The 56806-nt window shown below is 61.2% G+C and carries 55 protein-coding genes (2 of these 55 only partly in view); 21 read left to right on the top strand and 34 right to left on the bottom strand.

Features of this window, described 5'->3' with window-relative positions; genetic code table 11:
- Positions 1–435 carry the 5' portion of an acyl carrier protein gene (locus tag F6S08_RS23670; RefSeq protein ID WP_074847530.1) on the bottom strand. 135 nt of this gene lie to the left of the window's left edge, so only the first 435 of its 570 coding nucleotides appear in the window; the start codon lies at positions 433–435; its stop codon lies off the left edge, out of view.
- 336 nt (positions 436–771) lie between these two features.
- On the opposite strand from F6S08_RS23670, the gene F6S08_RS23665 reads away from it, so the two are divergent.
- Together F6S08_RS23665 and nadA are read left to right on the top strand one after the other, a co-directional pair.
- Positions 772–2211, top strand: coding sequence for a lactate dehydrogenase (locus F6S08_RS23665; RefSeq protein WP_315872399.1), 1440 nt, complete (start codon positions 772–774; stop codon positions 2209–2211).
- A gap of 238 nt (positions 2212–2449) precedes the next feature.
- A complete protein-coding gene (gene nadA / locus F6S08_RS23660; protein WP_065925901.1) occupies positions 2450–3508 on the top strand; it encodes a quinolinate synthase NadA in 1059 nt (352 codons plus the stop codon).
- A 75-nt stretch (positions 3509–3583) separates the two neighbouring features.
- Here the strand turns inward: nadA and F6S08_RS23655 are convergent, their stop codons facing one another.
- From F6S08_RS23655 to arcD (F6S08_RS23600), 12 genes are all read right to left on the bottom strand, one after another.
- The gene (locus F6S08_RS23655; protein ID WP_065925902.1) at positions 3584–4072 is read right to left on the bottom strand and encodes an RDD family protein; all 489 of its coding nucleotides are present in this window, start codon (positions 4070–4072) and stop codon (positions 3584–3586) included.
- Positions 4073–4166: 94 nt separating this feature from the next.
- Entirely contained in the window at positions 4167–4379 is a 213-nt protein-coding gene (locus tag F6S08_RS23650) for a cold-shock protein (protein WP_014339904.1), read from the bottom strand.
- Between the two features lie 393 nt (positions 4380–4772).
- On the bottom strand, positions 4773–5897 hold the full coding sequence (gcvT, locus tag F6S08_RS23645; RefSeq protein WP_065925903.1) for a glycine cleavage system aminomethyltransferase GcvT: 1125 nt from the start codon (positions 5895–5897) through the stop codon (positions 4773–4775).
- Between the two features lie 39 nt (positions 5898–5936).
- On the bottom strand, positions 5937–7313 hold the full coding sequence (locus tag F6S08_RS23640; RefSeq protein ID WP_065925904.1) for an L-serine ammonia-lyase: 1377 nt from the start codon (positions 7311–7313) through the stop codon (positions 5937–5939).
- 115 nt (positions 7314–7428) lie between these two features.
- Positions 7429–10269 (bottom strand): aminomethyl-transferring glycine dehydrogenase, encoded by a 2841-nt coding sequence (gcvP, locus tag F6S08_RS23635; protein WP_315872398.1) that lies wholly within the window; start codon positions 10267–10269, stop codon positions 7429–7431.
- Between the two features lie 10 nt (positions 10270–10279).
- Positions 10280–10663: a glycine cleavage system protein GcvH gene (gcvH, locus tag F6S08_RS23630; RefSeq protein ID WP_027605554.1), complete on the bottom strand. Its 384-nt coding sequence runs from the start codon at positions 10661–10663 to the stop codon at positions 10280–10282.
- Between the two features lie 308 nt (positions 10664–10971).
- Positions 10972–12480 carry a sigma-54-dependent transcriptional regulator gene (locus F6S08_RS23625; RefSeq protein ID WP_065925906.1) on the bottom strand — a complete coding sequence of 503 codons (1509 nt, stop codon included), beginning with the start codon at positions 12478–12480 and terminating at the stop codon, positions 10972–10974.
- 210 nt (positions 12481–12690) lie between these two features.
- Positions 12691–13053 carry a DUF5064 family protein gene (locus tag F6S08_RS23620; protein ID WP_065925907.1) on the bottom strand — a complete coding sequence of 121 codons (363 nt, stop codon included), beginning with the start codon at positions 13051–13053 and terminating at the stop codon, positions 12691–12693.
- Between the two features lie 18 nt (positions 13054–13071).
- Positions 13072–14001, bottom strand: a complete 930-nt coding sequence (arcC, locus tag F6S08_RS23615; RefSeq protein WP_065925908.1) for a carbamate kinase — start codon at positions 13999–14001, stop codon at positions 13072–13074.
- Positions 14002–14149: 148 nt separating this feature from the next.
- Positions 14150–15160: an ornithine carbamoyltransferase gene (locus F6S08_RS23610; protein ID WP_015885593.1), complete on the bottom strand. Its 1011-nt coding sequence runs from the start codon at positions 15158–15160 to the stop codon at positions 14150–14152.
- Between the two features lie 12 nt (positions 15161–15172).
- Positions 15173–16429 carry an arginine deiminase gene (arcA, locus tag F6S08_RS23605; protein ID WP_027605560.1) on the bottom strand — a complete coding sequence of 419 codons (1257 nt, stop codon included), beginning with the start codon at positions 16427–16429 and terminating at the stop codon, positions 15173–15175.
- A gap of 24 nt (positions 16430–16453) precedes the next feature.
- Positions 16454–17881 (bottom strand): arginine-ornithine antiporter, encoded by a 1428-nt coding sequence (gene arcD, locus F6S08_RS23600; RefSeq protein ID WP_065925910.1) that lies wholly within the window; start codon positions 17879–17881, stop codon positions 16454–16456.
- A 442-nt stretch (positions 17882–18323) separates the two neighbouring features.
- Here arcD (F6S08_RS23600) and arcD (F6S08_RS23595) point away from each other — a divergent pair, with 442 nt between their 5' ends.
- Positions 18324–19751 carry an arginine-ornithine antiporter gene (gene arcD / locus F6S08_RS23595; RefSeq protein WP_315872397.1) on the top strand — a complete coding sequence of 476 codons (1428 nt, stop codon included), beginning with the start codon at positions 18324–18326 and terminating at the stop codon, positions 19749–19751.
- Between the two features lie 104 nt (positions 19752–19855).
- Here the strand turns inward: arcD (F6S08_RS23595) and F6S08_RS23590 are convergent, their stop codons facing one another.
- The 7 genes from F6S08_RS23590 to F6S08_RS23560 all read right to left on the bottom strand — a co-directional run bounded on the left by F6S08_RS23590 (position 19856) and on the right by F6S08_RS23560 (position 25401).
- A complete protein-coding gene (locus tag F6S08_RS23590) occupies positions 19856–21205 on the bottom strand; it encodes a CoA transferase (RefSeq protein ID WP_315872396.1) in 1350 nt (449 codons plus the stop codon).
- Between the two features lie 40 nt (positions 21206–21245).
- The gene (locus F6S08_RS23585) at positions 21246–22589 is read right to left on the bottom strand and encodes a HAMP domain-containing sensor histidine kinase (RefSeq protein ID WP_315872395.1); all 1344 of its coding nucleotides are present in this window, start codon (positions 22587–22589) and stop codon (positions 21246–21248) included.
- 68 nt (positions 22590–22657) lie between these two features.
- Positions 22658–23122 carry an LTXXQ domain protein gene (locus F6S08_RS23580; RefSeq protein ID WP_074847523.1) on the bottom strand — a complete coding sequence of 155 codons (465 nt, stop codon included), beginning with the start codon at positions 23120–23122 and terminating at the stop codon, positions 22658–22660.
- A gap of 182 nt (positions 23123–23304) precedes the next feature.
- A complete protein-coding gene (locus tag F6S08_RS23575; RefSeq protein ID WP_027605566.1) occupies positions 23305–23982 on the bottom strand; it encodes a response regulator transcription factor in 678 nt (225 codons plus the stop codon).
- A 7-nt stretch (positions 23983–23989) separates the two neighbouring features.
- Positions 23990–24397, bottom strand: coding sequence for a translation initiation factor 2 (locus tag F6S08_RS23570; protein ID WP_027605567.1), 408 nt, complete (start codon positions 24395–24397; stop codon positions 23990–23992).
- A 106-nt stretch (positions 24398–24503) separates the two neighbouring features.
- A complete protein-coding gene (locus F6S08_RS23565) occupies positions 24504–24803 on the bottom strand; it encodes a YciI family protein (RefSeq protein WP_027605568.1) in 300 nt (99 codons plus the stop codon).
- 1 nt (position 24804) lies between these two features.
- On the bottom strand, positions 24805–25401 hold the full coding sequence (locus F6S08_RS23560) for a septation protein A (protein WP_065925914.1): 597 nt from the start codon (positions 25399–25401) through the stop codon (positions 24805–24807).
- An 87-nt stretch (positions 25402–25488) separates the two neighbouring features.
- Between F6S08_RS23560 and F6S08_RS23555 the strand changes: the two genes are divergently transcribed.
- From F6S08_RS23555 to rluB, 5 genes are all read left to right on the top strand, one after another.
- Positions 25489–26352, top strand: a complete 864-nt coding sequence (locus tag F6S08_RS23555) for a PHP domain-containing protein (protein ID WP_065925915.1) — start codon at positions 25489–25491, stop codon at positions 26350–26352.
- A 13-nt stretch (positions 26353–26365) separates the two neighbouring features.
- On the top strand, positions 26366–26995 hold the full coding sequence (locus F6S08_RS23550) for an L-threonylcarbamoyladenylate synthase (RefSeq protein ID WP_027605571.1): 630 nt from the start codon (positions 26366–26368) through the stop codon (positions 26993–26995).
- Positions 26996–27115: 120 nt separating this feature from the next.
- Positions 27116–27814: a segregation and condensation protein A gene (locus F6S08_RS23545; RefSeq protein ID WP_169898658.1), complete on the top strand. Its 699-nt coding sequence runs from the start codon at positions 27116–27118 to the stop codon at positions 27812–27814.
- Between the two features lie 12 nt (positions 27815–27826).
- The gene (gene scpB / locus F6S08_RS23540) at positions 27827–28741 is read left to right on the top strand and encodes an SMC-Scp complex subunit ScpB (RefSeq protein ID WP_074847521.1); all 915 of its coding nucleotides are present in this window, start codon (positions 27827–27829) and stop codon (positions 28739–28741) included.
- A gap of 196 nt (positions 28742–28937) precedes the next feature.
- Positions 28938–30185: a 23S rRNA pseudouridine(2605) synthase RluB gene (gene rluB / locus F6S08_RS23535; RefSeq protein WP_315872394.1), complete on the top strand. Its 1248-nt coding sequence runs from the start codon at positions 28938–28940 to the stop codon at positions 30183–30185.
- A 189-nt stretch (positions 30186–30374) separates the two neighbouring features.
- Here the strand turns inward: rluB and F6S08_RS23530 are convergent, their stop codons facing one another.
- Both F6S08_RS23530 and F6S08_RS23525 read right to left on the bottom strand, forming a co-directional pair.
- Positions 30375–31334, bottom strand: a complete 960-nt coding sequence (locus F6S08_RS23530; RefSeq protein ID WP_065925918.1) for a leucyl aminopeptidase — start codon at positions 31332–31334, stop codon at positions 30375–30377.
- A 73-nt stretch (positions 31335–31407) separates the two neighbouring features.
- Positions 31408–31545, bottom strand: a complete 138-nt coding sequence (locus F6S08_RS23525) for a hypothetical protein (protein ID WP_003175756.1) — start codon at positions 31543–31545, stop codon at positions 31408–31410.
- Positions 31546–32183: 638 nt separating this feature from the next.
- On the opposite strand from F6S08_RS23525, the gene F6S08_RS23520 reads away from it, so the two are divergent.
- On the top strand, positions 32184–33605 hold the full coding sequence (locus F6S08_RS23520) for an amino acid permease (protein WP_065947874.1): 1422 nt from the start codon (positions 32184–32186) through the stop codon (positions 33603–33605).
- 65 nt (positions 33606–33670) lie between these two features.
- On the opposite strand, the gene F6S08_RS23515 is transcribed toward F6S08_RS23520, so the two are convergent.
- Positions 33671–34045 (bottom strand): cytochrome c, encoded by a 375-nt coding sequence (locus tag F6S08_RS23515; protein WP_065925921.1) that lies wholly within the window; start codon positions 34043–34045, stop codon positions 33671–33673.
- A 70-nt stretch (positions 34046–34115) separates the two neighbouring features.
- Between F6S08_RS23515 and arfB the strand changes: the two genes are divergently transcribed.
- On the top strand, positions 34116–34529 hold the full coding sequence (gene arfB, locus F6S08_RS23510; protein ID WP_065925922.1) for an alternative ribosome rescue aminoacyl-tRNA hydrolase ArfB: 414 nt from the start codon (positions 34116–34118) through the stop codon (positions 34527–34529).
- On the opposite strand, the gene F6S08_RS23505 is transcribed toward arfB, so the two are convergent.
- The 3 genes from F6S08_RS23505 to F6S08_RS23495 all read right to left on the bottom strand — a co-directional run bounded on the left by F6S08_RS23505 (position 34526) and on the right by F6S08_RS23495 (position 36678).
- The gene (locus F6S08_RS23505) at positions 34526–35722 is read right to left on the bottom strand and encodes an MFS transporter (RefSeq protein WP_065947872.1); all 1197 of its coding nucleotides are present in this window, start codon (positions 35720–35722) and stop codon (positions 34526–34528) included. The two genes, arfB and F6S08_RS23505, sit on opposite strands and share 4 nt — an antisense overlap.
- Before the next feature lie 104 nt (positions 35723–35826).
- Positions 35827–36000, bottom strand: a complete 174-nt coding sequence (locus tag F6S08_RS23500; RefSeq protein WP_315872393.1) for a hypothetical protein — start codon at positions 35998–36000, stop codon at positions 35827–35829.
- Positions 36001–36366: 366 nt separating this feature from the next.
- A complete protein-coding gene (locus tag F6S08_RS23495) occupies positions 36367–36678 on the bottom strand; it encodes a DUF962 domain-containing protein (RefSeq protein WP_315872392.1) in 312 nt (103 codons plus the stop codon).
- 163 nt (positions 36679–36841) lie between these two features.
- Here F6S08_RS23495 and F6S08_RS23490 point away from each other — a divergent pair, with 163 nt between their 5' ends.
- Positions 36842–37900, top strand: coding sequence for an AraC family transcriptional regulator (locus F6S08_RS23490; RefSeq protein ID WP_315872391.1), 1059 nt, complete (start codon positions 36842–36844; stop codon positions 37898–37900).
- On the opposite strand, the gene F6S08_RS23485 is transcribed toward F6S08_RS23490, so the two are convergent.
- The 7 genes from F6S08_RS23485 to F6S08_RS23455 form a co-directional block, all read right to left on the bottom strand.
- Positions 37857–39311, bottom strand: a complete 1455-nt coding sequence (locus F6S08_RS23485; RefSeq protein WP_065925925.1) for a TrkH family potassium uptake protein — start codon at positions 39309–39311, stop codon at positions 37857–37859. The two genes, F6S08_RS23490 and F6S08_RS23485, sit on opposite strands and share 44 nt — an antisense overlap.
- A 248-nt stretch (positions 39312–39559) precedes the next feature.
- Complete coding sequence (locus tag F6S08_RS23480) at positions 39560–40903, bottom strand: imelysin family protein (protein ID WP_027605583.1); 1344 nt, start codon at positions 40901–40903, stop codon at positions 39560–39562.
- 126 nt (positions 40904–41029) lie between these two features.
- The gene (locus tag F6S08_RS23475) at positions 41030–43081 is read right to left on the bottom strand and encodes a putative bifunctional diguanylate cyclase/phosphodiesterase (RefSeq protein ID WP_027605584.1); all 2052 of its coding nucleotides are present in this window, start codon (positions 43079–43081) and stop codon (positions 41030–41032) included.
- 235 nt (positions 43082–43316) lie between these two features.
- Complete coding sequence (locus F6S08_RS23470) at positions 43317–43493, bottom strand: hypothetical protein (RefSeq protein ID WP_159440256.1); 177 nt, start codon at positions 43491–43493, stop codon at positions 43317–43319.
- Between the two features lie 149 nt (positions 43494–43642).
- Positions 43643–44239 (bottom strand): superoxide dismutase, encoded by a 597-nt coding sequence (locus F6S08_RS23465; protein ID WP_003212997.1) that lies wholly within the window; start codon positions 44237–44239, stop codon positions 43643–43645.
- Positions 44240–44417: 178 nt separating this feature from the next.
- Positions 44418–45017: a LysE/ArgO family amino acid transporter gene (locus F6S08_RS23460; protein WP_074847519.1), complete on the bottom strand. Its 600-nt coding sequence runs from the start codon at positions 45015–45017 to the stop codon at positions 44418–44420.
- Between the two features lie 5 nt (positions 45018–45022).
- Positions 45023–45424: an ACT domain-containing protein gene (locus tag F6S08_RS23455; RefSeq protein WP_027605586.1), complete on the bottom strand. Its 402-nt coding sequence runs from the start codon at positions 45422–45424 to the stop codon at positions 45023–45025.
- Positions 45425–45524: 100 nt separating this feature from the next.
- Between F6S08_RS23455 and F6S08_RS23450 the strand changes: the two genes are divergently transcribed.
- The 10 genes from F6S08_RS23450 (at position 45525) to F6S08_RS23405 (ending at position 56612) form a co-directional block, all read left to right on the top strand.
- Positions 45525–46418 carry a LysR family transcriptional regulator ArgP gene (locus tag F6S08_RS23450; RefSeq protein ID WP_065925928.1) on the top strand — a complete coding sequence of 298 codons (894 nt, stop codon included), beginning with the start codon at positions 45525–45527 and terminating at the stop codon, positions 46416–46418.
- A gap of 52 nt (positions 46419–46470) precedes the next feature.
- The gene (locus F6S08_RS23445; RefSeq protein WP_027605588.1) at positions 46471–47469 is read left to right on the top strand and encodes an NAD-dependent epimerase/dehydratase family protein; all 999 of its coding nucleotides are present in this window, start codon (positions 46471–46473) and stop codon (positions 47467–47469) included.
- A gap of 127 nt (positions 47470–47596) precedes the next feature.
- Positions 47597–48442 carry an ATPase gene (locus F6S08_RS23440; RefSeq protein ID WP_065947868.1) on the top strand — a complete coding sequence of 282 codons (846 nt, stop codon included), beginning with the start codon at positions 47597–47599 and terminating at the stop codon, positions 48440–48442.
- Positions 48443–48592: 150 nt separating this feature from the next.
- On the top strand, positions 48593–49852 hold the full coding sequence (locus tag F6S08_RS23435; RefSeq protein WP_315872390.1) for an AGE family epimerase/isomerase: 1260 nt from the start codon (positions 48593–48595) through the stop codon (positions 49850–49852).
- Between the two features lie 104 nt (positions 49853–49956).
- Positions 49957–51243: an ABC transporter substrate-binding protein gene (locus F6S08_RS23430; protein ID WP_027605591.1), complete on the top strand. Its 1287-nt coding sequence runs from the start codon at positions 49957–49959 to the stop codon at positions 51241–51243.
- Positions 51244–51323: 80 nt separating this feature from the next.
- Entirely contained in the window at positions 51324–52232 is a 909-nt protein-coding gene (locus F6S08_RS23425) for a carbohydrate ABC transporter permease (RefSeq protein WP_003175732.1), read from the top strand.
- Positions 52225–53070 (top strand): carbohydrate ABC transporter permease, encoded by an 846-nt coding sequence (locus tag F6S08_RS23420; protein WP_027605592.1) that lies wholly within the window; start codon positions 52225–52227, stop codon positions 53068–53070. Before F6S08_RS23425 ends, F6S08_RS23420 begins: the two co-directional genes overlap by 8 nt.
- Before the next feature lie 2 nt (positions 53071–53072).
- The gene (locus tag F6S08_RS23415) at positions 53073–54233 is read left to right on the top strand and encodes an ABC transporter ATP-binding protein (RefSeq protein WP_065939136.1); all 1161 of its coding nucleotides are present in this window, start codon (positions 53073–53075) and stop codon (positions 54231–54233) included.
- 86 nt (positions 54234–54319) lie between these two features.
- Positions 54320–55666 carry a carbohydrate porin gene (locus tag F6S08_RS23410; RefSeq protein WP_027605594.1) on the top strand — a complete coding sequence of 449 codons (1347 nt, stop codon included), beginning with the start codon at positions 54320–54322 and terminating at the stop codon, positions 55664–55666.
- Between the two features lie 100 nt (positions 55667–55766).
- The gene (locus F6S08_RS23405; protein WP_074847514.1) at positions 55767–56612 is read left to right on the top strand and encodes a D-hexose-6-phosphate mutarotase; all 846 of its coding nucleotides are present in this window, start codon (positions 55767–55769) and stop codon (positions 56610–56612) included.
- Positions 56613–56767: 155 nt separating this feature from the next.
- Here the strand turns inward: F6S08_RS23405 and F6S08_RS23400 are convergent, their stop codons facing one another.
- On the bottom strand, positions 56768–56806 hold the end of the coding sequence (locus tag F6S08_RS23400) for a MurR/RpiR family transcriptional regulator (RefSeq protein ID WP_169898656.1). It continues 822 nt past the right edge of the window; only the last 39 of its 861 coding nucleotides appear in the window; its start codon lies beyond the right edge, outside the window — the gene reads right to left on this strand; it ends in the stop codon at positions 56768–56770.

The following is a 56806-nucleotide window of genomic DNA, read 5'->3' as shown; positions in this document are numbered from 1 at the left end:
GTCGGCATTGCATTCAGGGCAGGTCGCGGGCAGGTGGTCGAACATCCGGTAGCATTGCACGGCCCAGTTACGCACCGTCGTGGCCGCGAACACGTCCGCCGGCTGCATGCCGGCGCGCAGTTGCCCGGGTGCAAATGCGCTCAGGCTCTGCTCCAGGAGCGCTACCCCAGCTTGGGTGATACGGCCTTTTTCGACCAGTTCGCTGACGTCGCCAAACACGGCTACCGCATGGTCCAGCACGCTGGTTTTAGGCAGCGTGCAGCCATAGTTACGGCCAAGCTGAAAACTCAGGTCGACGATATCCAGGGAGTCGGCATTCAGATCCTCCACGATGCTGCTGTGCTCATCGACCTCTGCGAGGTCCATCACCAATAGCTGCGCGAGGATTTCGCGGGTGGTGGTGATGACGCTGTCCAAGTCCAGTGGATTGTTCAAAGGTTATTTCCCTATAACGCATAAATGAAGGGTATGAGCAGTGGCCCTGACGGGGATTTGCTTGAGGTGATTTTTGACGGCGGGGAGCGTAAACCCTCCTGCCAGGGGGAGAGTCAATGTGCTATTACTGTTTTTATCGCTTGCCCTGTGCCGGGCTGGTTGGATTTAATCAAGGCAGTTCAACTCAAGACAGGGATCGTCATGACTACGCTTTCGCCTATCAGCTCCGTCAATACATTGGTTATCCGGCCTGCTGAACCTTCCACCGTCGGTCTTGCGCAGACCACCTCTACCGCCGTTGTACGACCCTCTTCGGTCGTCAGCCTGGGCAATGTGATGTCTGATACGCTTGCCGACACCTACTCGCGTCGCGGCCAACTGCCTGGCCAGGAGGTCGTGCGAGCGTGGGAGAGCGACAGCCAGGACGCCCTCAGCAAGGCGATCAATACCAATTTCAATTCATTGTCGACAGCCAATCGCTTCAATGGCCTGGGCGCCGGCCTTGTGGAGCTGTTCGCCAAGAGCGGTACGAACATTTCTCAGTCTGTGCTCTACGCGAGCGCCGACCGCGCGCAAAATGCTGGTGAGATCAAAGTCGACCAGACGCTGCTGCACAGCAGCGCCGACAACTTGGTCAGCCTCAGTATCAAGACCGCCAGCGGCAAGACCGTCACCTTCAGCCTGTCCAGCCAGAGCGACGGCCTGGGCGTGCAGGCAACGGTGGAAGGGGGCAGCCTGACCGACGACGAACTCAAGGCGGTCGGCCAATTGGGCAGCGCCTTCCAATCAGCGATCGATGGCCTTACCGCAACGCCGCCTAAAATTGATCTGGGTAACCTGACCAGGTTTGACCCCAAGGTACTGGCCTCGGTTGATCTCAACGCTAAAGTGAAGACGCTGGACGGTCAGAACCAGACCCTGGCCTTCCACGCCGACGCCCAGCGCCGCACCACGCGCATGAGTGGTCCGGACGGCGAAGTGAACGTGGCGGTAGACCTGAAAAACGCTGCGATCCTGGGCAATGCCCAGCAGCAGGCCAAGGCCCTGAAAAGCTACCTGGCCCAGTTTGACCGGGCGCAGGAGCGTGGCAATGCCAAGGCGGACCTGATGACGATGTTCAAGGACGCGTTCAGCGCCATGAACAGCAACTACCCACAAGGTATAAGCCTTCCTGACGCGCTGACCCGTAACCCGACTGACCAAGGCCTGCTGACCGGCCTGGCGGACTTCAAGGCCTCTCTCAAGCAAACCAGCGAATCCTCCAACCCGATACGCCCCTCTGAAATCGACAGATTTGCCTACAGCGTGTCGCAGAAGACCCGTGTCAGCGGCAGCAGCGCACTGGACCGCAGCGTGACTCAGGACCAGCAATCGAGCCTTTCGGCCAGTTATCACAAGGGCCTTGATGGCAGTAAAAATCCGGGGCTGACTCGCGATGAAAACTCGCAAAACTACCTTTATGTGCAGGTTGAGGACAACGCGAGCAGTTCGGCCAACCTCGCCTATAAGGATGGCCTGCTGACCAACGCCTCTGTTTCGCAAGAGGCCAGCCAGTCCACTCGCACGCAGAAATACGTGTTGGGCAAGTTGGTCGACGAGACCTTTGTGCCCAAGCAAGCCTCGGTCCAGCGCGACTATTTGGTGCTGCTGGAGTACGCGGCGACGCAAAGCAAGAAGTCCAAGGACGCGCTGCAAGAGTCGACCTTGAAGGACGCCCTGGCGAACATGCATGAATCGGTGATGTTGCAAGAAGATCCCTCTGCACTGATACGCTGACGGCCGTCGTAAAAAACGGGAAACCCCACTGTCGGGGTTTCCCGTTTTTTTGCCCGACGGACGCACTCGCGAATGCCAGATTAGGCTTTTGAAACCATTGGATATTCTGTAGCCTTGCGCAGCTTCACCTTTACCCGTGCTTGATGAACACAATCACTTCGTCCGGCGGCGCCCGAAGGGCTCCAGAGCCGGTGGTACACTCGACTTTCGCGCTACTGCGCCTGCAGGTCTTGCGAACATGACGCACATTTCCGAACGCCTACTGGTTCAAGCCCACCTCGACGCCAAGCAGCCCAAGGCCCTCAGCGCCGAGGAAGAGGCGAGCCTGCGTGCCGCCATTGCTGCCGAGCTCAAGGCTCAGGACGCGGTGCTGGTTGCCCACTTCTATTGCGATCCGGTGATCCAGGCCCTGGCCGAAGAAACCGGCGGCTGTGTCTCCGACTCCCTGGAAATGGCCCGCTTCGGCGCAGCCCACCCGGCCAAGACCGTACTGGTCGCCGGTGTACGTTTCATGGGCGAGACCGCCAAAATCCTCACCCCCGAAAAACGCATCCTCATGCCGACCCTGGAAGCCACCTGCTCCCTGGACCTGGGGTGTCCGGTGGATGAGTTTTCGGCGTTCTGCGACCAGCATCCCGAACGCACCGTGGTGGTGTATGCCAACACCTCGGCGGCGGTCAAGGCCCGGGCCGATTGGGTGGTGACCTCCAGCTGTGCGCTGGAAATCGTCGAAAGCCTGATGGACAACGGCGAGACCATCATCTGGGGCCCGGACAAGCACCTGGGTACCTACATCCAGCGCCAGACCGGCGCCGACATGCTGCTGTGGGACGGTGCGTGCATCGTCCACGAGGAGTTCAAGTCCAAGCAGTTGGAAGACATGAAGGCGCTGTACCCGGACGCAGCGATCCTGGTGCACCCGGAATCGCCGACCTCGGTGATCGAACTGGCCGACGCGGTGGGCTCCACCAGCCAATTGATTGCGGCGGCACAGCGGCTGCCGAACAAGACCTTCATCGTGGCGACCGACCGCGGCATCTTCTACAAGATGCAGCAGCTGTGCCCGGACAAGGTCTTCGTCGAAGCGCCCACGGCCGGTAACGGCGCCGCGTGCCGCAGTTGCGCACACTGCCCGTGGATGGCGATGAATACGCTGGAGCGCACGCTGCAGTGCCTGCGTGAGGGCAGTAACGAGATCTTCGTCGAGCCGTCGGTGATTCCTCACGCCGTGCGACCGCTCAAGCGCATGCTGGATTTCACCCAGGCTGCGCGCCTGAGGCTGGCCGGTAACGCCTGAATCGAGGCGAGCTCGGTTGAAAATGTGGGAGGGGGCAAGCCCCTTCCCACATTTTGATCTCCAATAAGAAGGGTATTATTTCTTTTGCTTCGGGATGCGCACCAACTGCGTATCCGAGTAGATGTCATGCCAGCTGCGTTTGTGCTTGTCGAACAACGACCAGACAAACCCCAGCCCCACGCACAACCATGACGCAATCGACACCACAAAGCGCAACAGCGCCTGCCACAGGCTGATCCGCGAGCCGTCGGCGTTTTGCACGCGCACGCCCCAGACCTGCATGCCCAGGGTTTGCCCGGAATGGGTCCAGAACTTGGCAAAGAAACCAAACAGCACAAAGAACAGAATCGTCGACAGCAGCGGGTCACCGTCCAGTGCGCCGGATTCGGTGAGGGTGCGCATCCTGGCTTCGCCCACGAACGCGATCCATACCAGCTTGTAGATAAACGCGGTGACGATCAGCAGCGCGGTGCACAACAGGAAGTCATAGAACATCGCTGCCAGACGACGGCCCAGGCCAACGGCGGGGAACTCGCCTTGGGGACTCAGCAAGGGTTTGGACATGGCAGGGCTCTCAGAGGAAAAAAATCATTTTACGGAATAGCGCCCATAAAAAAGCCCCTGATGTCATGTCAGGGGCTTTTTGTCGCAGGAAGGATCAGCCTTCTGCTTGTACTTCGTCAGCCTGCATGCCTTTCTGGCCTTGAACTGCAACGAAGGTGACCTTCTGGCCTTCCTTCAGGCTTTTGAAGCCGTTGCCTTGAATAGCGCGGAAATGCACGAACAGATCCGGACCGCTTTCTGGAGTGATAAAACCAAACCCTTTCTCGTCGTTAAACCACTTGACGGTACCGCTCTGACGATCAGCCATTTTCTTATTTCCTTGACGCTAAAAATTAATGACAGCCCCTTTCACATGAAAGAGTACTGGGCTGGGTTGCAGGAAAGTAAGAGACGTCGAACGGGTTGTAGCACAACTACTTCAGCTACTGCCCAGGTCCAGGTTCCAAGCGACCCATGCAAACACAGTGGGCAAACTCTACGCCAACTAATGGAGAAAAAACAAGCCCTGGCAAAAGCCCAGGTTTTGCTCGGCCTCATGACACTTCGTTGAATAATGTGGAACCGACTTATTCGATAGAATGGGTCACTTGTTATAGGTTAATTCCTATAATAATGCCTATCGTTGCTGCACTGTTTTATGGCGGTTGCGTTACAGATTAGTGCACGTTAACGCAACCGCGTTACTTATAGGAACAGTCAATCAGCCACGATAGTAACGTTGCGGCACAAATGGCATTTTGCTTACACGAAGTGGCACTTTTTTCCCACGCACCAACGCAGAGACTTCGGTGTCCAGTGCGGTGAATGCGCTGTCCAGGTAACCCATGGCCAGTGGGCCACCCAGGCTCGGGCCAAAGCCACCGCTGCACACGCTGCCGATCACGCTGCCGTGTTCGTCGACGATCTCTGCGCCTTCACGTACGGGTGTGCGTTCCTGGGGCAGCAGGCCTACGCGCTTGCGGCTTACACCGGTTTGCTGCTGGGTGAAGATGCGGTCGGCACCCGGGAAGCCACCGGCACGCGCACCGTCGGTGCGTCGGGCCTTGGAGATTGCCCACAAGAGGCTGGCTTCGATCGGGGTGGTCTCAGTGTTCATGTCGTGGCCGTACAGGCACAGGCCGGCTTCCAGGCGCAGCGAGTCACGGGCGCCCAGGCCGATGGCCTGCACTTCGTCCTCGGCCAGCAGGCTGCGCGCCAGGCTTTCGGCGCTGGCGGCAGGCACGGAGATTTCAAAACCGTCTTCACCGGTGTAGCCCGAGCGGCTGACGTAGCAGTCCACGCCCAGCAGGCGCACCGGGGCGAATTGCATGAAGGTCATCCGGGTGACTTCCGGGGCCAGGCGCGCCAATACCTTCACTGCGGCCGGGCCTTGCAGGGCCAGCAGCGCGCGTTCTTCGAACAGCGGCTCGATGCGGCACTGCTCGCCGATATGCTGGCGCAGGTGCGCCAGGTCCTGGTCCTTGCAGGCCGCGTTGACTACCAGGAACAGTTCGTCGTTACCCAGGTTCGCCACCATCAGGTCGTCGAGGATGCCGCCCTGGTCATTGGTGAACATGGCGTAGCGCTGCATGCCGACCGGCAGGTCGATGATGTCGACCGGCACCAGGGTTTCCAGGGCCTTTGCGGCATTGGCGCCGGTCAGGCGGATCTGGCCCATGTGGGACACGTCGAACAGCCCGGCCTGTTCACGGGTGTGCAGGTGCTCCTTCATCACGCCCAGTGGGTATTGCACCGGCATGTCGTAGCCGGCGAAGGGCACCATGCGTGCACCCAGCTCGAGGTGCAGGGCGTGCAATGGGGTTTTCAACAGGGTTTCGGTGGACATGTTCAGCTCCTGAAAAACGTGCCGGCGCGCCTTTAGGCGTCAGCACTCGATAATGTTGACCGCTAAACCGCCACGGGCGGTTTCCTTGTATTTGCTTTTCATGTCGGCGCCGGTCTGGCGCATGGTGCGGATGACCTTGTCCAGCGAGACGAAGTGTTGCCCGTCGCCACGCAAGGCCATGCGCACCGCATTGATGGCCTTCACCGAGCCCATGGCATTGCGCTCGATGCAGGGCACCTGCACCAGCCCGCCAATCGGGTCGCAGGTCAGGCCGAGGTTGTGTTCCATGCCGATCTCGGCGGCGTTTTCCACCTGGGAAACCGTACCGCCCAATACTTCGCACAACGCGCCAGCGGCCATGGAGCAGGCCACGCCGACTTCACCCTGGCAACCGACTTCGGCCCCGGAGATCGACGCGTTTTCCTTGTACAGAATCCCGATGGCGGCGGCGGTGAGCAGAAAGCGCACCACTCCGTCTTCATTCGCGCCGGGGATAAAGCGCATGTAGTAATGCAGCACCGCCGGCACAATCCCGGCCGCGCCGTTGGTGGGCGCCGTGACCACGCGCCCGCCGTTGGCGTTTTCTTCGTTGACGGCCAGGGCGTACAGGTTGACCCAGTCCAGCACCGACAACGGGTCGCGCAGGGCCGACTCCGGGTTCTTGCACAACTGGCGATGCAAGGCGGCGGCACGACGCTTGACCTTCAGGCCGCCGGGCAAGATGCCTTCGTTGCGACAGCCGGCTGCCACGCAGTCCTGCATCACCTGCCAGATCTTCAACAGGCCGGCACGGGTTTGCGCTTCCGGGCGCCAGGCACTTTCATTGGTCAGCATCACCTGGCTGATGGACAGACCGTAGGTGGTGCAATGGCCGAGCAAGTCCTTGGCATGCTTGAACGGGAACGTCAGTGGGGTGGCGTCTTCGACGATCCGGTCCGCACCGGCGGCGTCTTCATCCACCACAAAACCGCCGCCCACCGAGTAGTACTCGCGGCTGCGGATCTGGATACCCGCCGCATCAAAGGCACGAAAAATCATGCCGTTGGGGTGGTAGGCCAGGGGTTTGCGAATCATCGCCAGGTGTTCTTTCTCGTTGAACGCAATGCTGTGTTCGCCGAGCAGGTTCAAGCGACCGTCGCCGCGCATCTGCGCCAGGCGTGCGGCCACGGTTTCGGTGTTCACGGTGTCCGGGTGTTCGCCTTCCAGGCCCAGCAGCACGGCCTTGTCGCTGCCGTGGCCTTTGCCGGTGGCGCCGAGGGAGCCATAGAGTTCCACCTTGATGCCGGTGGTGGCGCTCAGCAGGTTGTCACGCTTGAGGCCCTCGACGAACCGAGCGGCCGCACGCATGGGGCCGACGGTGTGGGAACTGGAGGGGCCGATGCCAATCTTGAACAGGTCGAACACGCTTAAAGACATGAGTTGTTCTCCGGTTTCTTGTTATAGGAGCAGCGACAAGCTCCAAGCCACAAGCTGCAAGAAAGAGCCATTCGGCTTTTAACTTGCAGCTTGTAGCTTGCCGCTTACAACTGCTTTAGGCATAAAGCTCGATCGACGGGCACGCACACACCAGGTTGCGATCACCAAACACATTGTCAACCCGGCCAACCGGTGGCCAGTACTTGCCTTCGATCAACGAAGCGACCGGGTACACCGCTTGTTCACGGCTGTATGGGTGGCTCCATTCGCCAACCAGTTCCGCCGCGGTGTGTGGTGCGTTTTTCAGCGGGTTGTCGTCCTTGTCCAGGGTGCCGTTTTCCACCGCGCGGATTTCTTCGCGGATGGCGATCATCGCGTCGCAGAAGCGGTCCAGTTCTTCCTTGGACTCGCTTTCGGTCGGCTCGATCATCAGCGTACCCGCCACCGGGAACGACATGGTCGGGGCGTGGAAGCCAAAGTCGATCAGGCGCTTGGCCACGTCATCCACGCTGATGCCGCTGCTGTCCTTCAGCGGGCGCAGGTCGAGGATGCATTCGTGCGCCACCAGGCCGTTGCTGCCGGTGTACAGCACGGGGTAGTGCTCTTCGAGCCGACGGGAAATGTAGTTGGCATTCAGGATCGCCAGCTGCGACGCGCGCTTGAGGCCTGCGCCGCCCATCATGCTGATGTACATCCAGGTGATCGGCAGGATGCTTGCACTGCCGAACGGTGCCGCACACACCGCGCCTTCCTTGCGCGCCATGGCCGCGTGGCCGGGCAGGAAGGGCGTGAGGTGGGACTTGACGCCAATCGGGCCAACGCCCGGGCCGCCACCGCCGTGGGGGATGCAGAAGGTCTTGTGCAAATTCAGGTGGGACACGTCGCCGCCGAACTTACCCGGTGCGCACAGGCCAACCATCGCGTTCATGTTGGCGCCGTCGATGTACACCTGGCCGCCGTTGTCGTGGATGATCCCGCAGATTTCGCGGATACCTTCTTCGAACACGCCGTGGGTGGACGGGTAGGTAATCATCAGCGCGGCGAGGTGCTCACGGTGCTCGATGGCCTTGGCGCGCAGGTCTTCGATGTCGACGTTGCCACGGGCGTCGCAGGCGGTAACCACCACACGCATGCCGGCCATGTTGGCGGTGGCCGGGTTGGTGCCGTGGGCCGACGATGGGATCAGGCAGATGTCGCGACGTGCTTCGCCACGGCTCTGGTGATAGGCACGGATGGCCAACAGGCCGGCGTACTCGCCCTGGGAACCGGCGTTCGGCTGCAGGGAGATCGCGTCATACCCGGTGGCCGCGCAGAGCATGGCCTCCAGGTCGGAGGTCAGTTGCAGGTAGCCGGCGCTTTGCTCGGCCGGGGCGAACGGGTGCAGGGCACCGAACTCGGCCCAGGTCACCGGGATCATTTCACTGGCGGCGTTGAGCTTCATGGTGCACGAGCCCAGCGGGATCATGGTGCGGTCCAGGGCCAGGTCCTTGTCCGCCAGCTTGCGCAGGTAGCGCATCAGCTCGGTTTCCGAGTGATAACGGTTGAACACCGGATGGCTGAGGATCGGTGACTGGCGCAGCAATGCGTCGGGCAGGCGGCTGTCCACCGTGGCGTTGACGTCCGGCAGGGCTTTGCCATTGGCAAAGATCGTCCACAGGGTTTCGATATCGCCTTGGGTGGTGGTTTCGTCGACCGAAAGGCCAACCCGCTTGGCGTCCACCACGCGCAGGTTGATGCGCTGGGCGCGGGCCTTGTCGTGCAGCGCAGCGGTGTCGGCGCCGGTGTGCAGGGTCAGGGTGTCGAAGAAGTGTGCCTGCTCGACCTTGAGGCCCAGCGCGGTCAAGCCCTTGGCGAGCATCGCGGTCAGCTGGTGAATGCGCTTGGCGATCTGGGTCAGGCCCTTGGGCCCGTGGTACACGGCATACATGCTGGCGATGTTGGCGAGCAGCACTTGCGCGGTGCAGATGTTGCTGGTGGCTTTCTCGCGGCGGATATGTTGCTCGCGGGTCTGCATGGCCAGGCGCAGGGCCGGCTTGCCGAAGCGGTCTACCGACACACCGACCAGACGCCCCGGCATGTCGCGCTTGAACGCATCCTTGGTGGAGAAGTACGCCGCGTGCGGGCCACCGAAGCCCAGCGGCACGCCGAAGCGTTGCGCGCTGCCGATTGCCACATCGGCGCCGAACTCACCCGGCGGGGCCAGCAGGGTCAGGGCCAACAGATCGGCAGCCACGGCCACCAGGGCGTTGGCGGTATGGAAACGCTCGGTCAGCGCGCGGTAGTCGAACACGTCACCGTTGCTGGCCGGGTATTGCAGCAGGGCGCCGAAGAACCGGCTGACATCGGTCAGTTCGCGCTCATCGCCGACCACCACGTCGATGCCCAGCGGCTCGGCACGGGTGCGCAGTACGTCGAGGGTTTGCGGGTGGCTGTGGACCGAGGCGAAGAAGGCGTTGCTGCCCTTGTTCTTGCTCAGGCGCTTGCAGAAGGTCATGGCTTCGGCGGCGGCGGTGGCTTCATCGAGCAGCGAGGCGTTGGCGATCGGCAGGCCGGTGAGGTCGCTGATCAGGGTCTGGAAGTTCAGCAGCGCTTCCAGGCGGCCTTGGGAAATTTCTGGCTGGTAGGGGGTGTAGGCGGTGTACCAGGCCGGGTTTTCCAGGAGGTTGCGCAGGATCGGCGACGGCGTATGGCAGTTGTAGTAGCCCTGGCCGATGTAGGTCTTGAACAGTTGGTTCTGGCTGGCAATGGCCTTGATCCTGGCCAGGGCCTCGGCTTCGCCCAGGCCGTCTTCCAGGCCGAGCACGCTGGTGCCCTTGATGCTTTCCGGGATCACGCTGGCGCTCAGGGCTTCCAGGGAATCGAAGCCCAGGCTGGCGAGCATCCGCTGCTCATCTTCCTGGCGCGGGCCGATGTGGCGGGCGATGAACTCATTGGCGGTGCTGAGATTGATGGTCATGGCGCGCTCCTCAGGCTTCGGCGTTGGCTTTGATCAGGCGGTCGTACGCGTCCTGATCCAACAGTTTAGCTACCGCACCGGCATCGGCCGGTTTAAAGCGGAAGAACCAGCCTTCGCCCAGCGGGTCTTCGTTGACCAGTTCCGGGCTGCCATCGAGCTTGGCGTTCACTTCCAGCACTTCACCGTCCAACGGCATGTACACGCCGCTGGCGGCCTTGACCGATTCAACCGTGGACGCTTCAGCGCCCTTGTCATAGGCCTGCAACTCCGGCAGTTGCACGAAAACCACATCACCGAGCGCGTTCTGCGCGAAAGCGGTGATACCCACGGTGACGCTGCCGTCAGCTTCGGCGCGCAGCCATTCGTGATCTTCAGTGAAACGCAACTCGCTCATGGAAACTCCTCAGGGCCAGAATCGTCTGGTGGGCGGGATTGGAATAATGGGGAGTTGCTTAGCAATATCGCGGCCAACCTTATTAATCCGTTATAAATCAATAAGTTAATAAATATGGGTATAGGCTTATGCGGTTTAGCTGTAGCGATTTCGCTACAGTCAGGCCGGGGAAAAAAAGCCTATGTGGATCAAAGCCTTGCATGGCGCGCAAAAAGCAGGGCTGTAGCGAAATCGTTCCACTGTAGCGCTTTCAGTACAGCGGATGTCGTTCTCAGACCAAAACTTGGAAATGCATTCCATGCAGCGAGTCAGGGCTTGTTTGGAATGCCGTACTTGCGCAAGCGGTGGGCGATGGCGGTGTGTGAGGTTTGCAGGCGGCTGGCCAACTGCCGGGTCGAGGGGTAACTGACGTAGAGTTTCTCCAGCAGGCTGCGTTCGAAGTCCTCGACGGCCTGTTCCAGGCTATCGACTTCGCCGTCGTTCTGGCGGGCCACGGAGGTGCCGGCGATGTCCAGGTCACCGATGTCCACCAGGCTGCTTTCGCAGATGGCGGCGGCGCGGAAGATCACGTTCTGCAACTGGCGCACATTGCCCGGCCAGCGGTTGCCCAACAGCGCCGGATAGGTGCCGGGCGCCAGGCGGCACACCGGGCGCTGGATCTGCGCACAGGCCTGCTGCATGAAGTAGCGGGCCAACAGCAGGATGTCCTGGCCGCGCTCACGCAGGGGCGGCACTTCGACGTTGAGCACGTTGAGGCGGTAGAACAGGTCTTCGCGGAAGGTACCTTCGCTGACCATTTTTTCCAGGTCGCGGTGGGTGGCGCTGAGGATGCGCACATTGACCTTCACTTCGCGGTCGCCGCCGACCCGGCGGAAGCTGCCGTCGTTGAGAAAACGCAGCAGCTTGGCTTGCAAATAGGGCGACATTTCGCCGATTTCATCGAGAAACACCGTGCCCTGGTTGGCCAGCTCCATCAGCCCCGGCTTGCCGCCGCGTTGGGCGCCGGTAAAGGCGCCGGGGGCGTAGCCGAACAATTCACTCTCGGCGAGATTCTCCGGCAGCGCCGCGCAGTTCAGCGCCAAAAACGGTGCACTGTGGCGCGCGCTGATGGCATGGCAGGCCCGCGCCACCAACTCCTTGCCGGTGCCGGTTTCGCCCTGGATCAACAGCGGCGCATCGAGCGCGGCCACCCGTTGTGCGCGTGCCTTGAGGGTGCGGATCACCGGGGATTCGCCCAGCAGCGCATCAAAGCCTTCGGCATGATCGTGGTGCAGCGCCGACAGTTGTTCGCCGATGCGGTTGGGTTGGTACAGGGTGAGCAGGGCGCCGGCATCGGTGATCGGCGTGGCGTCGAGCAAAAGCGTCTGGCCGTTGACGCTGATTTCACGCAAGGGCAGGCGAAAGCCGTTTTCCAGCAAGGTGTCCAGCAAGGCCGAGTCATTGAACAGCTCGGCGATACTTTCCCCGGCCGGTTCGCGACCGTACAGCGCGATCAGCGCCGGGTTGGCCAGCAGGATCTTGCCCGCGCTGTCCAGGGCCAGCACCGGGTCGGTCATGGCCGCCAGCAGGGCGTCGAGTTGCAGGTGGCGGCGTTGGCCGGGAAGGATGTCCACCACCGTCACCGCTTGTACGCCGTGCACGCTGAACAGCGCGTCACGCAGCTCTTCGAGCACGTCGGCGCTGAGGGTCGGCGCATCGATATAGACGTTGGGCGGCACCATTTCCACCGCATCCAGGTTGAGATTGCGCCCACCGAGCAAGGCCAGGACTTCCTGGGTAATGCCGACGCGGTCGATGAAGCTGACGTGGATACGCATGGGGCGCTTAGCAGTTCTGGAGAGTGGGAGGCGGCAAGTATGCCTTGGAGCGGGGCACAGGTGAAATCTGACAAATAATGGAGATCAAAATGTGGGAGGGGGCTTGCTCCCGATGGCGGTGTGTCAGCTGAAAATAAGCTGACTGACACCCTGCTATCGGGAGCAAGCCCCCTCCCACATTTTGCACAGTGTTGTGTCAGTCCTACCGGGTTATTCCAAGTGTTCAGGTTTGATCGGGTCCCCGGATTTCACATCCAGTTGATGCCGTACATCCTCGAACATCAGGTCGTACTGTTTGTGCATCGAGCCATTGAGCACTGCCATTTTCGGCATCCCATACTTCTGCGCGATGTTCATCGCATGCCGGGCAAAGTCGAATGCCTGGTCCTTGGGCAAGAAGAACTCTTCCTTGAGGTCCTTGCCCTGCACCGAGCCGTGCAGCTTGAACAGCATGCCCTTGCCTTCCTTTGGGTCCTGGCTGACTTCGTAGTCGATACACAGGTTGTAGCTGTAGTCGTCCTTGTTCAGCGCGTGACGTTCGACGTGCAGGTGACCGGGTTCAAAGGTGGCCATAGGCGTATCTCCTCTACTTCACAGATAGGTGATGCCAGGTGTCGCCGTGCTGATGCGTGTGCCGGCGCTGCCCTGGACGATGGCTTCGATGTCGGAGAGTGAACCGATCACCGCGGTTTTGCCAGTCTGGCGGGCGAACTCGCAGGCGGCTTGCACCTTGGGGCCCATGGAACCGGCGGCGAAGCCGAGTTTTTCCATGTCGTCGGGGTGGGCCTGGCCGATGGCTTTCTGGGTCGGCTTGCCGAAGTCGATAAAAGCGGCGTTGACGTCGGTGGCGATCACCAGCAAATCGGCGTCCAGTTGCGTGGCCAGCAACGAGGAGCACAGGTCTTTGTCGATCACGGCTTCGATGCCTTTGAGCTTGCCGTCTTCACCGTACAGGGTCGGGATACCGCCACCACCGGCGCAGATCACGATGGCGCTTTTTTCCAGCAGCCACTTGATCGGGCGAATCTCGAAAATACGTTTGGGCCGTGGGCTGGCCACGACGCGGCGATATTTATCGCCATCCGGGGCGATGGCCCAGCCTTTCTCGGCGGCGAGTTTTTCCGCTTCGGCCTTGGAGTACACCGGGCCGATGGGCTTGGTCGGGTTCTGGAAGGCAGGGTCCTTGGCGTCCACTTCCACCTGGGTGAGCAGGGTGGCGAACGGCACTTCGAAGTCCAGCAGGTTGCCCAGTTCCTGTTCGATGATGTAGCCGATCATGCCTTCGGTCTCGGCACCGAGCACGTCCAGCGGGTACGGCGAAACGCTGGTGTAGGCCGCCGCCTGCAACGACAGCAGGCCGACCTGCGGGCCATTGCCGTGGGCGATGACCAGTTCGTTGCCGGCATGGATCTTGGCGATCTGTTCGGTGGCGATGCGGATATTGGCGCGTTGGTTGTCTGCGGTCATGGGTTCACCACGGCGCAGGAGGGCGTTGCCGCCCAGGGCTACGACGATGCGCATATTGCAATCCTTCTAGAGCTCGTAATCCTTTGTAGGAGCGAGCTTGCTCGCGAAGGAGGTCAACGATAACGCGCCCATCCTGAATGAACGCGGTGCCCTTGAATTTTTCGCGAGCAAGCTCGCTCCTACAGTGGGATCGCAGCAGGGTTTAGATATCCGCGAGTGCCGACACCAGGATCGCCTTGATGGTGTGCATGCGGTTTTCCGCCTGCTCAAAGGCGATGTTGGCCGGTGACTCGAAGACTTCCTCGGTCACTTCCACACCATTGGCCAGGTTCGGATAACGTGCGGCGATGTCCTTGCCGACCTTGGTTTCGCTGTTGTGGAACGCCGGCAGGCAGTGCATGAATTTCACCCGAGGGTTGCCCGAGGCTTTCATCATCTTGGCGTTGACCTGGTACGGCAGCAGTTGCTCGATGCGTTCGTCCCACGCTTCCACCGGCTCACCCATGGACACCCAGATATCGGTGTGGATGAAGTCCACGCCCTTGACGGCTTCTTTCGGGTCTTCGGTGATGGTAATGCGCGCGCCGCTTTCCTCGGCGAAGGCCTGGCACTGTTTGATGAAGTCTTCATGGGGCCACAGGGCTTTCGGCGCGCCGATGCGCACGTCCATGCCGAGCTTGGCGCCGATCATCAGCAGCGAGTTACCCATGTTGTAGCGCGCGTCGCCCAGGTAGGCGTAGCTGATGTCATGCAGCGGCTTGTCGCTGTGCTCGCGCATGGTCAGGGTGTCGGCGATCATTTGGGTCGGGTGGAATTCAGCAGTGAGGCCGTTGAACACCGGCACGCCGGCGAACTTGGCCAGTTCTTCGACGATTTCCTGCTCGAAGCCACGGTATTCAATGGCGTCGAACATGCGACCGAGTACGCGGGCGGTGTCTTTCATGCTTTCTTTGTGGCCGATCTGCGACGACACCGGGTCGATATAGGTGACGTGGGCACCCTGGTCGTGGGCCGCCACTTCGAAGGCGCACCGGGTGCGGGTCGAGGTTTTTTCGAAGATCAGCGCGATGTTCTTGCCTTGCAGGTGCGGACGCTCGGTGCCGGTGTATTTGGCGCGCTTGAGGTCGCGGGACAGATCCAGCAGGTAATTCAGTTCGCGGGTGGTGTGGTGCATCAGCGACAGTAGGCTGCGGTTGCGCATATTGAAAGCCATGATGGAATCTCCTTAATAGTCGATAGGGTCGCGGATGATCGGGCAGGTCATGCAGTGGCCGCCGCCACGGCCACGGCCGAGTTCACCGGCGCTGATGGTGATGACTTCCACGCCGGCCTTGCGCAGCAGGGTGTTGGTGTAGGTGTTGCGGTCGTAGCCGATCACTACGCCAGGCTCCACGGCCACCACGTTGTTGCCGTCGTCCCACTGCTCGCGTTCGGCGGCGAAGCTGTTGCCGCCGGTCTCGACCACGCGCAGGGCCTTGAGGTTGAGCGCTGCGGCCACGGTCTCGAGGAAGTTGGTTTTCTCCCGCTGAATGTCGATGCCGTGGGGTTTGCTTTCGTCAGGGCGCAGGGTGAAGGGCACGATCTGGTTGACCACTTCGGGGAAGATGGTCACCAGGTCGCGGTCGCAGAAGCTGAACACGGTGTCCAGGTGCATCGCCGCGCGGGACTTCGGCAGACCGGCAACGATCACCCGTTCCACCGCTTTGTTCTTGAACAGGTTGCGCGCCAGTTGGCCGATGGCCTGGTGGGACGAACGCTCGCCCATGCCGATCAACACCACGCCATTGCCAATCGGCATGACGTCACCGCCTTCCAGCGTGGCGGCACCGTGTTCCTGGTCGGGGTCGCCGTACCAGATCTGGAAGTCCGCGTTGGTGAACTCGGGGTGGAATTTGTAGATGGCGCTCGCCAGCAGGGTTTCCTGGCGTCGCGCCGGCCAGTACATCGGGTTGAGCGTCACGCCGCCGTAGATCCAGCAGGTGGTGTCGCGGGTGAACTGGGTGTTGGGCAGCGGCGGCAGGATAAAACTGGCGTGGCCGAGGAAGTCGCGGAACATCTCGATGGTCTTGCCACCGAAGCTGCTCGGCAGGTCATCGGCTGACACGCCACCGATCAGGAACTCGGCGATCTTGCGCGGCTCAAGGCTGCGCAGCCAGGAGCTGACTTCCTCGACCAGGCCCAGGCCCACGGTGTTGGAAGTGATCTTTCGTTCCAGGATCCAGTCCAGGGCTTCGGGGTTGGCAACGATATCGGTCAGCAGGTTGTGCATTTCCAGCACATCAATGTCCCGTTCGCGCATCTTGGTCACGAAGTCGAAATGGTCGCGCTTGGCCTGGGCTACCCAGAGCACGTCATCGAACAGCAGTTCATCGCAGTTGTTAGGGGTCAGCCGCTGGTGGGCCAAGCCTGGGGAGCACACCATGACTTTGCGCAGTTTGCCGGCTTCGGAATGTACGCCGTACTTCACTTTTTCCGTGGTCATTACAGATCCTCCAGTGAACATCAGTTACAGAGTCAGGAAGCCGTCGTAGAGGCCATAGGCAGCCACCAGGGCGCCAATGACGACTGCGGCGAAAATCAGCTTCTCGACGTTGGTGAAAATCGGTTTGCCCAGTTCATGCTTGGCCTTGGCGAACAGGATCGCGCCGGGGGCATAGAGCAGGGCGGACAACAGCAGGTACTTGGTGCCGCCGGCATAGAGCAGCCAGACCGCGTAGATCAGTGCGACCGCGCCGATAAACAGGTCCTTCCTGCGCTCCTTGAGGGCGTTTTCGTAGGTTTCGCCGCGTACCGCCAGCAGCAGCGCGTAGGCCGCCGACCACAGGTAAGGCACCAGGATCATCGAGGTGGCGAGGTAGATCAGCGACAGGTAGGTACTGGCGGAAAACAGCGTGATCACCAGGAATATCTGGACCATGGCGTTGGTCAACCACAGGGCGTTGGCCGGCACATGGTTGGCGTTTTCCTTGCGCAGGAACTCCGGCATGGTGTGGTCCTTGGCGGCGGCGAACATGATCTCCGCACACAGCAGCACCCACGACAGCAGCGCACCCAGCAACGAGATGATCAAGCCGACGCTGATCAGCACCGCACCCCAGTGGCCCACCACATGCTCCAGCACGGCGGCCATCGACGGGTTCTGCAGCTTGGCCAGCTCCGGTTGGGTCATGATGCCCAGCGACAGCACGTTCACCAGCATCAGGAACAGCAGCACGGTGATAAAACCGATCACGGTGGCCTTGCCGACGTCGCTGCGTTTTTCGGCGCGTGCCGAGAAGATGCTCGCGCCTTCGATACCGATGAACACCCACACGGTGACCAGCATCATGTTGCGCACCTGGTTCATCACGCTGCCCAGGTCCGGGTTCTTCACGCCCCAGATGTCAGCGGTGAAGATGTCCAGCTTGAAGGCGAACACGGCGATCAACACGAACAGCACCAGCGGCACCACCTTGGCGACGGTGGTCACCAGGTTGATGAACGCCGCTTCCTTTATCCCGCGCAGCACCAGAAAGTGCACGGCCCACAGCAAGACCGACGCGCCAATCACCGCCGCAGGCGTATTGCCTTCGCCAAAGATCGGGAAGAAGTAACCGAGGGTGCTGAACAGGAGGACGAAGTAACCGACGTTGCCCAGCCAGGCGCTGATCCAGTAACCCCAGGCCGACGAAAAGCCCATGTAGTCACCGAAGCCGGCCTTGGCGTAGGCGTAGACGCCGCCGTCCAGATCAGGTTTGCGATTGGCCAGGGTCTGGAAGACGAAGGCCAGGGTCAGCATGCCCACGGCGGTAATTACCCAACCGATCAATACCGCGCCAACATCGGCACTGGCGGCCATGTTTTGCGGCAGAGAGAAGATCCCGCCGCCAATCATTGAGCCGACGACAAGTGCAACCAGTGCACCCAATCGAAGTTTTCCGGGAGATTCAGACATCGCATAACTCCAATGCAGGAGAAGAGAGACCACAGAATAATTCCGTGCGCTAATCAAACAGCTGACTCAGATCACTTCATTGGCACATTCCATTGTGAATTAATGACTTAGACTGGAAAGTCGTGGGCAATAGTTTTCCGCGCAAAGGCGCTTTCCAGAGCGATCTCTGCGGTTTGGTCAATCATTTAGTGCTGCGTATGGACGTTTGAAACTAGCCCGTTTTCCTGAATGTGCAAACTTTTCGCAATGGCGACAATAAAGAGCTTGGAAGCGACAAAGTATTCGGCGTATTTAAAATGTAAATAAGCCTAAACTATGCAAACTGTCATGCCGCTGAGTTATGAGCGTGGCGGTTTTATCGCTGTCTTTAATAAACGCTACACTCGCTGAGTTAATTAGTTGAGTGCATGGTTGTCCGCTCAAATTTTATTCAGGAGTCTGCATGTCTCAACCGGCCCAGAAACTTCGGCTTGGCGCCCTGATTGCCTTGGTGGTGGGCTTGATGATTGGCGGGGGGATCTTCTCGTTGCCGCAGAACATGGCCGCGCGCGCGGAGGTGGGCGCGGTGTTGATCGGTTGGGCGATCACCGCCGTGGGCATGCTGACCCTGGCGTTTGTCTTCCAGACCTTGGCCAATCGCAAGCCGGAACTGGATTCCGGGGTGTACGCCTACGCCAAGGCGGGTTTCGGCGACTACATGGGTTTTTCGTCGGCCTGGGGTTACTGGATCAGCGCGTGGATGGGCAATGTCGGTTATTTCGTGTTGCTGTTCAGCACCCTCGGCTATTTTTTCCCGGTGTTCGGCCAAGGCAATACGCCGGTGGCCATCGGCTGCGCATCGTTGCTGCTGTGGGCCGTGCATTTCCTGGTGATGCGCGGGATCAAGGAAGCCGCGTTCATCAACCAGATCACCACCGTGGCCAAGCTGGTGCCGCTGCTGATGTTCGTGGTGATCGCCGCCGTGGCGTTCAAGGCGGATATCTTCACGGCTGACATCTGGGGCCTGGAAAAGCCGCAATTGGGCAGTGTGGTGGACCAGGTGCGCAATATGATGCTGGTCACGGTATTTGTGTTTATCGGCATTGAAGGCGCCAGTGTGTATTCGGCGCGGGCCGAGAAGCGCGCGGACGTGGGGCGGGCCACGGTGATCGGCTTTCTCGGCGTGCTGGCGCTGTTGGTGCTGGTGAATGTGTTGTCCCTCGGCATCATGAGCCAGGCGGAGCTGGCCGGCCTGCAAAACCCGTCCCTGGCCGGTGTGCTCGAGCATATCGTCGGTCCCTGGGGCGCGTTGCTGATCAGTATCGGCCTGGCCGTGTCGCTGCTGGGGGCCTTGTTGTCCTGGGCGCTGCTGTGTGCCGAGATCCTCTATGCCACCGCCCATGACAAGACCATGCCGGCCTTCCTGAAAAAGGAAAATGCCAACCAGGTGCCGGTCAACGCCTTGTGGCTGACCAATGTGATGATCCAGGTCTTCCTGGTGATCACGCTGTTTTCCCACAGCACCTACACCACCCTGATCTACCTGGCGTCGTCGATGATCCTCGTGCCTTACCTGTGGTCGGCGGCTTACGCGGTGTTGCTGAGCGGGCGTGGTGAAACCTATGAAGGTGCCCACCGCCATCGCATCAAGGACCTGCTGGTGGGGTTGATCGCCCTGGGTTACGCCGTATGGTTGCTCTACGCCGGGGGCCTTAAATACCTGCTGCTGTCGGCGCTGCTGTATGCGCCGGGCGTGATCCTGTTCGCCCTGGCCAAGCGCGAACAGGGCCAGCCGTTGTTTACCCACGTTGAGAAAGGCATTTTCAGCTGCGTGATCGCCGGTGCAGGGCTGGCGGCGTATGGGTTGTACAGCGGGGTGTTGTCGTTGTGATGGGGTGACGGTACTGGCCTCATCGGGAGCAAGCCCCCTCCCACATTTTGAATATGTTCACCCATCAAAGTGTGGGGGGCTTGCTGCCGATAGCGGCCGTCAAGTCACCATTGAGGCCGGTGGGAGCCCAATTCTCCCGCTGGCAAATCCCATTGCAATGGCGTACCGCTGATAGTCAGCGGGGGCAGCAGCCGATGGGCCTGGCCCCAGGCGGTCTGTTCGACGACCAGGCCTTGATCCCCTGGTTCTTCCTCGCGCAACGACGGTTGCTCGGGCACTTGGCCTGCTTGCACCAGTAACGTTGCGGTGCGTGCCAACGACAACCGCGCCGAACCACCGCGCCCCGACTGCAGCCGTTCGCCCAGCGCCTGAATCGCACTGGCCGCCATCAGATACCCGGTCGCGTGATCCAGCGCCTGCAACGGCAGTGGCACCGGTTTATCCGCGTGTTTCCAGAGCATGCCGGCCTCGGCGATCCCGCTGCTCATCTGCACCAGGCTGTCGAAGCCCCGGCGATTACGCCACGGGCCGCTCCAGCCGTAGGCGTTGAGGCTGACGTCGATCAGGCCTGGGGCGAGGTGTTGCAGTTCGGGGGCGGTGTAGCCCAGATGCTCCAGGGCGTCAGCGCGGTATCCGTGGAACAGGATGTCGGCGTCCCTGAGCAAACGCTCGAAAACCCGCCGACCTTCGGGCGTTTTCAGGTCCAGGCGCGCGCAGCGTTTGCCCAGGGTCATTTCCGGGACTACACCGGGTTCGTTCCAGGTGGGTGAGTCGATGCGCAGTACATCCGCGCCGAGGCCGGCAAGGAAACGACTGGCCACCGGGCCGGCCAATACGCGGGTCAGGTCCAGCACCTTGAGGCCGGCCAGCGGGCGTGCCAGCGAACCGTGCCAGGGTTTGTCGGTCGTGGTTTCGAAGGTCTGGTGTTGGACCAGCGCCTCGGCGTTCACCGCCAACCCCTGCGGATGTTGCTGCCAGGCTTGCCAGGCACGCATCTGCGCGGCGCAGCCACCTTGGTCGACAATCGCCTGTTCCAGTTCTGCCGCGTTCCACGCCGCGACCTTGCCGGCCATCCCGGCGCGGTCGGCGACCTTGCCCAGCACCCGCTCGGCGGCGGCACGGTGATGAGGCGCGTTGGTATGCAGGCGAATCCAGCCATCGGCGCTGGCGTAATCGCCGGCCACCGGATCCCACAACGGTGGCACTTGCCAGCCCAGCGGGCGGATCGAGGACGAGAACCAGAAAGAGGCGAGGCGTCGGTCCACACTCACCTCGGGCTGGCGCCCGGTCCGTTGCCGGATCAACTGGGCGACGGCCTGCCCGGCGGCGCCGATGCTGGCACTGGCCAGCTCGGTGACAGCGAAGGTCGAGGGCAGGGCGCCAGCCTCGGTGAAGGTCAGCGGGGTGTGGGGTAGATCGAGTGCGGCTTGGATGGGAGTCAGCAGGTCAGTCATCAAAGGCCCTCCGTAAGAGAAGGGCCAATATAGAAGATCATCACACCGGCGTGACAACTCCCGGTTCCAACGGCAGGTCGATGCTGGCGATAAAACCACCGGCTGGGTGATTGGCCAGGATCAGGCTGCCACCGTGGCGTTCGGCCGCGCGTCGCGCGATCGCCAGGCCCAGGCCGTGGCCTTGGGCGGTCTGGCCGGGAGCGCGGTAGAACGGTTCACCGAGTTGGCTCAGGTGTTCGGCGTCCACGCCGGGGCCATGGTCGCGCACGCTGATCAGGATACGTTCGCCCTGGCGCTGGGCGTGCAAATCGATCGGTTGCCCCGGCGGGTTGAAGCGCTGGGCATTGCGCAGCAGGTTATCCACAGCCCGTTCGATCATGGTCGGCCAGCCCTTCAGTTGCAGGTCTGCGTCGGTGCTCAGTTGCACCACCTGGTCCGGCGCGCTGAGTTGGGCATCCTTTTGCAGGGTTTTGAGCAGGGGGATGAGGTCGATGTCTTCGGCGCTGGCATTGTCGGCATCGACGCGGGCCAGCACCAGGATCTCGCTGATCAGCGCTTCCAGGCGGTCGCATTCGCGGGTCAGGCGTGGCCAGAGTTTTTCCCGTTCTTCGGGGCTGGCGCGCTCGGCCAAGGCCAGGGCGATGCGCAGGCGCGCGAGGGGCGAGCGCAGCTCATGGGACACGTCGCGCAGCAGCTGGCGTTGACTGCCGATCAGGCTTTGCAGGCGTGCGCCCATGCGGTTGAAGTCGGTGGCGAGTACGCCGAACTCATCGCGGCGGTTAGCCAGTTGCGCCAGGCTGTTCTGCTGGTAGGTGGCCTGGCCGAGGTCATGCACGGCGCCGCGCAGGCGGCTTAGTGGGCGGGTGATGGACAAGGTGACGAACAGGCTGAACAAGGTCAGTACCACCAGGGCAATCGTCAGTGCGCTCAAGGGCCATGCCAGGCTGCTGCGGTGCCACTCGTCCAGTTCCGGGTGCGGGATGCGGTAGATCAACAGGTAGGTGTCGCCGGTCTTCTCGCTGGTGTACTCGGCGGTCAGGCGTCGCCAGGGCAGATGGCCTTCCTTGCTGTCGTTCTGTCGGGCTTCAAAGGCGGCGGCGCGGCGCGGGAAGGTGCCGCGCACCACCGGCTCGCCGCTTTCGTTGAGCACTTGCACGTCGATGTGGTACTGGCGCTTGCGCTGTTGCAGCAGGTCCTGGGCAGCATCCTCACCCTGGGTTTCGTAGAGCTGGGTCCACTCTTGCGCCAGGTTATTGAGGCCGGGGTGGCGGCTGAGAATCCAGGCATCCTGGTTAAGCATGTGCCCAAGCAGGATCGACAACCCGGCAACCAAGGCGATGGCCAGCCAGAAACTGGCCAGGATGCGCCAGAACAATGAACGCACAGGAAACCCTCAAACAGGAAAAGCCCAGTGGCGGTGGCCACTGGGCTGGGAGTGTTAACGCGGGTGCATTATTGCGCTTTTTGCGACTGTTGCGCTTTCCAGGCCTGGAATTCCTTCCATTCTGCACGGCGCTGTTCTTGCTTCTTGACGATCTCGTCGAACTTCTTCTGCTGGTCAGGCTTGAGCACGGCACGGATATCGGCCTGGGTTTTCTGCTTGCCGGCGGCGATTTCATCCTGCATGGCTTTCTGGTCGGCGGCCGGGAGTTTGTCCAGGTACTTTTTGACCAGGTCCTTGCGAGCGTGCCATTGGTCACCCATCAGCTTGCCGATCTGCTCGCGCTGTTCGCGGCTCAGGTCCAGTTGGCTGAAGGGGCCGCCTTTGCCACGCGGACCGTGTTCACCGCCGTGGCCCGGGCCACCCATCATGTGCCCTTCAGGGCCGCCCATCGGGCCCGGGCCTTCAGGCAGTGCGGCCATGGCAACGGTCGGCAGGGCGGCGGCGAACATCAAAGCGATAAGGGTCTTGCGCATGGTGATTCTCCTGTCTCTATTCCGGTGAGTCCGGATGTGAGTAGATTACGGAGATCAAGGTCAGCCGCCGTCAGGAGAGGGTAAAGGTTTGGTAAGGGGGGCGGCAGCTGCAAGTTTTTAGCTGCAAGCGGCAAGTAACAGCTTTTCACTTGCCGCTTGTAGCTTGCAACTTATAGCTGCCTCTAGAGGCTGTAATAGTAGCCCCGGCTGCGCAACGCCACGATCCGTGGCCGGCCATCGGGGTGAGGGCCGATCTTCTTGCGCAGGTTGCTGACGTGCATGTCCAGGCTGCGATCGTAAAGGGTCAGCTTGCGGCCCAGGGCGATCTGCGCCAGTTCCTGCTTGTCCAGTGGCTCGCCGGGCTGGCGCAATAATGCTTCCAGCAGGCGGCTTTCGGAGACGGTGAGGGTGAATTCCTGCTCATCGATGCTGACCACGCCGCGCACCGGGCTGAAGCACAGGTCGCCCAGTTCCAGTTGGCTGGACACGGCGGCCGGGTGGCTGCGGCGCAATACCGCGCGCAGGCGCGCGGTGAGTTCGCGTGGGTCGCAGGGCTTGGCCAGGTAGTCGTCGGCGCCCAATTCCAGGCCGAGGATGCGGTCCAGGGGTTCGCCCCGCGCCGAAAGCATCAGCACCGGCAGCTCCGGATGGTCGTTGCGCAATTGCTTGAGCAGCTCCAGGCCGCTGCCGTCGGGCAGCATCACATCCAGTACCACCGCCGCCGGGGCGCTGTCGGCCAAGGCTTTGCGCGCGCTCAAGCCATCGTGGCAGGCGCGCACCTGGAAACCTTCCTGGCTCAGCCAACTGCTCAGCAGCTCGCAGAGCTCCTGGTCATCATCTATCAGTAACAGCTCGCTCATGACTCACTCAATTTAGCCATTGTCGACGGCGACGGTGCCCACCGCTGGCGAAGATCCCGCACAACAGGGCGATCAGTGCGACGGCCCCACCCGTGACGAACCATTGTTGCTGCTCGGTCAGCCAGCGGGTCAAGGCGCCGCCCTGTGCATCTTTGAGTTGCTGGGCCAGGCGTTGGTTCTCCTGGCGAAGGCGACTCAATTGAGCGCTTTCGCGGGTGGCATCCGCGCTTTGCAGTTGCTTGCTCAGTTCTTCACGCTGCCGCTCGCTTTCTTTCAAGCGTTGCTGCAACTCGGTGATCTGGGCGCCGGCGCTCAAGGACAGGGGCGTGGAACTGCCGGTGCTCGAGGTTTCTTCAGCGTGGGCCGTAGCCCCGATCATTAACACTGCCAACAGACACAACTGACGTAAGCGCATCGGAACTCCTGATTCCACACGAATATTCAGAACGTTGTCGGCAGGTTGCCGAAAATAATGAGCAATTAGGAGTGCGCCGTACTCAATAGGTTCGGCGCAATCGGGATCAGGGCAGGACTTGCTTGAAGGGTTTGATCACTACGTCGGCGTAGACCCCTGCGGCGACATAGGGATCGGCCTTGGCCCAGGCCTGGGCATCGGCCAGCGAGGCGAACTCGGCGACGATCAGGCTACCGGTAAAACCGGCGTCGCCCGGGTCGTTGCTGTCCACGGCCGGGTGCGGGCCGGCCAGCACGATGCGGCCTTCGGCTTGAAGGACTTTCAGGCGCTCGACGTGGGCCGGGCGCACGGACAGGCGTTTTTCCAGCGAGTTGGCAACGTCGGTGGCAATGATGGCGTAGAGCATGTCAGTCCTCGGTTTTCGGCGTAGTAGGCTCGGTGTCATGCAGGTGGCGCGACAGGTAGATGCCCTGGGCGACCAGGAACAGCACGGTCATGCCCAGGCTGCCGAACACTTTGAAGTCGACCCAGTAGTCCTGGAAGGTAAACGCCACGAACAGGTTGGCGGCACCGCAGAAGATGAAAAACACGATCCAGGCCACGTTCAAGCGTGTCCACACCGGTTCCGGCAGGGTCAGTGCGTGGCCCATGATCCGCTTGATCAGCAGGCGATCACCGATGAAGTGGCTGCCGATGAATGCCAGGGCGAACAGCCAGTTCACCACCGGCGCTTTCCATTTCAGGAAGGTTTCGCTGTGGAAGGCCAGGGTCAGGCTGCCGAAGACCAGGCAGGCGACCAGGGTCAGCCACTGGCTTTTTTCCAGTTTGCGCTGGGAAATGAAGATGGCGCCGTAGACCACCACAGAGCTGATGATGAGCACGGCGGTGGCACTGTAGATGCCGCCGACAGTCAGCTCATGGCCGGCCAGGTCGATGACCCTGGGGTCGAGTTTGTAAACGATGAAAAACAGCAACAGCGGGATGAAGTCGATGAATTGTTTCACAGTAAGAGCCAGAAGCTGGATGTGGCGGCATAATAACAAACATCCTTGGTTGCGATAGCGCCAGCTGACTTGAGGTTACACCCCCCCGTGAATGTTGATTTGCACTGCCACAGCACGGCCTCCGACGGCGCCCTGGCGCCCGCGGTACTGGTTGCGCGTGCGTTTGAAAAAGGCGTGCGAGTCCTCTCGTTGACCGACCACGACACCCTCGAAGGCCTCGACGAAGCGCGTACAACGGCCCATGCCCTGGGCATGCAACTGGTCAACGGGGTGGAATTGTCCTGCACCTGGGGCGGCGCCACCATTCATGTGCTCGGCTACGGCTTCGATCAAAAAGCGCCGCCGCTGGTGGAGGCTATCGCGCAATTGCACGATGGCCGCTGGCTGCGGTCCGAAGAAATAAGCCGAAAACTCAGCCTCAAAGGCATGCCCAACGCCCTCGACGGCGCCCGCGCCCTCCAGCAGGAACTGGGTGACAGCGGCAACGCGCCGGCCCGTCCGCACTTTGCCGACTGGATGGTGCGTGAGGGTTTTGTCAAAGACCGCGCCGAAGCCTTTCGCAAGTGGCTGGGCGCCGGCAAGTTGGGCGATGTGAAGCAACATTGGCCGACCCTCGAAGACACCGTCGAGACCCTGCGGGCCTCCGGAGCCTGGGTCAGCCTGGCGCATCCCTGGCATTACGATTTCACCCGCAGCAAGCGTCGCAAGCTGATTGGCGACTATATTGGAGCGGGCGGTCACGCGATCGAAGTGGTCAACGGCTTTCAACCCGCCGAACAGGTGGGCAGCCTGTCGATCCTTGCCCGCGAATTTGGTCTGCTGGTCAGCGCCGGCAGTGACTTTCATGGCCCTGGCGGCTGGTCCGAGATCGGCGAGTACCGCGCGGTCCCTGAAGATTTGCCGCTGTTGTGGGGGAGATTCAAGCATGACCCCATTATTGCCACCGTCTGAACAGGTAGAACCCGTGAGTCAATTCTTCCAGATTCATCCGGAAAACCCCCAGGCGCGCCTGATCAAGCAGGCCGTAGAGATCATTCGCGCCGGCGGTGTGGTGATCTACCCAACCGATTCGTCATACGCCATCGGTTGCCAGATCGGTGACAAGGGCGCAGTCGAGCGTGTCAGACGCCTGCGCCAGCTGGATGACAAGCACAACTTTGCGCTGATCTGTAGCGACTTGTCCCAGCTGGGCCTGTTCGCCAAGGTCGACACCGGCACCTTCCGCCTGCTCAAGGCCCACACGCCAGGGCCCTACACTTTTATCCTCAACGCCACCCGCGAAGTGCCGCGCCTGCTGCTGCACCCGAAAAAACGCACCATCGGCCTGCGGGTGCCGGAGCATCCCATCGCCCTGGCGTTGCTGGCCGAGCTGGGTGAGCCGCTGATGAGTGTGTCGCTGATCATGCCCGGCGACACCGAGCCCCTGGAAGACCCGTACGAGATGCGCCAATTGCTGGAAAAACAGGTGGACCTGATCATCGACGGCGGTTTCGGCGGCAACAAGGCCTCCACCGTGATCAACCTGGCCGACGGCGAACCTGAAGTGATCCGTGTCGGTTGCGGCGATCCTGCGCCCTTTATGGCCGAGGCCTGAATGTCAGCCGTGGAAACCGTCGACAGCCAGGCGGGCGCCCAGCAGGAGCTGCCGTTTGCCATGGTGTACGGCCAGGCGGTGCTGGAAATGCCGCTGGACCTGTACATTCCGCCGGACGCCCTGGAGGTCTTCCTTGAGGCTTTCGAGGGCCCGCTGGACTTGCTGCTGTACCTGATCCGCAAGCAGAACATCAACATCCTCGACATCCCGGTGGCGGAAATCACCCGCCAGTACATGGGCTATGTCGAGTTGATGCAGTCGGTACGCCTGGAACTGGCTGCCGAGTACCTGGTGATGGCCGCCATGCTCGCCGAGATCAAGTCGCGCATGCTGTTGCCGCGCGCGGAGACGGTCGAGGCCGAAGAGGACGACCCGCGCGCCGAACTGATCCGCCGGCTGCAGGAATACGAGCGCTTCAAGGCCGCCGCCGAAGGTATCGACGGCCTGAGCCGCGTCGGTCGCGACGTGGTGGTACCCAAGCTCGACGCCCCCGAAGCCCGCGCGCGCAAGCTGCTGCCGGACGTGAGCCTGGAAGAGTTGCTGATGTCCATGGCCGAGGTGCTGCGCCGTGGCGATATGTTTGAACACCACCAGGTCAGTCGCGAGGCCCTGTCCACCCGCGAGCGTATGAGCGATGTGCTCGAACGCCTCAAGGGCGGCGGGTTTGTGCCGTTTGTGGAGCTGTTCACGGCGGAAGAAGGGCGCCTGGGGGTGGTGGTGACCTTTATGGCGGTCCTCGAGCTGGTCAAGGAGTCCTTGGTCGAGCTGGTCCAGAATGAGCCTTTTGCGGCTATCCACGTGCGGGCGCGAGCCGAATAAAGAGCTGAAACGATGAATCTGACTGAACCCCGCGAATTGGCCCCGTTGCTGGAGGCCTTTCTCCTGGCCTCGGGTAAACCGCAATCCCTGGAGCGTCTGTTCGAACTGTTTGAGGAAGCCGAGCGCCCTGAACCGCCGGTGTTCAAGAAGGCGCTGGAAATCCTGCGCAAATCCTGCGACGGCCGCGCCTTTGAACTGCGTGAGGTGGCGTCGGGTTATCGCCTGCAGATCCGTGAGAAGTTTTCCCCGTGGGTCGGCCGCCTCTGGGAAGAGCGCCCGCAGCGCTATTCACGGGCGATGCTGGAGACCATGGCGCTGATCGCCTATCGCCAGCCCATCACCCGTGGCGAAATCGAGGACGTGCGGGGCGTGGCGGTCAACAGCCATATCGTCAAGACGCTGCTGGAGCGTGAGTGGATCCGCATCGTCGGCTACCGCGACGTGCCCGGCAAACCGGCGATGTTCGCCACCACCAAGGTGTTCCTCGACCATTTCAACCTGAAAAACCTCGACGACCTGCCGCCCCTGGCCGAATTGCGTGAGATGGAAGCCGAGCCGGTGCTCGACTTCGACGACGCCCCGGTCCCGGCGAGCCTGCAGGAACTGGCCGACGCCACCGCCGAGCCGGAAGAGCCCAAGGACGAAACCAGTTTCCACACGTTGTTGCTGGAACTGGACGACATGGAGCAGGGCATCAAGACCGACTTTGATGACTTGCTGCGCGATGGTGTGGCCGAGCCGGAAGCCCAGGTGAGCGTGGAGGTCGAACCTGAACCTGAGGACGATATCCTCGGCGTGGCCGAAGCCCGCGAAAAACTCCTGGCCGCCGTCGCCGCCCTCGAACAACCGCCCCTGAGCGACGAAGAAGACGAAGCCCGGGCCCTGGCCGAAGCCATCGAGAACGAACGCCGCCAGTTCGAAGACTGACGCAGTCGAATGCGGGGCCTGGGGCACCACCGGTCGGCGGAAAAAACCATGACCTGGCGCTTATCGACTAGTCTCTGATGCGCAACGCGCGCCATGGGCGTATGATTCGCGACCCTTTGCCGACCTATTCGGCCAAAGCCCCGCTTTCAACACTCTTCAGGCCACGCCTGAATCGACCCACCGGGAGGTGCTTAAGATGAACGATAAAGACCAGAACGACAGCCAGGAAATCGGCCCTGCAGGCGAAAAGCTGCAAAAGGTGCTGGCGCGTATCGGCGTGGGCTCGCGCCGCGACGTCGAAGCCTGGATCACCCAGAAGCGCATCAAGGTCAACGGCGTCGAGGCCACCCTGGGCCAGCGCGTCGACCTGCACGACGCAATCACCATTGATGGCAAGGTCATCAAGCGTGAAGAGGCCGCCGAATCGGTGCGCCGCGTGATCATGTACAACAAGCCCGATGGCGAGATCTGCACCCGTGACGACCCGGAAGGCCGTCCGACCGTGTTCGACAAGATGCCCAAGCCCAAAGAAGGCCGTTGGATCAACATCGGTCGTCTCGACATCAACACCACCGGCTTGCTGATGTTCACCACCGACGGTGAACTGGCCAACCGCCTGATGCACCCGTCCTACGAGATGGACCGCGAATACGCCGTGCGTGTGCGTGGTGAAGTCGATGATGAGATGATCGAACGCCTCAAGGCCGGCGTGGTGCTGGAAGACGGCCCGGCCAAGTTCACCGACATCAAGCAAGCCCCGGGCGGTGAAGGTTTCAACCACTGGTACCACTGCGTGGTGATGGAAGGCCGTAACCGTGAAGTGCGTCGCCTGTGGGAATCCCAGGGCCTGGTGGTCAGCCGCCTGAAGCGCGTGCGTTTTGGCCCGGTGTTCCTCAACTCCGACCTGCCGATGGGCCGCTGGCGCGAAATGAGCCAGTACGAAGTCGACATCCTCAGCGCCGAAGTCGGCCTGACGCCGGTCGCCATGCCGCAGATGAACGCCAAGAGCAAAGACAAGCTCGATCGTATGCAGCGTAAATCGTCGCGCCCCGTGGCCCGCACCGAACGTGTTGCCCGCACCCTGCGCCCGGCGCTGGATGCACCGGCTACCGGGGGGCGTATCTCACGTCAACCGCACATCGAAGGCGAGCGTCGCCCAACCGCGCCATCGCGCCAGGAAGGTGAACGTGCGCCACGCACCCCACGCCCGACCGGTCGTGGTGACGCGCCAAGCGGTGGTCGCAGCAACCGTGGTGACGCCGGTCGCGGTGCTCCAGCATCCGATCACCCAGCCGACAGCGCCAACACCAAGCGCCCGGCCAAGCCAGCGCCGAAAAAGCGCCCAGGCCTGAAACTGGTCGCGGACGAGCCATCGGGCAAGCGCCGTGGCGCACCGGCCGGTTCAGGTCAACGTCCAGGCTTTGGTCGCAAGAAACCGCAGTGATGTAACCGCGGCACACAAACGCCAACCCTAGGGTTGGCGTTTGTGTGCCTTGGAATAGAGATAAAACATGTGGGAGGGGGCTTGCTCCCGATAGCGGTGTATCAGCTTGCCAATCCGGCGACTGACGCACCGCTATCGGGAGCAAGCCCCCTCCCACAGTTGGATCTCCATCATTTTCAAGGTCGGTGATCAGAACGCAAAGGTGCCGTCAAAGACGGGTTTGTCATCCAACGCCAACACCCCACTGGCAAAGATCAGGTCCAGGTGATGGCTGCCTTTCTGCCCGCCACCCAAGCCCAGGTGCAAGCCGCAGTGGCGCTCCTCGAACCCGGCATTGCGCGCATACAGGTCCTTCACCCCTTCATTGGTGCCAATCCCCAGTTCCTCCACCCGGCGATTGGACGGGTTGGCATTCAGGTATTTATTGAAGTCGTCGGCCAGCCCCGGCACGTCACTGGCCACGCTGCAGATGGTCGAGTTTTCGATCCACAGTTCCAGTGGTGACTGCAGCACGCCGTACTTGCGTGCGAAGGGGATGGTGCTGAGAAAGGTGCCGACAAACCGCACCTGACCATTGATGGCCTCGCTGTGGGTGGCGATTTCGCCGGGGGCCAGGTCGTGGTTGCCGATGCCGTTGATATTGGTCCACTTCTTGATGCTGCTCATGGGCGCCTGCAGGCGTGAGCCGTGTTTGTCGGTAAAGCTCAGCACAGCGGCTTGGGACATGCGCCGGATCAGCGTGGCGTTGAGGTCGGCGATGCGCTGCGGCTCGACGCTGAAAGTGTCGTAGAAGTAGTCGCCGTAATCCTTGAACAGCAGGGATTTCTTCCAGTGTTCGGCCATCACGCCTTGCAGGGCACGGATGAAGTCCGGGCCTTCGGCGCGCGGGTTGGGCAGGGTGGAGGAATCGTAGAGGAACAGGTACAGGTCGCAGGCTTCGATGGCCTGCGCCAGGCTGTCGCTGTCGGCCAGGTCCAGGCGCTGCACCTGGAAGTTGAAACGGGCGGCGCTGCTCTGGGCGATCGCCTGGGCGATGGCGTCGTAGCGCTCGGTGTGGCCCAGCAGCACAGTGGGGCAGTTCAGGCCGCTGAGGGCCGGATGGTGTGCAAGGTAGTAGAGAAAGTGTTCAACGGCGCGGGCCTTGTCCATGACGTATGTCCTTGTGTGCCTTGGGTAAGGAGGCAGGTGCCGTGCACAGCACCTGCCGAATACGTGCCGGGTGTCAGAAAGGCCACATCGCCGTGCCAAATGGCACCACGGCATCGGCTTGCATCATTTCAACGGCGGCCTCGTGGGTCGGCGCTTCAAACCAATCGTCGAGCTGCAGTTCGGTTTCCAGGTCGTTTTCCAGTGCTTGCATGGTGTATCTCCTAGAGGACGTTGTTTGAGAACGGCTTGCCAGCGGGCTTCGCTGGGCAAGTGAAAGAACCTAGGTGAGAGTGTTTGGTAATGCAAAAAATTTATTGACACGGTCTCATTTGGATTTTTTCTTCTGTTTTTTCGCCGGCTTTTTTTCTTCAGCAAATACAGTGAGCTGGCGTCGCTAATGGTGATGAATTTTCCTACCGCCATTTTTTCAAAAACTTACAGCTGTAACGCAGATTTTCCATGCTGTAACGATTAATTTACGTGTACCTCGCGGCATGATTGGCCTATTTACCGCTGTAAGGAATACCTGACAGATCGTCGCACGTGCTCTGCGGGTGCGGCTTGAAGCTGTCGAGCGGTGTACAATGCGCCGCGTTTTACTGTGACCCCCTTGCGTAACCACGCAAAAGGCCAAGACCTCAGGGTTTACCCGCCCTGATCACTCCGCCTGGCCACGAGCCCGGCGGGTTCGATTTCGTCACAGATAAAAACAAATAGGTGACGCATGACCGTTAGAAAGACGCTGTACTCCTGGTGCCTGCGCTGGGGTTTGAGCGGCGCTGCTTGAGTCGGTAATTCAAGGCAGCAACCTGCATTCAACATCATCAAACCTTGCGTGAGACCCTTTTCATGAGTGAACCCCATTGCTCTTCAGGCGAGCTGAAACGCGGCCTGAAAAATCGGCATATCCAGTTGATCGCCCTTGGTGGCGCCATCGGCACCGGCCTGTTCCTGGGCTCGGCCGGCGTGCTCAAATCCGCCGGCCCGTCGATGATCCTGGGTTATGCCATCTGCGGCTTCATTGCCTTCATGATCATGCGCCAGCTCGGCGAAATGATCGTCGAAGAGCCGGTCGCCGGTTCCTTCAGCCACTTTGCCCACAAGTACTGGGGCGGTTTCGCCGGCTTCCTGTCGGGCTGGAACTGCTGGATCCTGTACATCCTGGTGGGCATGTCCGAGCTGACAGCCGTCGGCAAATACGTGCACTACTGGTGGCCGGAGATCCCGACCTGGGTCTCGGCGGCGGCGTTCTTCGTGCTGATCAACCTGATCAACCTGGCCAACGTCAAAGTCTTTGGTGAAGCGGAGTTCTGGTTCGCCATCATCAAGGTGGTCGCCATTGTCGGCATGATCGCCCTGGGCAGCTACCTGCTGGTCAGTGGCAGCGGCGGCCCGCAAGCCTCGGTGAGCAACCTGTGGGAACACGGCGGCTTCTTCCCCCATGGCGTCAGCGGCTTGGTGATGGCCATGGCGATCATCATGTTCTCCTTCGGCGGCCTGGAAATGCTCGGCTTTACCGCCGCCGAAGCCGACCAGCCACGCACTGTGATCCCCAAGGCGATCAACCAGGTGATCTACCGCATCCTGATCTTCTACATCGGCGCCCTGGTGGTGTTGCTGTCGCTGACACCATGGGACAGCCTGCTGGCCACCCTCAACGCCTCCGGCGATGCCTACAGTGGCAGCCCGTTCGTGCAGGTGTTCTCGATGCTGGGCAGCAACACCGCCGCGCATATCCTCAACTTCGTGGTGTTGACGGCGGCGTTGTCGGTGTACAACAGCGGCACCTACTGCAACAGCCGCATGCTGCTGGGCATGGCCGAGCAGGGGGATGCGCCCAGGGCGCTGGCCAAGATCGACAAGCGCGGCGTGCCAGTGCGTTCGATCCTCGCTTCGGCGGCGGTCACGCTGGTGGCGGTGTTGATGAACTACTTCATTCCGCAACATGCGCTGGAACTGCTGATGTCACTGGTGGTGGCCACGCTGGTGATCAACTGGGCAATGATCAGCTTCTCCCACTTCAAGTTCCGCCAGCACATGAACCGCACCGGCCAGGCGCCGTTGTTCAAGGCGCTGTGGTACCCGTACGGCAACTACGTGTGCCTGGCGTTCGTGGTGTTTATCCTGGTGATCATGCTGATGATTCCGGGGATCCAGGTGTCGGTGTACGCGATCCCGGTGTGGGTGGCGTTTATGGCGGTGTGTTATTGGATCAAGAACAAGCGCAGTGCTGAAGCGGCGTTGAACACCGCGAGTGCGGCGTTGAAGTAAACAGGCGCCTACCTGGAAAACCCCGCATCCTGTATAGGGCGCGGGGTTTTTGCATTTTGAGGCCGTCAACTTTTTGAAATCACACCGCTCATGTATTCATTCAAGTCGCGAAAGTCCTTAACGTTCCAGGCATGCGGCGGGACCTTTACTCCATTCTCGCGCAGCGTTTTTGGGATCAGGTCTCCATTCGGGCGAAGTATGACCGACGACACAATAACGCCCGGGTAAGCCGCCAGCCGTTTTTTGAAGGCTGGGGTTGTCAGGTCAGGTGTAGGCGGGTTGCTTTTCCTGGCCAACGGTCCCGTTGCCTTGAGGTCTGGCCCGTGGCACATGGCGCAGCGCTGTGAATAGAGGTTTTTGCCATTGGCGTTATCTGCAAAGGACAGTGACGTTTGAATGAGTGATAAGGTGCCGAGCAAAGTGATCAATAGTCTTTTCATTGTCATGCGTCCTTGTTGTCGAGGTTGTTGTCCTGATTGGGCGTGTCTGTTGCCTAGGGTTTATTGAGTGATGCTGGTTATTTCCAACAACGTGCACCTGCCCGATGCCGAAATCGAGTTGACCGCCATCCGCGCCCAGGGCGCCGGAGGGCAGAACGTCAACAAGGTGTCGAGCGCGGTGCACCTGCGATTCGATATTCCGGCGTCGTCGCTGCCGGCGTTCTACAAGGAGCGACTGCTGGCACTGCGTGACAGCCGTATCACCAGCGAAGGCGTGCTGGTGCTCAAGGCCCAGCAGTACCGGACCCAGGAACAGAACCGCGCCGACGCGCTGGAACGCCTGGTGGAGCTGATCCTCACTGCCACCAAGGTCGAGAAGAAGCGCCGCCCGACCAAGCCCACCCTGGGCTCGAAAAAGCGGCGCCTGGAATCCAAGACCAAGCGCGGCAGCATCAAGGCCGGGCGCGGCAAGGTCGACTTCTAGGCATCGCGCGCTTCGCGGGCCTTGGGCGCTTGCCGGTACAGGTAGACACTCAGCAGCAGCCCACCGAGGGCGGCGAGGGCGGCGAACAGGAAGATCGACGCAAAGCCGAAACCTGCCGCCACGGCCCCGGCCAGCGGCCCGGTAATGCCCAGCGACAGGTCGATAAACAGCGAATAGGCGCCCACCGCCGAACCACGGCTGGACGCGGGCACCAGGTTGACCGCCTCCACTCCCAGCGCCGGAAACACCAGGGAAAAGCCGAAACCGCTCAACGCTGCGCCGGCCAGGGCCAGGTTGGCATCCGGCGCCAACCACAACAGCAGCAGGCCGAGGATCTCCACCGACAGGCAAGCGATTGCCACGCGAAAGCCGCCGATACGGTTGATCAAGTTGCCGAACAGCAGGCGTGCACCGATAAAGCTGGCGCCGAACAGGCTCAATGCCCACACCGCGTTATCCCAATGCTGGGTGGTGTAATACAGGGTGATAAAGGTGGCGATGGTGCCAAAGCCGATGGAGCCCAGGGCCAACGCGCAACCGTGGGGCAACACCCGGCCCAGTACATTCATGAACGGCAGGCGCACGCCGGCGACGATGGGCGCAGCCACTTTGTTCCAGGCCAGCAACAGGCCGACGACCGCCAGCAGGATAATGCTGACGCCCATGCTCCACAGCCCGAAATTCCTCACCAGCAGCACGCCCAACGGTGCACCGACCGCCAGCGCGCCGTAACTGGCGATACCGTTCCACGAAATGACCTTGGCGGTATTGGCCGCGCCCACCCGGCCAATGCCCCAGCCGATGGCGCCTGAGCCCACCAGGCTTTCTGCGCTGCCCAGTACCAATCGACCGATGAGCAGGCTGGCCAGGCTGACGGCCGGCACGCTCGAAAACCACGCCGCAAGCAACATGAACACGCCGCTCGCGCCGCAGCCCACCAGGCCGATCAGCACCGCCCGCTTGCTGCCCAGGTTGTCGATGATTTTGCCTGCATACGGGCGGCTCAACAGCGTGGCCAGGTATTGCACGCTGATCACCAGGCCGGCGATCACCGCGCCGTAGCCCAGTTCACTGTGGACATAGCCCGGCAACACGGCCAGGGGAATGCCGATATTCAGGTAGCCGATAAAGGTGAACAACACGATGGAAACAACTTGCAGCGTGACCGCCATGGGGCGCTGGGTATCTGGCATGGGAGAGGTCCACTGTCGCAGCAGGTAAAGATAGGCTGCTAATGATACCGGGGCTTGGGCGTGCGCAGGGCGGTAAAACGCAAAAACGTCAGATCAAAAAGACGTCAGGCTTGAAGGGGGGCGAGTAACTGGGTGGTGACCAGGGCGGCCAGGGCGTTTTCCTGGGTGCCGAAGCGCTTGAGCAGCAAGGCTTGTTTGTCCGCGCTGAGGCGGTTCCACACGTCGACCATCTGCAGGGCGGTGTCGAGTACGGTGGTGTCCGGGAGGGTGTCTGTCATGGCGGGTACCTCGGGGTGATTCAGGCAGTGTGGAAAGCGTTCAAAGGTCCGCTTTCCACACGGTCTGGTACGGCGTCAGTCCTGGCTCTTGCTGTCGACTGGTTTTGCTTGTTTGGCCTCAGGCTGCTTCGCGCTGGCCTGCTGCGGTGTTGGCTGCTCAGTTTCGTGCAGGCTTGGGAAGGGGAGATTAGGTATCTCGTGCATCGTCGTCGCTCCTCGCAAAGTCTGTTTTTTCAATCGCAGGTGATTCCGCGCTCTCAAAAAGCCTTGGCAGGATACAGCACTGTAAATGACAAAAAGACTTTTATATCGCCGGGTGTACGAACCTTTTATCGTTTTTACGCAAGTGACAAGAGGTCACACCGTTCAGAACGGCACCTTGCCGAGGATCATGTCGCGGTACATCACAAAATCCCCGAGCAAGCTGTAGAACGGGTGCTGGAAAGTCGCCGGACGGTTCTTTTCGAAGAAGAAATGCCCGATCCAGGCAAAACTGTAGCCGGCAATCGGCACGGCCAATAACAGCCCCAGTGAGCCTCGGCCGATGGCATAGGCCAGGATGCCGATCACCAGGGTAGTGCCGATAAAGTGCAGGCGCCGGCAGGTGCTGTTGCTGTGCTCGGTCAGGTAATAAGGGTAAAACTCGGCAAAGCTGTTGAATCGCTTGAGGTTTTCCACTACGGCCGGCCCTTTGATTGTTGTGCCGCCGAACAGATGTTCGGCGGGGAGCTTATTTGAGTCTAGAGTGATCAGTGGTAACAGCCAGTGACAATAGATGCCACTTTAGTATCCTTGGCTTTCCTGGCTGCCGTTTTGAGCCTGCTTTATTCAAGAAGACGCCATGAGCGAACGAACAACGTCTGCAAGCTGGGCGATGGGGATAGTCAAGGCACTGGAAATGGACGGCCTGGATTGCCGCGCCTTGTTCAAGCAACTGGGCCTGGACTACGCCGCCCTGAGTGACCCCGATGCGCGGTTCCCGCAGGACTCCATGACCCGCCTGTGGAAGCGCGCGGTCGAGTTGTCGGGCAACCCGGCGATTGGCCTGAACATGGGCAAGGTGGTGCGCCCGGCGTCGTTTCATGTGGCCGGTTACGCCTTGATGTCCAGCAACACCCTGGCCGAAGGCTTCATGCGCTTGGTGCGTTACCAGCGGATCATCGCCGAAAGCGCCGACTTGAGTTTTCGACTATTACCTGAAGGCTATGCGCTGATTCTGACGGTGCATGGCGATCATCTTCCGCCGACCCGACAAAGCGCCGAAGCCTCCCTGGCCTGTGCGTTGGCGCTGTGCGGCTGGCTCACCGGGCGGACCCTGCAACCCCGCAAAGTGCTGTTGCAGGGCGATCAACCGGGGGACCTGGCCCCCTATAAACAAGCGTTCCATGCCCCGCTGGAGTTCGATGCGCCGTATGACGCGCTGATCTTTGAGCGCGCCGACATGGACGCGCCGCTGCCCACGGCCAACGAGGCCATGGCGCTGTTGCACGATCGATTTGCCGGTGAGTACCTGGCGCGGTTCTCCGAAAGCCGCGTGACCCACAAGGCGCGGCAGGTGCTGTGCCGGCTGCTGCCCCAGGGCGAACCCAAGCGCGAAGTGGTGGCCAAGACCCTGCACCTGTCCCAGCGCACCTTGCAGCGGCGCCTGCAGGAAGAAGGCACGAGTTTCCAGACCCTGCTCGACGACACCCGCCGCGAACTGGCCGAGCAATACCTGGCGCAGCCGCGCATGACCCTGTTGGAGATTGCCTACCTGCTGGGCTTTGCCGACCCGAGCAACTTCTTTCGCGCGTTTCGCCGCTGGTTTGATGCCACGCCCGGCGAATACCGGGCGCGGCTGCAGGACGCGTCGACGGTCAGTGACGCCAGAACGCCGGAATGCACAGAACAAAGACTGTGATGATTTCCAGCCGGCCCAGCAGCATGCCCAGGGACAGGATCCACTTGGCCGCATCCGGCAGGCTGGCGAAGTTGCCGGCCGGGCCAATGGTTTCCCCCAGGCCCGGGCCGACGCCGGACACGGTGCTGGCGGCGCCGGTGAGTGCGGTCATCCAGTCCAGGCCCAGCAGCGACAAGGCCAGGGCGATGGCGCAGATGGTGATGGCGAAGAAAAACGAAAAGGTCAGGATCGAACGCACGATCTCTTCGTCGAGGCGGTGGCCGTTGTACTTCTGCTTGATTACCGCGCGCGGGTGAATCAGCTGGTTCAAGTTGGCCTTGAGCAGGATATAGGCGACCTGGAAGCGGAAAATCTTGATCCCGCCCGCCGTGGAGCCGGAACAGCCACCGATGAAGCCCAGGTAGAAAAACAGCATCAGTGAGAAATTGCCCCACAGGCTGTAGTCCCCCAGTGCAAAACCGGTGGTGGTCACTACCGACGTGACGTTCAACGCCACATGGCGCAGGGCATCCAGCCAATGCAGGTTGGTGGTCCACCAGTACCAGGTGCCGAGCACCAGCCAGGTCACCAGCAACAAACCGAGCAGGCCCTGTACTTGCTGATCCTTGATCAATGCCTTGCGATTACCCCGCAAGGTGGCCACGTACAGGGTGAACGGCAAGCTGCCGAGGATCATCACCACCACCGCCACCCAGTGCACCGCCGGTTGTTTCCAGTGCGCCAGGGACTCGTCCGAGGTGGAGAACCCACCGGTGGAAATCGCCGACATCGCATGGTTGATCGCATCGAACAGGCCCATGCCGGCCCACCAGAACGCCAGGCTGCCGAGGATGGTGATGCCGACGTAGGCCGCCACGATCAGCCGCGCCACCATGTGCGAGCGGGGCATGACCTTCTCCGAGCGGTCCGAGGATTCGGTCTGGAACAGGCGCATGCCACCGATGCGCAGCAGCGGCAGGATCGCCACCGCCATGCCGATAAAGCCGATGCCGCCGAGCCAGTGCAGCAGCGAGCGCCATATCAAAATGCCGGGGGACAGGGTGTCCAGGCCGCTCAGCACCGTGGAGCCGGTGGCGGTGATGCCGGACATGCTTTCGAAAAACGAGTCGGTGTAGCTGATGTGCTGGGTCAGCAGGAACGGCAGCGCGGCGAATACGCATACCACCACCCAACTGCTGACCGTGAGCAGGTACATGTCTCGCGGACGCAGGTGCACGTGTTCGGGACGCCCGGGAATCACCAGGGCAAGCCCGGCGACAAAAGTGATCAGGCTGGCCCAGAGGAACGAGGGCAGGTCGCTGGTCCGTTCGAAAATCACCAGGGTGGCCATGGGCACGACCATGGCGATCGCAAGGGTGATCAGGAAGATGCCGATGATGAAACCGATGATGCGTAGGGTCGGCAACGCCATGAAGTAAGCTCGAAATAGGGCAGAGGCGCCATTCTACCTGGGGTGCAGGGCATGTAAACCGGCGGATTTGGGCACAACATGGATCAAATGTGGGAGGGGGCTTGCTCCCGATGTCGGTGTGTCAGTGAAGGAAGTATCTACTGAGCCACCGCTATCGGGAGCAAGCCCCCTCCCACATGGGTTTGCGGTGGTAAAGACAGTGCACAAAAAAGGCGACCCGAAGGCCGCCTCATTCAACACCGCGCTGATCAGAATTCGTGATCAGCGTTATCCGGGTTCAGGTCGCTGATGCCCAGCTTGCCGGCAGCGGCTTCGATCGAGCCGGTCTGCTTGACCAGGGCGGCGATGGCGTCACGCACGATCTGGTTACCTGCGTCGTTACCGGCCGCGATCAACTGGTCGTAGTGCTCACCCTTGTTGGCGTGATCAACCATGACCTGGATCTTCGCTTCGGTCGCCGCCAGGTCCGCTTTCAGCGCGGTATCGGCAGCCGGGTCGGCCTTGGCCACCAGGGACGACAGGCTGGCGCCGGTCAGTTTGGTGCCGTCGACGCGGGTGTACTCGCCCAGGTAGACGTTGCGGATGCCCTTGGCGTCGTAGAAGTGCGAGTAGTGGGTGTTGTCGCTGAAGCAGTCCTGTTCGTCTTCCGGCGAGTTGGCTTCCAGGGAAACCTTCATGCGCTCACCGGCCAGCTCGCCCAAGGACAGGCTGCCCATGCCGAACAACATTTTGCGCAGGCCGTCGGTGGCAGGTTCTGCCTCCAGGGTGGCGCGGTAGTTGTCTTCGACGTTGGGTTTCCAGTTGCCGACCATTTCCTGCAGGTCGCTGACCAGCAGTTGGGTCACGGCGGTCAGGTAGGCGCGGCGGCGCTCGTTGTGGCCGCCGGTTGCGCCGTCGCCGGTCAGGTAGTCCGACGCAGGGCGGTTGCCCGCGCCCGGGCCGGTGCCGTTCAGGTCCTGGCCCCAGAGCAGGAATTCGATGGCGTGGTAGCCGGTGGCGACGTTGGCTTCGGAACCGCCCAGCTCATTGAGGCTGGCGAGTTTTTCCGGGGTGATGTCCTTCACGTCGACCTTGTCTTCGCCGACCTGGACTTCGGTGTTGGCGATGATGTTGGCGGTAGCGCCCGGGTTGCCCAGGGCGTGTTCGTAGGATTTGTCGACGTAGTCGATCAGGCCTTCGTCCAGGGGCCAGGCGTTAACCTGACCTTCCCAGTCATCGATGATGGTGTTGCCGAAGCGGAACACTTCGCTCTGCAGGTACGGAACGCGCGCGGCAACCCAGGCGGCCCGGGCGGCTTTCAGGGTTTCGTCGTTTGGTTTGGCGAGGAAGGCGTCGATTGCGGTTTGCAGGGTTTTTGCCGTGGACTCGGCATCGCTGTACACCGCGAAGACCATGTCGGCGTAATGCGCAACCACGGCCTTGGCGGCCGCTTCATCGACCTGGCCGGCAGGGGTGGCAGCCGCTGGAGCGGTGGTGCTGGCAGCCGGGGTCGGCGCCTGGTTTGCTGCGGGCTTGTCTTTACCTTCGCCGCAACCGGCGAGAGAAATGGCAATGGCCAGCAGACTGGCGGTGGCCAGGGGCATACGAATCATGGCGAACATCCTGCTTCGGTTGTTGATGGGCGCGCGGGGGTCGCGCAAAACTGCGACATAATGCGAAAGATTTGCATTTTGTGTAAAGGGTTATACGCGGGAAATATTCAGTATCGTTTTGCCCGCTCAGAGAATGGCCGCGCCATTGCGCTCCGCCTGCTTCAAAAAAGCCGCCAACTCCCGGGCCGGCAGGGGTTTACTGTAGTAGTAACCCTGACCTTCATGGCAACCCTCGGAGATGATGTAGGCCTCCTGCTCCGCGGTTTCCACGCCTTCCGCGATGACCTGCATGCCCAGGCTTTTGCCCAGTTGGATAATGGCGCGAACGATGGTGGCGTCGTCATCGTCGTCCAGCAGGTCCTGGACGAAGCTTTTGTCGATCTTGATCTTGTCCAGGGGCAGGCTTTTCAAATAGCTCAAGGAGGAATAGCCGGTGCCGAAGTCATCAATCGCGATCAATGCCCCGGAGCGGCGCAGGCTCAACAGGTGTTGGGCGGCGGTGCTGATGTCTTCCATCAGGCCGGTTTCGGTGACTTCCAGCTCCAGGCTGCGCGGCGGCAGGCGGTAGATCTGCATCAGGTTGTTGACCACCCGTGGCAGCTCGGTGTGGTGCAACTGCACGGTGGACAGGTTGACCGCCATGCGCAGTTCGGTGAAGCCCAGGTCATGCCATTCGCGCAATTGTCGACAGGCCTGGTCCAGTACCCATTCGCCAATCGGAATAATGGTGCCGTTCTGTTCTGCCAGCGGGATGAACAGGTCCGGCGGCACCAGCCCGTGTTCCGGGTGCTGCCAACGGATCAGGGCTTCCACGCCTACCACACGCTGGTCGCGATAGCTGATCTGCGGCTGGTAGACCAGGTGGAACTGGTCGCGGCTGAGGGCATCGCGCAGGTCTTTTTCCAGCTCGCGGCGGCGGCGCATTTCGCTGTCGACGCTGGCGATATAGAACTGATAGCGGTTGCGAGAGCGGCTCTTGGCCAGGGTCATGGTCTGTTCGGCTTTTTGCAGCAGCTTCTCGGTGCTGTCGCCATCTTCGGGAAACAAGGTGATGCCGATGGTGGCGCGCAGGCGAATTTCCTCGTGGTCGAGGGCGAACTCCGCCTCCAGGTCGTCGAGGATACTTTGCGCCAGTTCGGCCGCTTCGTAGGGCTGGTCGATATCGGCCTGTACCAGCGCGAACTGGTCGCCCCCCAGGCGGGCGAGGGCGCCGAGGCGACCGCTGTGGGCGCGCAGACGGTCGGCCAGGGCCAGCAGCAATTTGTCGCCGGCCTGGTAGGTAAACTGCTCGTTGACGCTTTTGAAGTCATCCAGTCCCACGCACAGCACCGCCACCCGGCGCTGGCGGCGACCGGCGTCGATGAGGATCTTGTCCAGTTGCTCCTGCAGTTTCTGGCGGTTGGGCAGGCCGGTGAGGAAATCGTACTGGGCCATGCGCAGCAGGCTGGATTCCGCCTCATGGCGCAGGTGGGTGTTGCGCTCGATGGATTCGAGCAACTGGTTGGCGGTGTTGATCCACAACCCCAACTCGTTGCGCTCGTGGCCCTTGAGTTGCGGGATCTTGTGCTCGCTGGGGCGGTCCGGGTTGATCGATGTCAGGTGTTCGATAATCCGCGACAGCGGCTTGGTCAGCAGCCAGTGGTAAACCAGGTACAACACCAGGCCCATGGCCAAGGCGCGTAACACGCCGGAAATGAAGATGATCACCGAACTGACAATAAAGCCCTGGCCGTACGTGGCGGTGTCGAGGGTAATGCTCAGGTCACCGTAATATTCGCTGTAGGGGCCTTTGCCGACCAAGGCAGTGGTGAAGGTGCGTTCCCGGCCAAGAATCAGGTCGGTGAGCCAGCGGCTGGGGGAGTGCTGCAAGGCACGGCTTTTTTCTGCCAGCATGGTTTCGTTGGGATGGCCGATGGAGGCCATGCGCACCGCCTCGTCCTGGAACAGCCCCTCTATCACCTGCATGCCCATCTCGCGGTCCAGGCTATAGACGGCCTGGGTCGAGGGGTCGCGAAACATGTCGAGGATGCGCTGGGCATCACCGGCCACGGCCTGGCGCGTCTTGTAGGCATCGAAAACGATCTGCGCCACGCTCAGCGTCACGCCCACGATCAACGCCGACAGCAGCACGACCCGTAGCAACTTCACCGACAAGCTGTTTTTGAGTTCCAGCTTCAAAGGGGCATTCCTTGTCTCATGCGGGTGGCCTTCAATATGCCATGAGTATTGGCAATCTGAGGTTGGCAGTCAAAGGGACATTGGGGCATAAGCTCAATTGACGTTTTGGCTGACCAGCATTGAGAGGTACCAACGCAGATCGGTGCCTGGCAGACGTGGATAAAGAATCAGCATGCGGTACAAATATTGACTGGAGAGAAGGCGGAGCCGGTCCGCCTTCTGCGAGCCGGCGGTGTTAGTAATTAACCGGACCCTGTGGTTGTTGTCCTTCCCCGCCGATCTTTTCGCCGCCACCGGCTATGTCGATTTCCTCGTTTGTCATGTCCATTACTCCTTTGGCCAGATCCATACCCTTATCAAGAAGTCCCGTTATCATTGGGATTGCGCCCGTTGCCGCCGACATAGGATCCATCGTAATTCCTCACACGTGATTAAGAGGTTTATTCCTCCTACCCCTTGTGTGGTGAATCCTATTGGTGGGTTCCAGTATTTCTGGCTTGCCTATGCTGCACCCACAAAAAAGCCCGGCAATCGCCGGGCTCTTTCTACTGCAAGGGTTGCTTAGGCAGTGAAGGTCTTGCCTTCGAACTGCTCAGCGACGAACTTCCAGTTGACCAGGTTCCAGAACGCTTCCACATACTTTGGACGCACGTTGCGGTAGTCGATGTAGTAGGCGTGTTCCCACACGTCGCAGGTCAGCAGCGGGGTGTCGCCGCTGGTCAGCGGGTTGCCGGCGCCGATGGTGCTGGCCAGGGCCAGGGAACCGTCAGCCTTTTTCACCAGCCAGCCCCAACCGGAACCGAAGGTGCCGACGGACGTCTTGGTGAATTCTTCCTTGAACTTGTCGAACGAACCGAACGCGGCGTTGATGGCTTCAGCCAGCGCGCCGGTGGGTTGGCCGCCGGCGTTTGGTGCCAGGCAGTTCCAGTAGAAGGTGTGGTTCCAGACCTGAGCGGCGTTGTTGAAGATGCCGCCCGAAGAAGATTTGACGATTTCTTCCAGGGTCTTGCCTTCGAACTCGGTGCCTGGCACCAGGTTGTTCAGGTTCACGACATAGGTGTTGTGGTGCTTGTCGTGGTGGTATTCCAAGGTTTCCTTGGAGATGTGCGGCTGCAGGGCATCGTGTGCGTAGGGCAGCGGCGGCAATTCGAAAGCCATGATGATTCTCCTAATCAGGTCAGTTGCGGTGAGCGCAAGGCCGATCACGGGCGGCCAAACAAGCGCCGGGGAGTTTGTACTCTTTGCGGCGCAGGGTCCGGATCATAGCACCGGGGGTGCGGCAAAACCACGCAACAACTGTGTGGGATAGAGGTTCCAGAGCGTTTTGGAATATTCATCAGGCGCTGATCAATTGATAGGCCACGCTGAACATCATCGCCGCTACCAACAGGTCCAACAGGCGCCATGTCGCCGGGCGTGCCAGCCATGGCGCCAGCCAGGCCGCGCCGAGCGCCAGGGTGGCGAACCACAGCAACGATGCACTCGCGGCCCCGGCCACGTAGGCGCCGGGTTCGGTTTGTTGCGCGCCCAGTGAGCCGATCAGCAGCACCGTGTCCAGGTACACATGAGGATTGAGCAACGTGACCGCCAAGGCGCTGAGCAATACGGCGCGCAATGAGCGGACCTTGAGGTCGCCCCCTTGCTCCAGGCCCTGTGTCGAAAACGCCCGGCGCAGCGCCAGGGTGCCGTACCACAGCAGGAACGCGGCGCCGCCCCAGCGGGCAATCTCCAGCAGCAGCGGGTTTTGTGCCAGCACCGTCGCCAGGCCGAATACCCCGGCGGCCACGAGCAAGGCGTCGCACACCACGCACAACGCCGCCACCGGCAGGTGATGTTCACGGCGCAGGCTTTGCGCCAATACAAATGCGTTTTGCGTGCCGATGGCCATGATCAGCCCCAGGGCCACCAATAATCCGTTCAGATAGCTTTGCCACATAACCATTACTCCGAAGTCGCTGCCAGTTGCCGCAATACGTCCATGGCTCGCTCGGCATCCGCACGGCCGACGAACAGGTGGTCGTGGTAGTAGCCGGCGATCACGTTGCAACTGATCCCGGCTTTGCCGAGTGCGCTGGCGAAGGCGGCCGTCAGGCCCACGGCTTGCAGCGCTGAATGCACATTCAGGGTGATCCACGCGGCGATGTAGTCGAACGCCAGCCCGGCCTGTTCCGCCTGCCGGCGCTCCAGGATCAGGGTCAGGCCTTCCTGCTCGCGAAAGCTGCCGATGGCCTCGCAACCGGCCGGGATACGATGGTCAGGCAGGGTGCAGAACACGTAGTCACCGTCATTGAGCTGCGGGCTCATGCTGCGCAGCAGGGTTGCCAGGGCGGTTTCGCCAGCCATGGTGAAGGTTCCTTTTAAAGAGAGAAGCGATGCTGGCTATTCTCGTGGTCCAGGCTGTATAAGAAAAACCAATATTGCTGATCGCTCATTAGAGAAACTGATGTTCGACTATAAATTGCTTTCCGCCCTGGCGGCGGTGGTGGAACAGGCCGGCTTCGAGCGCGGTGCCCAGGTATTGGGGCTCTCGCAATCGGCGATTTCCCAGCGCATCAAGTTATTGGAAGCACGCATCGGCCAGCCGGTGCTGGTGCGGGTTACGCCGCCGGCGCCCACCGATATCGGTCGGCGTTTGCTTAACCATGTGCAGCAGGTGCGGCTGCTGGAGCGCGACCTGCAAAGCCAGGTGCCGGCGCTGGACGAAGAAGGCATGCCTGAACGCCTGCGCATCGCCCTGAATGCCGACAGCCTGGCCACTTGGTGGGCCGAGGCGGTCAGCGACTTCTGTGCCGAGCAGCATTTGCTGCTGGATCTGGTCGTAGAAGACCAGACGGTGGGACTCAAGCGCATGCGCGCCGGGGAAGTAGCCGCCTGTATCTGCGCCAGCGAGCGCCCGGTGGCCGGAGCCCGCAGCCTGTTGCTCGGCGCCATGCGTTATCGGGCGTTGGCCAGCCCTGCATTTGTTGCACGGCATTTCCCCCAAGGTGTGCGTGCCGAGCAACTGGCGCGCACACCGGCACTGGTGTTCGGCCCGGATGATTTCCTGCAGCACCGCTACCTGGCGTCTCTGGGCGTGGACGGCGGTTTCGAACACCATTTATGCCCATCGTCCGAAGGCTTTATCCGCCTGGCGGAAGCCGGGCTCGGCTGGGGGCTGGTGCCTGAGTTGCAGGTGCGCGACCAACTGGAAAAGGGCGTGTTGGTCGAGTTGATGCCAGATAAGCCCATCGATGTACCGTTGTACTGGCATCATTGGCGCAGCGGCGGGCAGCTGTTGGGCCTGTTGACCGACCACCTGGCCCAAGCCTGTGGACAATGGTTGGTGCCGTTGGACTGATGGCGGTCGTCAAGGCAACAGCGATGAAAAATGAAAGAACACGGGGTAATACATGAAGATTCTGGTCACCGGCGCAAGCGGCTTCATCGGCGGGCGCTTTGCGCGTTTCGCCCTGGAGCAGGGCCTGGACGTGCGGGTCAACGGGCGGCGCGCCGAGGGTGTGGAGCACCTGGTTCGACGCGGTGCCGAGTTTATCCAGGGTGACTTGAGTGATGCCGACCTGGTGCGCGACCTGTGCCGCGATGTCGAAGCCGTGGTGCATTGTGCAGGCGCCGTGGGCTTGTGGGGGAAGTACCAGGACTTCCATCAAGGCAACGTGCTGGTGACTGAAAACGTCGTGGAAGCCTGCCTCAAGCAGCGCGTGGGCCGTCTGGTGCACCTGTCGTCGCCGTCGATCTACTTCGACGGGCGCGATCACCTCGGGTTGACCGAAGAGCAAGTCCCCAAGCGCTTCAAGCATCCCTATGCGGCCACGAAGTACCTGGCCGAACAGAAAGTGTTCGGCGCCCAGGAGTTCGGCCTCGAGGTGCTGGCCCTGCGCCCGCGTTTCGTCACCGGTGCCGGTGACATGAGTATTTTCCCGCGCCTGTTGAAGATGCAGCGCAAGAACCGCCTGGCTATCGTCGGCGATGGTCTCAACAAGGTCGACTTCACCAGTGTGCACAACCTCAACGAAGCGCTGCTCAGCAGCTTGCTGGCCACCGGTTCGGCCCTGGGCAAGGCCTACAACATCAGCAACGGCACGCCGGTGCCGGTGTGGGATGTGGTCAATTACGTGATGCGCCAAATGGAGCTGCCCCAGGTGACCCGTTATCGCTCCTACGGCTTGTCCTACAGCGTGGCGGCGCTTAACGAAGCCTTTTGCGCAATGTGGCCCGGTCGTCCGGAGCCGGCGTTATCGCGCCTGGGCATGCAGGTAATGAACAAAGATTTCACCCTCGACATCAGCCGGGCCAGGCATTATCTGGATTACGAGCCCAAGGTCAGCCTGTGGACTGCCCTCGACGAGTTCTGCAGTTGGTGGAAGGCCCAGGATCCCGGGTTCAAATAAGGTCACAACAGGCAACACATCGGGAACCGAATTCCAGGTTCCGGGTCGATCAACGCGATGGGGTTGGGGTTTATACTCCCGTCGCTCGGCTTTCCAGCCAGCTAACTCACCGATTCAGGGTTGATTCATGCGTAACGATGCCAAAGACGATTTCGACAACATTCCCAGCCTGCGGGCCGATCTTGGGGATGACGATGATTTCGAACCTTCCCCGGCCACCTCGGTGCGTTCGCGCAACACGCCCGTGGTCAAGGTCAAGGGCGCCAGCACCGGCCCGCTGTGGGCATTGATCGGCGCGCTGCTGATCGCCTTCGCCGGCCTGGCCTGGTGGAGCTTCCAGCAGATTTCCCTGATGGGCCAGCAGTTGGTAGCCACCCAGGAAAGCTTTGCGCGCATCAGCGAAGAAGCGGCAGGGCGCCTGCAGGACATTTCCGGCAAGGTCGTAGCCAGTGAAGCCAACGTGAACAACGGCAGCGAAGCGCTGAAACTGCAGATCAAACAGCTGGAAACCCAGTTGCTGGAGCAGGGCAAGCAGCAACTCGGCGTTGCCGGCCAGGCCACCGAGCTGGACAAGCGCCTGGCGCAAATGACTGCCAGCACCACTGAGCTGTCGAGCGCCAATGCCAAGCTGCAGGGCCAGGTGCAAGCCTTGACCGATGCAGTGGCCACCCTGAAGGCAGCGCAGGGCGATGCCGGCAAGCGCGATACGGAGATAAAGGAATTGGCTGCTGATGTGGCCGCCTTGAAAAAGCAAGGTAACCCGAGCGCAGCCATCGCCCGTCTTGAGCAGGACCTCGTGGTACTCAAAAGCGCCCAGGACAGCCAGCCGGCCAACAGCGATGCGCCGACCAACAAGGAGTTCGACGTGTTCCGCATCCAGACCACCCGCAATATCACCACCTTGCAGAGCCAGGTGCAGAACCTGAATCAGCGCCTGAATGCGCCGGCGGCAGCAACGCCGCTCGGCCAGTAATATCGGGCCTGTGGCAAGCTTGCTTGCCACAGGCCGCCTAGGGGCTTGAATGTCACCATCTGGTGACATTTCCCATCCCCTTCGTTACTTGCCCCCACCTTGCCCTTGTTTAGACTCCGGTCATCCCACAAACAATAATAAGGGCCACCCATGACCACGCGACCACTGCCTGCCAGCAGTTGGCTGAATGCACCTGCCCATCACGACTGGCTCGCCGCCGAAGGGCAGCGCCTGCTGGCCTTCGCCAAGGCCTCCCGTCTGCCTGAGGGTTTTGGCAACCTCGACGACAGAGGCCAGTTGCCGGCCGATGCTCGCGCCGAAACCATGAATACCGCGCGCATGACCCACAGCTTCGCCATGGCCCATGCCATGGGCTTGCCGGGTTATGCCGAATTGGTGGCGCACGGTGTTGCGGCCCTGGGCGGACCTTTGCGTGACAGCGAACACGGTGGCTGGTTCGCCGTGCCCCAGGCCCTGGACGGCAACAGCGGCAAGGCGGCCTACCTGCATGCCTTTGTCGCCCTGGCCGCCAGCTCGGCCGTGGTGGCAGGCGCGCCCGGTGCGCAAAATCTGCTGAACAACGCCATCCATATCATCGACCAGTTCTTCTGGAGCGAAGAGGAGGGCGTGATGCTCGAATCCTTCGCCCGGGACTGGAGCGGCGTCGAAGCCTATCGCGGCGCCAACAGCAACATGCACGCCACCGAAGCCTTCCTGGCCCTGGCCGATGTCACCGCCGACACACGTTGGCTGGATCGCGCCCTGCGCATCGTCGAGCGAGTGATTCATACCCACGCCGCCGCCAACCAGTTCATGGTAATCGAGCATTTCGACGCGCAATGGAAACCCCTGCTCGATTACAACGAAGACAACCCCGCCGATGGCTTCCGCCCGTATGGCATCACCCCTGGCCATGGCTTTGAGTGGGCGCGGCTGGTGCTGCACCTGGAAGCCGCGCGCCTGCAGGCCGGGCTGGCCACGCCGGACTGGCTGCTGAGCGCCGCCAAGGGCCTGTTCGCCAGCGCCTGCGACTATGCCTGGGCCGTGGATGGCGCCCCCGGTATCGTCTACACCCTGGACTGGAACCACCGCCCGGTCGTGCGCGAGCGTCTGCACTGGACCCACGCCGAAGCCAGCGCCGCTGCCCAGGCCTTGCTCAAACGCACGGGTGAGCTGCATTACGAAACCTGGTACCGGCGTTTCTGGGAGTTTTGCGACACCCATTTCATCGACCGCCTCCACGGCAGCTGGCACCACGAACTCAGCCCGCACAACCAGCCCAGCAGCACCATCTGGGGCGGTAAACCGGACCTGTACCATGCCTGGCAAGCGGTCGTGCTGCCTGCACTGCCCCTGGCACCGAGCATGGCCAGCGCTTTAGGCGCTGGGTGTTATGTCACCAAGTGGTGACATTTGTGCATCCCTTTGTTACCTGTGCTCGAAAAAACCATGTTTAAACTCCGTGCAGCGCAAGCTCCAGACTTGCATGCATAACAACAAGAAAAGGTATTCAGATGAACGCGATTAATCGCCTCGCCGTAGCTATTTCCGTTGCCTCGTTGTTTCCCCTCAGTGCATTTGCCGCCGACTCCAAAGGGACGGTTGAAGTTGTGCATTGGTGGACCTCGGGTGGCGAAAAAGCGGCTGTAGATGTCCTGAAGGCCCAAGTAGAGAAAGACGGCTTCACCTGGAAAGACGGCGCCGTCGCAGGTGGCGGTGGCGCTACTGCCATGACCGTGCTGAAAAGCCGCGCGGTCGCCGGCAACCCGCCAGGCGTTGCCCAGATCAAAGGCCCCGACATCCAGGAGTGGGCCTCTACCGGCCTGCTCGACACCGACGTCCTGAAGTCCGTCGCCAAAGACGAAAAATGGGATTCCCTGCTCGACAAGAAAGTCTCCGACACCGTGAAGTACGACGGCGACTACGTTGCCGTACCGGTCAACATCCACCGCGTGAACTGGCTGTGGATCAACCCGGAAGTCTTCAAGAAAGCCGGTATCACCAAGAACCCAACCACCCTCGAAGAATTCTACGCCGCCGGCGACAAGCTCAAGGCCGCGGGCTTTATCCCGCTTGCCCACGGTGGCCAGCCTTGGCAGGACAGCACCGTGTTCGAAGCGGTGGTCCTGTCGGTAATGGGCGCCGATGGCTACAAGAAAGCCCTGGTCGACCTCGATAACGCTGCGCTGACCGGCCCGGAAATGGTCAAGTCCCTGACCGAGCTGAAGAAAGTCGCGACCTACATGGACGTCGACGGCAAAGGCCAGGACTGGAACCTCGAAGCAGGCAAGGTCATCAACGGCAAGGCCGGTATGCAGATCATGGGTGACTGGGCCAAGTCCGAATGGACTGCCGCCAAGAAAGTCGCCGGCAAAGACTACGAGTGCGTAGCCTTCCCGGGCACCGACAAAGCCTTCACCTACAACATCGACTCCCTGGCGGTGTTCAAGCAGAAAGACAAAGGCACTGCTGCTGGCCAGCAGGACATCGCCAAAGTCGTGCTGGGTGAAAACTTCCAGAAGGTGTTCAGCATCAACAAGGGCTCGATCCCTGTTCGCAACGACATGCTGAACAAAATGGACTCCTACGGTTTCGACTCCTGCGCCCAGACTGCCGCCAAGGACTTCCTGGCTGACGCCAAGACCGGCGGCCTGCAGCCAAGCATGGCGCACAACATGGCCACCACCCTGGCGGTGCAAGGTGCGTTCTTCGATGTCGTGACCAACTACATCAACGACCCGAAAGCCGACCCGGCCGACACCGCCAAGAAACTCGGCGCTGCGATCAAGTCTGCCAAGTAATGGTTGACCTTGTGAGGGGGACCCCTGACCCCTCACAAGGCGTGCTTCTGTAGTCCTTTTTCCCTGTATTGGATTTCCCCATGAGTTCTGTTGCTGTGTTCAGCAAAGCCTCGCCGTTCGATGCACTGCAGCGCTGGCTACCCAAACTGGTGCTGGCGCCCAGCATGTTCATCGTGTTGGTGGGCTTCTACGGCTACATCCTGTGGACGTTTGTGCTCTCGTTCACCACCTCTACGTTCCTGCCAAGCTACAAATGGGCGGGTCTTGCGCAATACGAGCGGTTGTTCGACAACGACCGTTGGTGGGTGGCGAGCAAGAACCTGGCGCTGTTCGGCGGGATGTTCATCGGCATCACCCTGGTGATCGGCGTGACGCTGGCGATTTTCCTCGACCAGAAAATCCGCCGCGAAGGTTTTATCCGCACCATTTACCTGTACCCGATGGCGCTCTCGATGATCGTCACCGGTACCGCCTGGAAATGGCTGCTCAACCCGGGCATGGGCCTGGACAAACTCCTGCGTGACTGGGGCTGGGAAGGCTTCCGTCTCGACTGGCTGATCGACCCGGACCGCGTGGTCTACTGCCTGGTGATTGCCGCCGTGTGGCAAGCCTCCGGCTTCATCATGGCGATGTTCCTCGCTGGCCTGCGTGGCGTTGATCAGTCGATCATCCGTGCCGCCCAGATCGACGGCGCGAGCCTGCCGCGCATCTACTGGAGCGTGGTGCTGCCCAGCCTGCGTCCGGTGTTCTTCAGTGCGGTGATGATCCTGGCGCACATTGCGATCAAGAGCTTCGACCTGGTGGCGGCGATGACGGCCGGTGGCCCGGGCTATTCGTCCGACCTGCCTGCGATGTTCATGTACTCGTTCACCTTCAGCCGTGGCCAGATGGGCATGGGCTCGGCCAGTGCAATCCTGATGCTCGGTGCGATCCTCGCGATCATCGTGCCTTACCTCTACTCCGAGCTGAGGACCAAGCGTAATGACTAGTCTCGCTGCCAAACCTGCCATCAGCCTGAGCCGCATCGCGATCTACGCGGTGCTGATCCTTGCAGTGTTGCTGTACCTGGTACCGCTGGTGGTGATGTTGCTCACCAGCTTCAAGACCCCGGAAGACATCAGCACCGGCAACCTGTTGAGCTGGCCGACCGTGGTCAGCGGCATCGGCTGGGTCAAGGCCTGGGCCACCGTGGATGGCTACTTCTGGAACTCGCTCAAGATCACCGTGCCGGCCGTGCTGATTTCCACCGCCATCGGTGCGCTGAACGGTTATGTGCTGTCGTTCTGGCGCTTCCGTGGTTCGCAGCTGTTCTTCGGCTTGCTGTTGTTCGGCTGCTTCCTGCCGTTCCAGACCGTGCTGCTGCCCGCGTCGTTCACCCTCGGCAAGATGGGCCTGGCCAGCACCACCACCGGCCTGGTGTTTGTGCACGTGGTGTACGGCCTGGCGTTCACCACGCTGTTCTTCCGTAACTACTACGTGAGCATCCCGGATGCGTTGATCAAGGCGGCACGCCTGGACGGAGCGGGTTTCTTCACCATCTTCCGCCAGATCATTCTGCCGATGTCCACGCCGATCATCATGGTCTGCCTGATCTGGCAGTTCACCCAGATCTGGAATGACTTCCTGTTCGGTGTGGTGTTCTCCAGTGGCGACTCCCAGCCCATCACGGTGGCGCTGAACAACCTGGTCAACACCAGCACCGGGGCCAAGGAATATAACGTGGATATGGCGGCGGCGATGATCGCCGGGCTGCCGACCCTGCTGGTCTATGTGATCGCAGGCAAGTATTTCGTGCGCGGCCTGACGGCCGGCGCGGTCAAGGGGTAATCATGGCTACGCTTGAACTTCGCAATGTAAACAAGACCTATGGCGCCGGCCTGCCCGACACCTTGAAGAACATCGAACTGTCGATCAAAGAGGGAGAGTTCCTGATCCTGGTCGGCCCTTCGGGTTGCGGTAAGTCAACGCTGATGAACTGCATCGCCGGCCTTGAGACCATCACCGGCGGCGCGATCATGATCGGCGACCAGGACGTCAGCGGCATGAGCCCCAAGGACCGTGACATCGCCATGGTGTTCCAGTCCTACGCGCTGTACCCGACCATGAGCGTGCGCGAGAACATCGAGTTCGGCCTCAAGATCCGCAAGATGCCCCAGGCCGACATCGACGCCGAAGTGGCGCGCGTGGCCAAGCTGCTGCAGATCGAACACCTGCTCAACCGCAAGCCGGGCCAGCTCTCCGGCGGCCAGCAACAGCGCGTGGCCATGGGCCGGGCCCTGGCGCGTCGGCCGAAGATCTACCTGTTCGACGAACCGCTGTCGAACCTCGATGCCAAGCTGCGCGTCGAGATGCGTACCGAAATGAAGCTGATGCACCAGCGCCTCAAGACCACCACGGTCTACGTGACCCACGACCAGATCGAAGCGATGACCCTGGGCGATAAGGTGGCGGTGATGAAGGACGGCATCATCCAACAATTCGGCACGCCGAAAGAAATTTACAACGACCCTGCTAACCTATTTGTGGCAAGCTTTATCGGTTCACCACCGATGAACTTCGTTCCTATGCGCCTAAAACGCAAGGACGGGAAGTTGGTGGCGCTGCTCGACAGCGGCCAGGCGCGATGCGAATTGCCGCTGGGTATGAACGACGCCGGCCTGGAAGACCGTGATGTGATCCTGGGCCTGCGCCCGGAGCAGATCGTGTTGGCGGCGGGTGAGGGTAATGGTTCATCGAGCATTCGTGCCGAGGTCCAGGTCACCGAGCCGACCGGCCCGGACACACTGGTGTTTGTGCAGCTCAATGACACCAAGGTCTGCTGCCGTTTGGCGCCTGATGTGGCGCCGCAGGTGGGCGAGACCCTGACACTGCAATTCGATCCATCCAAGGTATTGCTGTTCGACGCCAACACGGGCGAGCGCCTCGGCACTGCTTCTTCATTGCCCGCACAGGGGCATGCGGACAACGTGGCCCAATTCAAAGGTCGCTGAAGTAGATAAGTTGTTGTTTTAGATGAAAAAAAGTAACCCGCGTTAGATAAAAACAGTTTAATAACAATAAAGACGAGGATGTAGGGATGAAAAAGCAACACAACAACACTCGGCTGATCTGCCAACTGTCAGCAGCAGCAGCCCTTGTACTGTCCGCCAATGCGATGGCGGCCGATGCATTCAGTGCCGACTCCAAGTGGATGACCGGTGATTGGGGCGGCGAGCGTACCAAGCTGATCGAGCAAGGTATCGACATCAAGGCTGACTACGTAGGGGAAATGGGCGCCAACCTGCGCGGCGGCTACAACGACGACAAGACCGGCCGTTACTCCGACCAGTTCGGGTTGGGCGTGGCGCTGGACCTGCAAAAGCTGTGGGGCTGGGATAACACCCAGGCCAAGATCCAGCTGACTAACCGTAATGGCCAGAACATCTCCAACGACCGCATTGGCGACCCGCGTGCCGGCACGCTGAGCTCGTCCATGGAAGTCTACGGTCGTGGCCACATGGTGCGTCTGACCCAGTTCTGGATTCAGCACCAGATGTTCGACAACAAGCTGGACGTGAAGCTCGGCTACTTCGGTGAAGGCGAAGACTTCAACACCTTCCCGTGCGACTTCCAGAACCTGTCGTTCTGTGGCTCCCAGGTCGGCAACTATGTAAACACCTGGTACAACTGGCCGGTCAGCCAGGCCGCGATCCGCGTGAAGTACAACATCACGCCTGAGCTGTATGCGCAAATCGGTGCATACAACCAGAACCCGTCGCAGCTGGAGCACGGCAACGGCTTCAAACTCAGCGGCAGCGGCACCAAGGGCACCGTGATTCCGGTGGAGTTGGTCTGGTCGCCGAAGGTGAATAACCTGCCGGGCGAATACCGTGTGGGTTACTACAAGAGCGCCGCCGATGCTGCTGACGTTCGTGAAGACGTCAATGGCAACGATGCTGCTACCACCGGTGCGGCCTACCGTACCCGCAGCAGCAAAAAAGGCTACTGGTTCGTTGCCCAGCAGCAACTCACCACCCATAACGGCGACGCTTCCCGTGGCTTGAACATCGCCGCCAACGCGACCTTCCACGACAAGGAAACCAACCTGGTCGACAACTACCAGTCGTTGATGCTGGTGTACAAAGGCCCATTCGACGCGCGTCCGAAAGATGACGTCGGTATTGGTGCTGCGCGTCTGCACGTCAACGATGACGTGAAGAAAAACGCCGAACTGCTGAATGCCGCCAACGGCGTGGCCGACTACGACAACCCGCTGTTCTCGCCGATCCGCGAAACCGAGTACAACTTCGAAATCAACTACGGTTTCCACGTCACCAACTGGCTGACCGTGCGTCCCAACCTGCAATACGTTGTCCAACCGGGCGGCGTGGATAAAGTCGACAACGCGCTGGTGGCGGGCCTGAAAATTCAGTCTACGTTCTAACGCTGTTGCGATAAGCTCCTTCTCTCTGTGCGCATTTTGCGGGTAGCCATGGCTATCCGCTTTTTTTTGGGTGGCACTGTGATATTTGGGACCGTGGCACATGCATGAGCAACCGCTGCAACGCTTTTTCAAATCCCTGCGCGAGCGTCCGGTGTTCGCCTGGGAGCGCTTTCAGATGCGCGACGTGTTGGTGATCGACCATCCGCTGTGCCAGGCGGTGTTCAGTCGCCAGGGCGCGCAACTGTTGCACTTTCAGCCCCGTGGCCAGAAACCCTGGCTGTGGTGCGCAGCCAAGTGGCCGCAAGTCGGCGCCATCCGTGGCGGCGTGCCGGTGTGCTGGCCGTGGTATGGCCGCCATCCGTGCGAAAACGCGTGGCCGTCCCATGGTTGGGCGCGGTTGATCGACTGGAAACTGCTCGACAGCAGCAGCGACGACGACGGCGTGCGCCTGCACTGGCAATTGCAGCTGTGCGACTGGCAGGTCGACCTGCACGCGCACCTGGGCGACACCCTGGAACTGCGCCTGAGCACCGAGCACCAGGACGAGTTGCCGTGCCAGTTGAGCCATGCTTTGCACGCTTACTGGCGTATTGGTCACGTTGATGAGATAGCGCTGTCTGGGCTCGACGGCGCGCACGGTTACGACCAGCTCAATCGTCAGGCGTGCCAGCAGGAAGGCGAACTAAGGGTTGATGGCGGCTGCCAGCGGGTGTTCCAGCACGATGGCGAACTGCACCTCAAGGATCACGCCTGGCAGCGTGAATTGTGCATTGATACCGGCGACAGCGCCGACACCGTCGTATGGCATCCCGGCAGCCGGCCGCTGCTGGGGGTGAGCTTCAACGAAGCGTCGGGGTTTGTGTGCGTGGAGTCGGCGATGGCCGGGGCGAGTCTGGCGCCGGGGGAGAGGGCGCATCTCAGTTTGCAGGCGCGGGCAGGCGCCTAGCACATTGTCGTAGATACCGTCTTATCCGACACTGCGCAAAACCGTAGCAGCTGCCGAGCGCAAGCGAGGCTGCGTCAGGCGCGCTGCCGATTCAAGCCCGAGTCGCAGCCGACGCAGCCTCGCTTGCGCTCGGCAGCTGCTACGGTGGCAGGGGCTTAGTTGAACTCATCCCCCACCGGATACCGGCTGTCATT

The sequence above is a fragment of the Pseudomonas sp. JV449 genome (assembly GCF_032424295.1).
GTDB classification, from domain to species: Bacteria; Pseudomonadota; Gammaproteobacteria; order Pseudomonadales; family Pseudomonadaceae; genus Aquipseudomonas; species Aquipseudomonas marginalis.
Note: the sequence above shows the minus strand (reverse complement) of the source record. Positions and strands in the feature narration are given on the sequence as shown.

Coding starts and splice junctions, on each gene's coding strand:
- gcvH (WP_027605554.1), bottom strand. CDS start 10,663: ATGAGCGAGTTGCGTTTCACTGAAGATCACGAATGGCTGCGCGCCGAA.
- F6S08_RS23445 (WP_027605588.1), top strand. CDS start 46,471: ATGAAGATTCTGGTCACCGGCGCAAGCGGCTTCATCGGCGGGCGCTTT.
- F6S08_RS23500 (WP_315872393.1), bottom strand. CDS start 36,000: ATGACAGACACCCTCCCGGACACCACCGTACTCGACACCGCCCTGCAG.
- F6S08_RS23580 (WP_074847523.1), bottom strand. CDS start 23,122: ATGCGCAAGACCCTTATCGCTTTGATGTTCGCCGCCGCCCTGCCGACC.
- F6S08_RS23620 (WP_065925907.1), bottom strand. CDS start 13,053: ATGGCCACCTTTGAACCCGGTCACCTGCACGTCGAACGTCACGCGCTG.
- nadA (WP_065925901.1), top strand. CDS start 2,450: ATGACGCACATTTCCGAACGCCTACTGGTTCAAGCCCACCTCGACGCC.
- F6S08_RS23610 (WP_015885593.1), bottom strand. CDS start 15,160: ATGGCTTTCAATATGCGCAACCGCAGCCTACTGTCGCTGATGCACCAC.
- F6S08_RS23530 (WP_065925918.1), bottom strand. CDS start 31,334: ATGGACAAGGCCCGCGCCGTTGAACACTTTCTCTACTACCTTGCACAC.
- F6S08_RS23405 (WP_074847514.1), top strand. CDS start 55,767: ATGCATGAGCAACCGCTGCAACGCTTTTTCAAATCCCTGCGCGAGCGT.
- F6S08_RS23455 (WP_027605586.1), bottom strand. CDS start 45,424: ATGGCTGGCGAAACCGCCCTGGCAACCCTGCTGCGCAGCATGAGCCCG.
- F6S08_RS23590 (WP_315872396.1), bottom strand. CDS start 21,205: ATGACTGACCTGCTGACTCCCATCCAAGCCGCACTCGATCTACCCCAC.
- F6S08_RS23485 (WP_065925925.1), bottom strand. CDS start 39,311: ATGGCGTTGCCGACCCTACGCATCATCGGTTTCATCATCGGCATCTTC.
- F6S08_RS23625 (WP_065925906.1), bottom strand. CDS start 12,480: ATGCGTATCCACGTCAGCTTCATCGACCGCGTCGGCATTACCCAGGAA.
- F6S08_RS23520 (WP_065947874.1), top strand. CDS start 32,184: ATGAGTGAACCCCATTGCTCTTCAGGCGAGCTGAAACGCGGCCTGAAA.
- F6S08_RS23515 (WP_065925921.1), bottom strand. CDS start 34,045: ATGAAAAGACTATTGATCACTTTGCTCGGCACCTTATCACTCATTCAA.
- F6S08_RS23425 (WP_003175732.1), top strand. CDS start 51,324: ATGAGTTCTGTTGCTGTGTTCAGCAAAGCCTCGCCGTTCGATGCACTG.
- gcvT (WP_065925903.1), bottom strand. CDS start 5,897: ATGTCCACCGAAACCCTGTTGAAAACCCCATTGCACGCCCTGCACCTC.
- rluB (WP_315872394.1), top strand. CDS start 28,938: ATGAACGATAAAGACCAGAACGACAGCCAGGAAATCGGCCCTGCAGGC.
- F6S08_RS23415 (WP_065939136.1), top strand. CDS start 53,073: ATGGCTACGCTTGAACTTCGCAATGTAAACAAGACCTATGGCGCCGGC.
- F6S08_RS23420 (WP_027605592.1), top strand. CDS start 52,225: ATGACTAGTCTCGCTGCCAAACCTGCCATCAGCCTGAGCCGCATCGCG.
- F6S08_RS23410 (WP_027605594.1), top strand. CDS start 54,320: ATGAAAAAGCAACACAACAACACTCGGCTGATCTGCCAACTGTCAGCA.
- F6S08_RS23575 (WP_027605566.1), bottom strand. CDS start 23,982: ATGAGCGAGCTGTTACTGATAGATGATGACCAGGAGCTCTGCGAGCTG.
- F6S08_RS23440 (WP_065947868.1), top strand. CDS start 47,597: ATGCGTAACGATGCCAAAGACGATTTCGACAACATTCCCAGCCTGCGG.
- scpB (WP_074847521.1), top strand. CDS start 27,827: ATGAATCTGACTGAACCCCGCGAATTGGCCCCGTTGCTGGAGGCCTTT.
- F6S08_RS23465 (WP_003212997.1), bottom strand. CDS start 44,239: ATGGCTTTCGAATTGCCGCCGCTGCCCTACGCACACGATGCCCTGCAG.
- arcD (WP_315872397.1), top strand. CDS start 18,324: ATGTCTCAACCGGCCCAGAAACTTCGGCTTGGCGCCCTGATTGCCTTG.
- F6S08_RS23665 (WP_315872399.1), top strand. CDS start 772: ATGTCTGATACGCTTGCCGACACCTACTCGCGTCGCGGCCAACTGCCT.
- F6S08_RS23655 (WP_065925902.1), bottom strand. CDS start 4,072: ATGTCCAAACCCTTGCTGAGTCCCCAAGGCGAGTTCCCCGCCGTTGGC.
- F6S08_RS23470 (WP_159440256.1), bottom strand. CDS start 43,493: ATGGATCCTATGTCGGCGGCAACGGGCGCAATCCCAATGATAACGGGA.
- arfB (WP_065925922.1), top strand. CDS start 34,116: ATGCTGGTTATTTCCAACAACGTGCACCTGCCCGATGCCGAAATCGAG.
- arcD (WP_065925910.1), bottom strand. CDS start 17,881: ATGTCTGAATCTCCCGGAAAACTTCGATTGGGTGCACTGGTTGCACTT.
- F6S08_RS23480 (WP_027605583.1), bottom strand. CDS start 40,903: ATGATTCGTATGCCCCTGGCCACCGCCAGTCTGCTGGCCATTGCCATT.
- F6S08_RS23570 (WP_027605567.1), bottom strand. CDS start 24,397: ATGCGCTTACGTCAGTTGTGTCTGTTGGCAGTGTTAATGATCGGGGCT.
- F6S08_RS23650 (WP_014339904.1), bottom strand. CDS start 4,379: ATGGCTGATCGTCAGAGCGGTACCGTCAAGTGGTTTAACGACGAGAAA.
- gcvP (WP_315872398.1), bottom strand. CDS start 10,269: ATGACCATCAATCTCAGCACCGCCAATGAGTTCATCGCCCGCCACATC.
- F6S08_RS23565 (WP_027605568.1), bottom strand. CDS start 24,803: ATGCTCTACGCCATCATTGCCACCGACGTTGCCAACTCGCTGGAAAAA.
- F6S08_RS23450 (WP_065925928.1), top strand. CDS start 45,525: ATGTTCGACTATAAATTGCTTTCCGCCCTGGCGGCGGTGGTGGAACAG.
- F6S08_RS23525 (WP_003175756.1), bottom strand. CDS start 31,545: ATGCAAGCACTGGAAAACGACCTGGAAACCGAACTGCAGCTCGACGAT.
- F6S08_RS23460 (WP_074847519.1), bottom strand. CDS start 45,017: ATGTGGCAAAGCTATCTGAACGGATTATTGGTGGCCCTGGGGCTGATC.
- arcA (WP_027605560.1), bottom strand. CDS start 16,429: ATGACCACGGAAAAAGTGAAGTACGGCGTACATTCCGAAGCCGGCAAA.
- F6S08_RS23505 (WP_065947872.1), bottom strand. CDS start 35,722: ATGCCAGATACCCAGCGCCCCATGGCGGTCACGCTGCAAGTTGTTTCC.
- F6S08_RS23435 (WP_315872390.1), top strand. CDS start 48,593: ATGACCACGCGACCACTGCCTGCCAGCAGTTGGCTGAATGCACCTGCC.
- F6S08_RS23430 (WP_027605591.1), top strand. CDS start 49,957: ATGAACGCGATTAATCGCCTCGCCGTAGCTATTTCCGTTGCCTCGTTG.
- F6S08_RS23490 (WP_315872391.1), top strand. CDS start 36,842: ATGAGCGAACGAACAACGTCTGCAAGCTGGGCGATGGGGATAGTCAAG.
- arcC (WP_065925908.1), bottom strand. CDS start 14,001: ATGCGCATCGTCGTAGCCCTGGGCGGCAACGCCCTCCTGCGCCGTGGT.
- F6S08_RS23640 (WP_065925904.1), bottom strand. CDS start 7,313: ATGTCTTTAAGCGTGTTCGACCTGTTCAAGATTGGCATCGGCCCCTCC.